The organism is Pseudomonas sp. GW821-FHT02B10, assembly GCF_059421865.1.
Map to the genome: position 1 here is coordinate 55,759 of NZ_JBWKVU010000002.1, position 54,065 is coordinate 109,823.

General features: G+C 63.8%; 59 protein-coding genes (2 of these 59 only partly in view). 26 read left to right on the top strand and 33 right to left on the bottom strand.

Translation table 11 applies throughout. The features are described 5' to 3' along the window. The 3 genes in view from AC07VU_RS04035 to AC07VU_RS04045 are tightly spaced (at most 10 nt apart) and all read right to left on the bottom strand, a layout consistent with a single transcriptional unit that may run on beyond the window. Positions 1–705 carry the 5' portion of a COX15/CtaA family protein gene (locus tag AC07VU_RS04035; RefSeq protein WP_277589930.1) on the bottom strand. Its footprint begins 375 nt before the window's first position, so 705 of the gene's 1,080 nt are visible here — the first part of the coding sequence; the start codon lies at positions 703–705; its stop codon lies off the left edge, out of view. 10 nt (positions 706–715) lie between these two features. Beyond that, the gene (locus tag AC07VU_RS04040) at positions 716–1,309 is read right to left on the bottom strand and encodes a PA_0111/PP_0108 family redox-active disulfide protein (RefSeq protein WP_277589929.1); all 594 of its coding nucleotides are present in this window, start codon (positions 1,307–1,309) and stop codon (positions 716–718) included. Then, complete coding sequence (locus AC07VU_RS04045; protein ID WP_274305145.1) at positions 1,275–2,015, bottom strand: SURF1 family protein; 741 nt, start codon at positions 2,013–2,015, stop codon at positions 1,275–1,277. Before AC07VU_RS04045 ends, AC07VU_RS04040 begins: the two co-directional genes overlap by 35 nt. Before the next feature lie 69 nt (positions 2,016–2,084). Between AC07VU_RS04045 and AC07VU_RS04050 the strand changes: the two genes are divergently transcribed. Beyond that, positions 2,085–2,288, top strand: a complete 204-nt coding sequence (locus tag AC07VU_RS04050) for a twin transmembrane helix small protein (protein ID WP_277589928.1) — start codon at positions 2,085–2,087, stop codon at positions 2,286–2,288. An 8-nt stretch (positions 2,289–2,296) separates the two neighbouring features. Here AC07VU_RS04050 and AC07VU_RS04055 read toward each other — a convergent pair whose 3' ends face one another. From AC07VU_RS04055 to coxB, 4 genes are all read right to left on the bottom strand, one after another. After that, positions 2,297–3,184, bottom strand: a complete 888-nt coding sequence (locus tag AC07VU_RS04055; RefSeq protein WP_277589927.1) for a cytochrome c oxidase subunit 3 — start codon at positions 3,182–3,184, stop codon at positions 2,297–2,299. Positions 3,185–3,211: 27 nt separating this feature from the next. Further along, complete coding sequence (locus AC07VU_RS04060; protein ID WP_007924321.1) at positions 3,212–3,766, bottom strand: cytochrome c oxidase assembly protein; 555 nt, start codon at positions 3,764–3,766, stop codon at positions 3,212–3,214. 49 nt (positions 3,767–3,815) lie between these two features. Further along, positions 3,816–5,417, bottom strand: coding sequence for a cytochrome c oxidase subunit I (gene ctaD, locus AC07VU_RS04065; RefSeq protein WP_007924322.1), 1,602 nt, complete (start codon positions 5,415–5,417; stop codon positions 3,816–3,818). Between the two features lie 82 nt (positions 5,418–5,499). Continuing rightward, complete coding sequence (coxB, locus tag AC07VU_RS04070; protein ID WP_053263243.1) at positions 5,500–6,627, bottom strand: cytochrome c oxidase subunit II; 1,128 nt, start codon at positions 6,625–6,627, stop codon at positions 5,500–5,502. Positions 6,628–6,999: 372 nt separating this feature from the next. Here coxB and AC07VU_RS04075 point away from each other — a divergent pair, with 372 nt between their 5' ends. Continuing rightward, positions 7,000–7,650, top strand: a complete 651-nt coding sequence (locus AC07VU_RS04075) for a hypothetical protein (RefSeq protein ID WP_007924324.1) — start codon at positions 7,000–7,002, stop codon at positions 7,648–7,650. Between the two features lie 129 nt (positions 7,651–7,779). Here the strand turns inward: AC07VU_RS04075 and AC07VU_RS04080 are convergent, their stop codons facing one another. The 7 genes from AC07VU_RS04080 to AC07VU_RS04110 all read right to left on the bottom strand — a co-directional run bounded on the left by AC07VU_RS04080 (position 7,780) and on the right by AC07VU_RS04110 (position 15,757). Continuing rightward, entirely contained in the window at positions 7,780–9,348 is a 1,569-nt protein-coding gene (locus AC07VU_RS04080; protein WP_277589926.1) for a SulP family inorganic anion transporter, read from the bottom strand. 90 nt (positions 9,349–9,438) lie between these two features. Next, a complete protein-coding gene (locus AC07VU_RS04085; protein ID WP_007924326.1) occupies positions 9,439–10,173 on the bottom strand; it encodes a carbonic anhydrase in 735 nt (244 codons plus the stop codon). Further along, on the bottom strand, positions 10,166–10,648 hold the full coding sequence (locus AC07VU_RS04090; protein ID WP_277589925.1) for a hypothetical protein: 483 nt from the start codon (positions 10,646–10,648) through the stop codon (positions 10,166–10,168). The genes AC07VU_RS04085 and AC07VU_RS04090 overlap by 8 nt, the downstream gene beginning before the upstream one ends. A gap of 75 nt (positions 10,649–10,723) precedes the next feature. Continuing rightward, positions 10,724–11,782, bottom strand: a complete 1,059-nt coding sequence (locus AC07VU_RS04095) for a PA0069 family radical SAM protein (RefSeq protein WP_053263239.1) — start codon at positions 11,780–11,782, stop codon at positions 10,724–10,726. A 106-nt stretch (positions 11,783–11,888) separates the two neighbouring features. Next, a complete protein-coding gene (locus AC07VU_RS04100) occupies positions 11,889–13,214 on the bottom strand; it encodes a cytochrome c (protein WP_277589924.1) in 1,326 nt (441 codons plus the stop codon). 12 nt (positions 13,215–13,226) lie between these two features. Beyond that, entirely contained in the window at positions 13,227–15,011 is a 1,785-nt protein-coding gene (locus tag AC07VU_RS04105; protein WP_007924329.1) for a GMC family oxidoreductase, read from the bottom strand. 2 nt (positions 15,012–15,013) lie between these two features. Then, positions 15,014–15,757, bottom strand: coding sequence for a gluconate 2-dehydrogenase subunit 3 family protein (locus tag AC07VU_RS04110; RefSeq protein ID WP_277589923.1), 744 nt, complete (start codon positions 15,755–15,757; stop codon positions 15,014–15,016). 296 nt (positions 15,758–16,053) lie between these two features. Between AC07VU_RS04110 and AC07VU_RS04115 the strand changes: the two genes are divergently transcribed. Beyond that, positions 16,054–16,716 carry a phosphatase domain-containing protein gene (locus AC07VU_RS04115; protein ID WP_277589922.1) on the top strand — a complete coding sequence of 221 codons (663 nt, stop codon included), beginning with the start codon at positions 16,054–16,056 and terminating at the stop codon, positions 16,714–16,716. Positions 16,717–16,850: 134 nt separating this feature from the next. On the opposite strand, the gene AC07VU_RS04120 is transcribed toward AC07VU_RS04115, so the two are convergent. Together AC07VU_RS04120 and prlC are read right to left on the bottom strand one after the other, a co-directional pair. Further along, the gene (locus AC07VU_RS04120) at positions 16,851–17,138 is read right to left on the bottom strand and encodes a YheV family putative zinc ribbon protein (RefSeq protein ID WP_277589921.1); all 288 of its coding nucleotides are present in this window, start codon (positions 17,136–17,138) and stop codon (positions 16,851–16,853) included. Continuing rightward, complete coding sequence (gene prlC / locus AC07VU_RS04125) at positions 17,135–19,186, bottom strand: oligopeptidase A (RefSeq protein ID WP_495029544.1); 2,052 nt, start codon at positions 19,184–19,186, stop codon at positions 17,135–17,137. The genes AC07VU_RS04120 and prlC overlap by 4 nt, the downstream gene beginning before the upstream one ends. Positions 19,187–19,288: 102 nt before the next feature. Here prlC and AC07VU_RS04130 point away from each other — a divergent pair, with 102 nt between their 5' ends. Next, the gene (locus AC07VU_RS04130; RefSeq protein ID WP_495029545.1) at positions 19,289–19,834 is read left to right on the top strand and encodes a gamma carbonic anhydrase family protein; all 546 of its coding nucleotides are present in this window, start codon (positions 19,289–19,291) and stop codon (positions 19,832–19,834) included. A gap of 27 nt (positions 19,835–19,861) precedes the next feature. Then, complete coding sequence (locus AC07VU_RS04135; protein ID WP_041987875.1) at positions 19,862–20,512, top strand: HAD family hydrolase; 651 nt, start codon at positions 19,862–19,864, stop codon at positions 20,510–20,512. A 62-nt stretch (positions 20,513–20,574) separates the two neighbouring features. Here AC07VU_RS04135 and AC07VU_RS04140 read toward each other — a convergent pair whose 3' ends face one another. Next, positions 20,575–21,654, bottom strand: coding sequence for an aminopeptidase (locus AC07VU_RS04140; RefSeq protein WP_495029546.1), 1,080 nt, complete (start codon positions 21,652–21,654; stop codon positions 20,575–20,577). A gap of 59 nt (positions 21,655–21,713) precedes the next feature. On the opposite strand from AC07VU_RS04140, the gene AC07VU_RS04145 reads away from it, so the two are divergent. Next, complete coding sequence (locus tag AC07VU_RS04145) at positions 21,714–22,127, top strand: PA0061/PA0062 family lipoprotein (protein WP_007926170.1); 414 nt, start codon at positions 21,714–21,716, stop codon at positions 22,125–22,127. Between the two features lie 42 nt (positions 22,128–22,169). Continuing rightward, complete coding sequence (locus AC07VU_RS04150; protein WP_007926173.1) at positions 22,170–22,589, top strand: PA0061/PA0062 family lipoprotein; 420 nt, start codon at positions 22,170–22,172, stop codon at positions 22,587–22,589. Positions 22,590–22,593: 4 nt separating this feature from the next. On the opposite strand, the gene AC07VU_RS04155 is transcribed toward AC07VU_RS04150, so the two are convergent. Then, complete coding sequence (locus AC07VU_RS04155; protein ID WP_009041501.1) at positions 22,594–22,833, bottom strand: DUF1161 domain-containing protein; 240 nt, start codon at positions 22,831–22,833, stop codon at positions 22,594–22,596. 210 nt (positions 22,834–23,043) lie between these two features. Further along, positions 23,044–23,475, bottom strand: coding sequence for an OsmC family protein (locus tag AC07VU_RS04160; RefSeq protein WP_007926175.1), 432 nt, complete (start codon positions 23,473–23,475; stop codon positions 23,044–23,046). 242 nt (positions 23,476–23,717) lie between these two features. Between AC07VU_RS04160 and AC07VU_RS04165 the strand changes: the two genes are divergently transcribed. Then, positions 23,718–24,719 carry an LLM class flavin-dependent oxidoreductase gene (locus AC07VU_RS04165; protein ID WP_009041499.1) on the top strand — a complete coding sequence of 334 codons (1,002 nt, stop codon included), beginning with the start codon at positions 23,718–23,720 and terminating at the stop codon, positions 24,717–24,719. A 164-nt stretch (positions 24,720–24,883) separates the two neighbouring features. Here AC07VU_RS04165 and AC07VU_RS04170 read toward each other — a convergent pair whose 3' ends face one another. Together AC07VU_RS04170 and AC07VU_RS04175 are read right to left on the bottom strand one after the other, a co-directional pair. Beyond that, on the bottom strand, positions 24,884–25,108 hold the full coding sequence (locus tag AC07VU_RS04170; protein ID WP_053263232.1) for a DUF1161 domain-containing protein: 225 nt from the start codon (positions 25,106–25,108) through the stop codon (positions 24,884–24,886). A gap of 129 nt (positions 25,109–25,237) precedes the next feature. After that, complete coding sequence (locus tag AC07VU_RS04175) at positions 25,238–25,453, bottom strand: dodecin (protein ID WP_009041497.1); 216 nt, start codon at positions 25,451–25,453, stop codon at positions 25,238–25,240. 156 nt (positions 25,454–25,609) lie between these two features. On the opposite strand from AC07VU_RS04175, the gene AC07VU_RS04180 reads away from it, so the two are divergent. Then, the gene (locus tag AC07VU_RS04180; protein WP_007926179.1) at positions 25,610–25,936 is read left to right on the top strand and encodes an ElaB/YgaM/YqjD family protein; all 327 of its coding nucleotides are present in this window, start codon (positions 25,610–25,612) and stop codon (positions 25,934–25,936) included. On the opposite strand, the gene AC07VU_RS04185 is transcribed toward AC07VU_RS04180, so the two are convergent. Further along, the gene (locus AC07VU_RS04185; protein ID WP_038583318.1) at positions 25,933–26,826 is read right to left on the bottom strand and encodes a LysR family transcriptional regulator; all 894 of its coding nucleotides are present in this window, start codon (positions 26,824–26,826) and stop codon (positions 25,933–25,935) included. The genes AC07VU_RS04180 and AC07VU_RS04185 overlap by 4 nt on opposite strands. Before the next feature lie 127 nt (positions 26,827–26,953). On the opposite strand from AC07VU_RS04185, the gene trpB reads away from it, so the two are divergent. The 3 genes from trpB (at position 26,954) to AC07VU_RS04200 (ending at position 29,574) form a co-directional block, all read left to right on the top strand. Further along, the gene (trpB, locus tag AC07VU_RS04190) at positions 26,954–28,174 is read left to right on the top strand and encodes a tryptophan synthase subunit beta (RefSeq protein ID WP_053263231.1); all 1,221 of its coding nucleotides are present in this window, start codon (positions 26,954–26,956) and stop codon (positions 28,172–28,174) included. Next, positions 28,174–28,992: a tryptophan synthase subunit alpha gene (trpA, locus tag AC07VU_RS04195; protein ID WP_062824122.1), complete on the top strand. Its 819-nt coding sequence runs from the start codon at positions 28,174–28,176 to the stop codon at positions 28,990–28,992. The genes trpB and trpA overlap by 1 nt, the downstream gene beginning before the upstream one ends. 114 nt (positions 28,993–29,106) lie before the next feature. Then, complete coding sequence (locus tag AC07VU_RS04200; protein ID WP_053263229.1) at positions 29,107–29,574, top strand: anti-virulence regulator CigR family protein; 468 nt, start codon at positions 29,107–29,109, stop codon at positions 29,572–29,574. A 98-nt stretch (positions 29,575–29,672) separates the two neighbouring features. Here AC07VU_RS04200 and AC07VU_RS04205 read toward each other — a convergent pair whose 3' ends face one another. Further along, a complete protein-coding gene (locus AC07VU_RS04205) occupies positions 29,673–29,999 on the bottom strand; it encodes a DOPA 4,5-dioxygenase family protein (RefSeq protein ID WP_007926186.1) in 327 nt (108 codons plus the stop codon). A gap of 80 nt (positions 30,000–30,079) precedes the next feature. Between AC07VU_RS04205 and AC07VU_RS04210 the strand changes: the two genes are divergently transcribed. After that, positions 30,080–30,730, top strand: a complete 651-nt coding sequence (locus AC07VU_RS04210; RefSeq protein ID WP_277589915.1) for an NAD(P)-dependent oxidoreductase — start codon at positions 30,080–30,082, stop codon at positions 30,728–30,730. Between the two features lie 49 nt (positions 30,731–30,779). Here the strand turns inward: AC07VU_RS04210 and AC07VU_RS04215 are convergent, their stop codons facing one another. Beyond that, positions 30,780–31,730, bottom strand: coding sequence for a choline sulfate utilization transcriptional regulator (locus AC07VU_RS04215; protein ID WP_277589914.1), 951 nt, complete (start codon positions 31,728–31,730; stop codon positions 30,780–30,782). A gap of 114 nt (positions 31,731–31,844) precedes the next feature. Between AC07VU_RS04215 and betC the strand changes: the two genes are divergently transcribed. The 3 genes from betC (at position 31,845) to AC07VU_RS04230 (ending at position 36,062) form a co-directional block, all read left to right on the top strand. Further along, positions 31,845–33,359, top strand: a complete 1,515-nt coding sequence (gene betC / locus AC07VU_RS04220; RefSeq protein WP_274305126.1) for a choline-sulfatase — start codon at positions 31,845–31,847, stop codon at positions 33,357–33,359. A gap of 15 nt (positions 33,360–33,374) precedes the next feature. After that, a complete protein-coding gene (gene choX, locus AC07VU_RS04225) occupies positions 33,375–34,307 on the top strand; it encodes a choline ABC transporter substrate-binding protein (protein ID WP_150053056.1) in 933 nt (310 codons plus the stop codon). 186 nt (positions 34,308–34,493) lie between these two features. Continuing rightward, positions 34,494–36,062, top strand: coding sequence for a SulP family inorganic anion transporter (locus AC07VU_RS04230; protein WP_277589913.1), 1,569 nt, complete (start codon positions 34,494–34,496; stop codon positions 36,060–36,062). Between the two features lie 116 nt (positions 36,063–36,178). Here AC07VU_RS04230 and aroE read toward each other — a convergent pair whose 3' ends face one another. Continuing rightward, the gene (aroE, locus tag AC07VU_RS04235) at positions 36,179–37,000 is read right to left on the bottom strand and encodes a shikimate dehydrogenase (protein ID WP_277589912.1); all 822 of its coding nucleotides are present in this window, start codon (positions 36,998–37,000) and stop codon (positions 36,179–36,181) included. Positions 37,001–37,115: 115 nt separating this feature from the next. Next, positions 37,116–38,033, bottom strand: a complete 918-nt coding sequence (gene hemF, locus AC07VU_RS04240) for an oxygen-dependent coproporphyrinogen oxidase (protein ID WP_009041486.1) — start codon at positions 38,031–38,033, stop codon at positions 37,116–37,118. A 168-nt stretch (positions 38,034–38,201) separates the two neighbouring features. On the opposite strand from hemF, the gene AC07VU_RS04245 reads away from it, so the two are divergent. Next, positions 38,202–39,179, top strand: coding sequence for an NADPH:quinone reductase (locus AC07VU_RS04245; protein ID WP_277589911.1), 978 nt, complete (start codon positions 38,202–38,204; stop codon positions 39,177–39,179). 80 nt (positions 39,180–39,259) lie between these two features. Here AC07VU_RS04245 and tsaC read toward each other — a convergent pair whose 3' ends face one another. The 3 genes from tsaC to AC07VU_RS04260 all read right to left on the bottom strand — a co-directional run bounded on the left by tsaC (position 39,260) and on the right by AC07VU_RS04260 (position 42,301). Then, on the bottom strand, positions 39,260–39,817 hold the full coding sequence (gene tsaC / locus AC07VU_RS04250) for an L-threonylcarbamoyladenylate synthase type 1 TsaC (protein WP_007926207.1): 558 nt from the start codon (positions 39,815–39,817) through the stop codon (positions 39,260–39,262). 267 nt (positions 39,818–40,084) lie between these two features. Next, positions 40,085–41,194 carry a DNA-processing protein DprA gene (dprA, locus tag AC07VU_RS04255; protein WP_495029547.1) on the bottom strand — a complete coding sequence of 370 codons (1,110 nt, stop codon included), beginning with the start codon at positions 41,192–41,194 and terminating at the stop codon, positions 40,085–40,087. 81 nt (positions 41,195–41,275) lie between these two features. Then, positions 41,276–42,301, bottom strand: coding sequence for a LysM peptidoglycan-binding domain-containing protein (locus AC07VU_RS04260; protein WP_274305122.1), 1,026 nt, complete (start codon positions 42,299–42,301; stop codon positions 41,276–41,278). A 152-nt stretch (positions 42,302–42,453) separates the two neighbouring features. Here AC07VU_RS04260 and def point away from each other — a divergent pair, with 152 nt between their 5' ends. The 5 genes from def to AC07VU_RS04285 all read left to right on the top strand — a co-directional run bounded on the left by def (position 42,454) and on the right by AC07VU_RS04285 (position 47,169). Beyond that, the gene (gene def / locus AC07VU_RS04265) at positions 42,454–42,960 is read left to right on the top strand and encodes a peptide deformylase (protein WP_009041482.1); all 507 of its coding nucleotides are present in this window, start codon (positions 42,454–42,456) and stop codon (positions 42,958–42,960) included. A gap of 69 nt (positions 42,961–43,029) precedes the next feature. Further along, complete coding sequence (gene fmt / locus AC07VU_RS04270) at positions 43,030–43,989, top strand: methionyl-tRNA formyltransferase (RefSeq protein WP_274305121.1); 960 nt, start codon at positions 43,030–43,032, stop codon at positions 43,987–43,989. Beyond that, entirely contained in the window at positions 43,986–45,311 is a 1,326-nt protein-coding gene (gene rsmB, locus AC07VU_RS04275; RefSeq protein ID WP_277589909.1) for a 16S rRNA (cytosine(967)-C(5))-methyltransferase RsmB, read from the top strand. The genes fmt and rsmB overlap by 4 nt, the downstream gene beginning before the upstream one ends. Positions 45,312–45,335: 24 nt before the next feature. Beyond that, positions 45,336–46,709, top strand: coding sequence for a Trk system potassium transporter TrkA (gene trkA, locus AC07VU_RS04280; RefSeq protein WP_007932603.1), 1,374 nt, complete (start codon positions 45,336–45,338; stop codon positions 46,707–46,709). Positions 46,710–46,845: 136 nt separating this feature from the next. Beyond that, positions 46,846–47,169, top strand: coding sequence for a tetratricopeptide repeat protein (locus tag AC07VU_RS04285; protein ID WP_277589908.1), 324 nt, complete (start codon positions 46,846–46,848; stop codon positions 47,167–47,169). A 161-nt stretch (positions 47,170–47,330) separates the two neighbouring features. Here the strand turns inward: AC07VU_RS04285 and AC07VU_RS04290 are convergent, their stop codons facing one another. The 3 genes from AC07VU_RS04290 to tag all read right to left on the bottom strand — a co-directional run bounded on the left by AC07VU_RS04290 (position 47,331) and on the right by tag (position 49,135). After that, positions 47,331–47,570, bottom strand: a complete 240-nt coding sequence (locus AC07VU_RS04290) for a pilus protein PilZ (RefSeq protein ID WP_009041477.1) — start codon at positions 47,568–47,570, stop codon at positions 47,331–47,333. 69 nt (positions 47,571–47,639) lie between these two features. Continuing rightward, a complete protein-coding gene (locus AC07VU_RS04295) occupies positions 47,640–48,527 on the bottom strand; it encodes a lysophospholipid acyltransferase (protein WP_277589907.1) in 888 nt (295 codons plus the stop codon). A 44-nt stretch (positions 48,528–48,571) separates the two neighbouring features. Next, positions 48,572–49,135: a DNA-3-methyladenine glycosylase I gene (tag, locus tag AC07VU_RS04300; protein WP_053263218.1), complete on the bottom strand. Its 564-nt coding sequence runs from the start codon at positions 49,133–49,135 to the stop codon at positions 48,572–48,574. 81 nt (positions 49,136–49,216) lie between these two features. Here tag and glyQ point away from each other — a divergent pair, with 81 nt between their 5' ends. From glyQ to AC07VU_RS04320, 4 genes are all read left to right on the top strand, one after another. Further along, positions 49,217–50,170 (top strand): glycine--tRNA ligase subunit alpha, encoded by a 954-nt coding sequence (glyQ, locus tag AC07VU_RS04305; RefSeq protein ID WP_003177094.1) that lies wholly within the window; start codon positions 49,217–49,219, stop codon positions 50,168–50,170. Continuing rightward, positions 50,167–52,221, top strand: a complete 2,055-nt coding sequence (gene glyS, locus AC07VU_RS04310) for a glycine--tRNA ligase subunit beta (RefSeq protein WP_007921024.1) — start codon at positions 50,167–50,169, stop codon at positions 52,219–52,221. The genes glyQ and glyS overlap by 4 nt, the downstream gene beginning before the upstream one ends. A gap of 7 nt (positions 52,222–52,228) precedes the next feature. Further along, positions 52,229–52,762: a D-glycero-beta-D-manno-heptose 1,7-bisphosphate 7-phosphatase gene (gmhB, locus tag AC07VU_RS04315; RefSeq protein ID WP_009041473.1), complete on the top strand. Its 534-nt coding sequence runs from the start codon at positions 52,229–52,231 to the stop codon at positions 52,760–52,762. A gap of 83 nt (positions 52,763–52,845) precedes the next feature. Then, positions 52,846–53,616, top strand: a complete 771-nt coding sequence (locus AC07VU_RS04320) for a lysophospholipid acyltransferase family protein (RefSeq protein WP_053263217.1) — start codon at positions 52,846–52,848, stop codon at positions 53,614–53,616. 170 nt (positions 53,617–53,786) lie between these two features. Here the strand turns inward: AC07VU_RS04320 and AC07VU_RS04325 are convergent, their stop codons facing one another. Then, positions 53,787–54,065, bottom strand: partial view of a CHASE2 domain-containing protein gene (locus tag AC07VU_RS04325; protein ID WP_422121746.1) — the 3' end only. It continues 2,034 nt past the right edge of the window; the window shows 279 of its 2,313 coding nt (coding positions 2,035–2,313); its start codon lies beyond the right edge, outside the window — the gene reads right to left on this strand; its stop codon occupies positions 53,787–53,789.

Here is a 54,065-nt window from a genome sequence, read left to right on the forward strand (position 1 = left end):
GAGCTGCCCGCCCAGGTAGTTGGGGCCGATGTGCTGGGTCAGGTGAAAGCCATTGGCGAAATCCGCCGCCGGCCACCACTGGCCGTGACAGGTCGGCAAGTCGATGCAGGCCACCGCCGCGTAGTTGGAGCTGACCCAGCCGCCCAGGGCGATCTGCCCGATCACCAGCACCAGCCCGGCCGTGGCCCAGTATTGCAGGCGCCTGGGCACGATCAGCGCCGGCAGCACCCCGGACAGCCGTAGCGTCAGCAAAAACAGCAGGCTCAGGGTGGCGAAGCCGCCCAGCAGGTGCGCGGTGACGACTTGCGGCCACAGCTTGAGGGTCACCGTCCACATGCCGAACAAGGCCTGGGCGAACACCACCGAGAGCAGGAACAGCGGCAGTTTCAGCGGTTGCCCGGGATGATGCCGGTGGGTCCAGGAGCGTGCCGCCAGCAGCACGATCAACAGGCCCAGAGTGCCGGCGAAATAGCGGTGGATCATCTCGTTCCAGCCTTTGTGGGCTTCCACCGGAGTGTCGGGAAAATGCAGCTCGGCGTGGGCCAACTGGGCTTCGCTTTTCGGCACGCTGATGAAGCCGTAGCAACCCGGCCAGTCCGGGCAGCCGAGGCCGGCGTGGGTCAGCCGGGTGTACGCGCCGAGCAGCACCACGATCAGTGCCAGCAAGGTGGCAAACAAGGCGAGGCGAAATCCAGGTTTGGCCATGACGATGCCCTTATCCGATGTTCGACAGTTTCAGCAGATGACGCAGGTCGTTGAGCAGGTCCTTGCCCTTGATCCGGGCGTCGTAGCGCAGGACCAGGTTGCCGTGCGGGTCGACGATCCACAGCAACGGCGCACCCTGGTCGCTGGCGCCCTTGGTGAAGGTCGGCAGGTCCAGTGGATAGCGCTGCAGTTGCGGGTATTCGCGTTGCAGCTTGGCCTGGTAGTCGGCGTCCAGCGGCTGGGCGGCGGCCAGGGCGTGGCTGGCCCGGGAGGCGTCGCGGCCGAGGGAGATCTGGATCTGCCGCGCCAGGTACACCAGTTGCTGGCAATCCACGGCACAGTCCCTGGGCGCGGTGACCAGGATCTGCCAGCGCGTCTCGTCGGCCTGGACCCCGATGTCGGCGCGGCTCTGGCCATTGCCGATCAGCTCGCCGTGGTAGCTGCGGCTTTCCGGCACCCAGAACTGCAACTTGTACATGCCGGTGGCGAGAATCATCGGGCCGATCACCATGGCCACGATCAGCAGCAGCTGCCAGCGTCCGCGGCGCCGGTTGTGCGGCGCCTGGGCCTCAGAAATGTTGGGTGGATTCATGGCCGCTCCCATGGTGTTTCTCCCTTGCGTTATGCCATCCGAGATAGAGGTACAAAGCGCACAGGGCCAGCGCCATGGCGAACCACTGCACGGCGTAGCCCAGATGTTTTTCCGGCCCCATGGCCACCACCGGCCATTCGGTCATGTAGGCGCCCGGGCCAGCCTCCTGGCGCAGCTCGTAGGCAAAACCGCTGCGTCCCAGTTCGCTCCAGAGCCTGGCCGGATCGATCGTCGTCACCAGCCGCGGCCACTGGGCATTCAGTGGGTCGGCGTGCAGTTGAAAGGTCGCGCCGGGGGCGACATAGACCCAGGCATCGAGGCTCAACGACTGTTCCGGGGTGCTGAATGCGGGTGGCGTGCGCCGGTCCGGCCAGGGCAGCCAGCCACGGTTGAGCAGCAGCCATTGGCCGCTGGCCTGGTCGAGAAAGGGTTGCAGCAGCTCGACCCCGACCTTGCCCTCATGCATGCGGTTATCCAGCAGCAGGCTGTGGGCCGCATCGAAGCGACCGTGTAACTGCACCCGGCGGAACGCCGGGTCAGGGGCAGCCTGCAGCTCATCCACGGTCAAAGGCTCGGCCACCCGCCGTTCGGCGTAGCTGGCCAGCAGCTCGCGCTTCTGTTCGCCCCGCCCCAGTTGCCAGAACCCGAGCGTCACCAGCACCGGCAACAACGCCAACACCACCAGGGTCGGCAGCACGCCCGGACGAAAACCGTTCATGGCAGCGCCCGAAAGTGGCGAGATCGACTGGCTATACTCAAGCGCATCGCGTTTCTCCCGGAGCCCACCATGCTTAAAACGGCCATCGTCCTGTTGCTGATCGCCACGCTCATCAGCCTGTTCAGCGGCCTGTTCTTTCTGGTCAAGGACGACAGCAGCTCCCATCGCCTGCTCAGGTCGCTGACCGTTCGCGTGTGCCTGGCCGCGCTCACCGTCGGCTTGATCGCCTGGGGTTTCTTCAGCGGCCAGCTGGTGTCGCACGCGCCCTGGTAACGCCGCGCTCAGAGCACGTAGACGAAGACAAACAAGCCGATCCACACCACATCGACGAAGTGCCAATACCAGCTGGCCGCCTCGAAACCGAACTGATGCTCGGCGTCGAAGTGCCCCTTCATGATGCGCATCAGCATCACGAACAGGATCACCGTGCCGATGGTCACGTGGGCACCGTGAAAACCCGTGAGCATGAAAAAGGTGGCGCCGTAGATGCCCGAACCCAGGGTCAGCCCCAGCTCGTGGTAGGCGTGCAGGTATTCCTCGGCCTGGAAGCCGAGAAACGCACAGCCCAGCAGCACGGTGATCGCCAGCCAGATTTTCAGCGCGCCGCGGTGGCCGTTCTTCAGGGCGTGGTGGGCGATGGTCACGGTAACGCTGGAACTCACCAGCAGCACGGTGTTGAGCAGCGGCAGACCCCAGGGGCTGATGACTTCCTTTGGCGGCGGGAACAGCTTGGAATCGGGGTTTTCGAGCAATGGCCAGACGAACTCGAAGTTCGGCCAGAGCATGTGCGCGATGCCCTTGCTGCCTTCACCGCCCAGGGCCGGACCGGCGATATGGCGCACGTAGAACAGCGCGCCGAAGAAGGCGATGAAGAACATCACTTCGGAAAAGATGAACCAGCTCATGCCCCAGCGGAACGAGCGATCCAGCTGGGCGCTGTACAGGCCGGCGCGACTTTCCTTGATCACCGCGCCGAACCAGCCGAACAGCATGTAGGCCAGCAACAGGCTCCCGACGAAGAAAATCAGCGGGCCATGGGATTCCGGGCGCGCGGCCTTGAGGTCGTTGAACCAGGTGGCCAGGCCGAACACCGTAACGAACATGCCCACCGTGGCGATGATCGGCCACTTGCTCTGGGCGGGAACGTAATAATGCTCATGAGTTGCCATTTATTGTTCTCCTTATCGGGCACCGTCTTAACCGCCGGTGTTGGTGCTCACGGCCACCGGTGGATGACGCGCGGTGATATCGAACAGCGTGTAAGCCAGCGTCAGGTGCTTCACATCCTTGGGCATGTCGCGGTCAACGATGAAACGTACCGGCATCTCGATCTGCTGACCGGGCTGCAGCACTTGCTGGGTGAAACAGAAGCATTCGGTCTTGTGGAAATACATCGCGGCGCTGCTCGGCGAAATGCTCGGGATCGCCTGGGCGCTCATCGGGCGATCGCTGGGGTTGCGCGCGATGAAGATCATCTCGTTCACCGCGCCGGGATGAACCACGATGTCGTCGGCCTTGGGATAGAAGTCCCAGACCATGTCGATCGCATTGGTCGACAGGAACTGCACGCGCACCTGGCGCGAGACATCCACTTGTTGCTCGCCGGAATACTGCCCGCCGGTCTTGCCGTTGATGCCCAGCGCCTTGCACATCACGTCGTAGATCGGCACCAGGGCAAAACCGAAGACGAACATCGCCGCCACCACCAGCAACAGGCGGGTGACCAGCTTCTTCATCGAAACCTCGGCCATCAGCGACCTCCTGCTGTTTCAGAGGCGAGCGAGCATCGCACCAGGCTGTTCATTTCACTTCCGGCGGCGTGGTGAAGGTGTGGTACGGCGCCGGCGACGGCACGCTCCACTCCAGCCCTTCGGCACCGTCCCAGGGCTTGGCCGGCGCGGGTTGGCCGCCACGAATGCACTTGATGACGATGAACAGGAAGAAGATCTGCGTCGCGCCGAAGGTGAACGCGCCGATGGACGACACCATGTTGAAATCGGCGAACTGCAGGTTGTAGTCCGGGATCCGCCGCGGCATCCCCGCCAGGCCGACGAAGTGCATCGGGAAGAACGCCATGTTCATACCGATGAAGGACAGCCAGAAGTGCAGCTTGCCCAGGGTTTCGTCGTACATGTGCCCGGTCCACTTCGGCAGCCAGTAATAAGCCGAGGCGAAGATGCCGAAGATCGCGCCCGGCACCAGCACATAGTGGAAGTGCGCGACCACGAAATAGGTGTCCTGGTACTGGAAGTCCGCCGGGGCGATGGCCAGCATCAGCCCGGAGAAGCCGCCGATGGTGAACAGGATCACGAAGGCCACGGCGAACAGCATCGGCGTCTCGAAGGTCAGCGAGCCCTGCCACATGGTGCTGACCCAGTTGAAGACCTTGACCCCGGTCGGCACCGCGATAAGCATCGTGGCGTACATGAAGAACAGCTCGCCCACCAGCGGAATGCCGACCACGAACATGTGGTGCGCCCAGACGATGAACGACAGGAAGGCGATACTCGCCGTGGCGTAGACCATCGAGGTGTAGCCGAACAGCGGCTTGCGCGAGAAGGCCGGGATGATCGCGCTGACGGCACCGAAGGCCGGCAGGATCATGATGTACACCTCGGGGTGACCGAAGAACCAGAACACATGCTGGAACAGCACCGGGTCGCCGCCGCCGGCGGCGCTGAAGAAGCTGGTGCCAAAGTGGATGTCCATCAGCATCATGGTCACGCAGCCGGCCAGCACCGGCATCACCGCGATCAGCAGGAACGCGGTGATCAGCCAGGTCCAGACGAACAGCGGCATCTTCATCAGGGTCATGCCGGGCGCACGCAGGTTGAGGATGGTGGCGATCACGTTGATCGCGCCCATGATCGAGCTGATGCCCATCAGGTGGATGGCGAAGATGAAGAAGGTCACGCTTTCCGGCGCGTAGGTGGTGGACAGCGGGGCGTAGAAGGTCCAGCCGAAGTTGGGTCCGCCACCGGGCATGAACAGGGTCGAGACCAGCAGCAGGAACGCCGCCGGCAGCAACCAGAAACTGAAGTTGTTCATCCGTGGCAGGGCCATGTCCGGCGCGCCGACCATCAGCGGGATCATCCAGTTGGCCAGGCCGACGAAGGCCGGCATCACCGCGCCGAAGACCATCACCAGGCCATGCATGGTGGTCATCTGGTTGAAGAATTCCGGCTGCACGATCTGCAGGCCGGGCTGGAACAGCTCGGCGCGGATCACCATGGCGAACGAGCCGCCGAGCAGGAACATGGAGAAGGCGAACCACAGGTACAGGGTGCCAATGTCCTTGTGGTTGGTGGTCAGCACCCAGCGCATCAGGCCCTTGGCGGGGCCGTGGGTGTGGTCATGATCGCCAACGATTGCATGACCGTGCTCATCGCTCACAGCGTTCATGGCCTGTCTCCTGTAAACGGTTGGGCTGGACGATCGAGGGCGACACGCCCCGAGCGGCTGCGGGAACACGCAATGGACCGGGTCATTTGCTTTGCGCCTGTTTCAGAGCCAGGACATCCTTGGGCGTCACCATGTCGCCCTTGTTGTTGCCCCAGGCGTTACGTTCGTAGGTGATCACCGCTGCCAGGTCGACTTCCGACAACTGCTTGCCGAACGCCGCCATGGCGGTGCCGGGCTTGCCGTGGAAGACGATGTTCAAGTGATCCGCCACCGGCCCGGTGGCGATCTTCGAGCCCTTGAGCGCCGGGAACATCGGCGGCAGGCCCTGGCCTTCGGCCTGGTGACAGGCCACGCAGGTGGTGTGGTAGACCTTGTCGCCACGGGCCACCAGCTCTTCGAGGGTCCATTCCTTGCTGGTCAGTTCCTTGAGCTTGAGGGCTTCGGCCTTGCGTTCGCCCAGCCAGGTGTCGTAGTCGGCCTGGGTCTTCACGTCGACCACGATCGGCATGAAGCCATGGTCCTTGCCGCACAGTTCGGCGCACTGGCCGCGATACAGGCCGGGCTTGTCGACCCGGGTCCAGGCTTCGTTGACGAAACCGGGGATCGCATCGCGCTTGACCGCGAAGGCCGGGACCCACCAGGAATGGATGACGTCGGCGGAGGTCACCAGAAAGCGCACCTTGGCGCCGATCGGCAGCACCAGCGGCTGATCGACTTCCAGCAGATAATGCTCGCCCTTGGCGCTCTGGTTATGAATCTGTTCGGCGGGAGTGGTCAGGTTGCTGAAGAACTCGACGTCCTGGCCCAGGTATTTGTAGTGCCACTTCCACTGATAGCCGGTGATCTGGATGTCCACATCCGGTTCGCTGGCGTCGTACATCTTGATCAGGGTCGCGGTGGCGGGAACGGCCATGGCCACCAGGATCAGCAGCGGCACCACGGTCCAGAGGATTTCCACCGTCGTGCTTTCGTGGAACTTGGCGGCCACCTGGCCGGTGGAGCGGCGGTGCAGGATCATCGACCAGAACATGGCGCCAAAGACAATGACGCCGATCACCACACAGATCCAGAAGATGGTCATGTGCAGGTCGAATACCGCGTGACTTATATCAGTCGCTCCAGGCGCCATATTCACGGTCCAGGCGCCATGCGCCTGGCTGAATACCGACCACAACAGGAGGCCCATCCAGACTTGTGGATGTCGCATCATTGCGGGTTCCCCTTATCGTTCTTGTTATCCCGCCGGCTTGCACCTGCGGCCAAGGGAGCGGCTGCCTAGACTACGAACTTAAACCGCCGAGCCTTCGCTGCGCATGCAGTCGGGCGTCATCAGCTAACTTCATTCAGACCCGAGTATAGACAGCGACTTCGACCTCGCAATGCGGTGCCGTAAATCCACTGAAACAGTTTGCCGCTGCCTTATAGGCCACGGTTGGAAAGGGATAGGGGATCAATGATGGCGCAGCGATATAACCCAGACGACTAACCGTGAAATAATTATGAAAAATACGTCTTAAGCGATTTCGTGAGCAGGCTAACTTATGTCTTCCCTAATTAATTGCCCTTGTTTCCTGGAGTATTCATGAACACCGCCGCATTGCGCGAGCAGATCCAACGAGCCCATCAACATGAGTCCGGCACCGGGCAATTGCGCCGCCAGCTGGAAACCCAATTGCCACACCTGCACCCCGCCATCCAGCTCCCCGAAGTGGACGCCCAGGGGGTGATGACCCGTTTTGTCGCCGCTTATATCGATCAGGTTCCCGACCTGCTGGACGCCGCCAACGAAGTCGCGCGCGAAGCCGGTATCGAGTCGCAGATCAAGCCGGTGCTGAAGATCGCCGAGCAGTTCTTCCTCCAGCCGCCCGCCATCATGGCCGGCCACGAAGGCCTGGACAGCCTGCTGGACGAAGCCTATCTGGCCCATCGCCTGGTGGAAGAGGTCAACGACCTGTACATCACGCATTTCGGCCAGCCGCTGATTCCCCTGGACACCACGGTGGCCAACCTGATCGCCCACCAGTTGATCGGCGAAACCTTCGCCAACCAGCTGGACGAAGCGGTGCACCATGCGGTCGACGCGATGCTCGACGAAGAGAGCTTCGCCCTGGAGTCGGTCGAGGCCTACCGGGAAAAGCTCAACAGCCCCGACACCGATGCCGCCTGGAAACGCTGGCCGTGCCTGTCGCGCCAACTGGGCGTGGAGCTGGAACTCGACCAGCCGGCTGCCTGAGGATTGCAGGTAGCGGCCCTGTAGCCGCTGCCGCAGGCTGCGATCGACCGGTACGGTCGCAGCGATATCACCGACGCTGAAGATCCTTCGGACCTTATCGCAGCCTTCGGCGGCTACAGGGCTACAGACTTACGCCCGGCTCAGGCCTTTGGCCCCCAGCTTCGAGGCCGGGCTCACGCCCACATTGGTGTGCAAGCGCCCCTCCAGCCGGCGCTTCAACCCGCGCGACTCGATCACCAGCTTCGAGCCCTTGGCCGCATTGGCTCGTCCCCACTCCTCGAGCAGCTCCAGGCAGGCATGGTCGATATAGCCCAGGTTATTGAGCGGCACATGCACCGTGGTGCCCGGCGGGATGCTGCCCAGCGCCTGGGTCAGGGCCGGCACCTTGAGGAAGGTCGCGGCGCCCACCAGGCGCAGTTCCATTTCGCCTTCGGCCGGCAGGTCCACCAGGCTGATCTTCAGCCGCGAAGCGCCCCAGGCCAGCTTCACCAGGGTCAGGCCGAAACCGATCAGCACACCGGTCAGCAGGTCGGTGAAGACAATCGCCAGCGCGGTCACGCCGTAGATCAGCATCGGCATCGGCCCATAACGACCCAGCTTGCGGAACGACTTGAGGTCCACCAGCTTGAATCCGGTGTACACCAGCACACCCGCCAGGCTGGCCACCGGAATGCTTTGCAGCACGCTGGACAGCAACAGCACGAACGCCAGCAGCCACAAGCCGTGGAAGATCGCCGACAGCCGCGTGGTCGCGCCCGCCTGGACGTTGGCCGAGCTGCGCACGATCACCCCGGTCATCGGCAGGGCGCCGAGCAACCCGCAGAGCATGTTGCCGATCCCTTGCGCCGACAGTTCACGGTCGAAATCCGAGCGCGTACCGCTGTGCATGCGATCCACCGCGGCGGCGGACAGCAGGGTTTCGGCGCTGGCGATAAAGGCCACGGCAAAGGCCGCGATCAGCAGTGTCGGGTCCGCCAGGTTGAGCAGGTCGGCCGGCCGCAGCCAGTCGATCGCCTCGGCAAGGTTTTCCGGCACCTCGACCCGCTTGACCGGCAGCGCCAGGGCCAGGCTGGCAAAGGTCGCCAGGCCGACGCCCAGCAGGGCGCCGGGGATGAAGCGCAGCGAATGCGGGCGCAGTTTTTCCCACAGGAACATCACCGCCATGGTCGACAGGCCGAGCAGCCCGGCCTGCCAGCCAAAGCCACCGCCCAGGCTGGGCAAGGCCTGGGCCACCGCCTCGGGGAAGCCCGCGAGGTTATCCAGGCCGGACGCCTGGGGCTGGGCGTCGAGCATCACGTGCACCTGGGAGAGCACGATCAACACCCCGATCCCGGCAAGCATGCCGTAGACCACCGCCGGCGCCGTGACCCGAAACCAGCAACCCAGGCGCAGGCGCCCGGCCACCAGTTGCAGGAAACCCGCCAGCAGCAGGATCGGCCCGAGCATGGCGATACCGTGCTGGCGCACCAGCTCGAACACCAGGACCGCCAGCCCCGCGGCCGGACCGCTGACCTGCAAGGGTGAACCGGCCAGCCAGCCCACCACCAGGCCACCGATGATCCCGGTGATCAGCCCCTTGGCCGGCGGCATGCCGGAAGCGATGGCGATACCCATGCACAAGGGCAGGGCCACCAGAAACACCACCACGGAAGCGAGCAGCTCCCGTGGCAAAACAGCTTTCAATTGTGCTGCACGCATGATGATTCTCCCGAAGCTTTCTTCAGGCGTGGCAAAGCCTGACCGCGCAGACGGCAGTCATGGCTGAACCCCACTGGGATTTAGGAGGATTTAGAAGCGCGCTTTAGGCGTCGCAACCGGGATCGGATGGCGTCCGTCCAACGGCAGGAAACACCCTTGATCCGCGTCGTAGGCTTTGATTTCGCTGGTTTCGATGTTGTACACCCAGCCATGGATGAACAACTGACCGTTGGCCATGCGCGAAGCCACCGAAGGGTGGGTGCGCAAATGCTGCAGCTGGGCGATGACGTTCTCTTCGGTCAGCACATGCATGCTGGCGTTCTCGTCGGCGCAGTCGCAGTTCTCCTGGACCATGGTCTTGGCCACTTCGGCGTGGCGCAGCCAGGCTTTGACCGTCGGCATCTTTTCCAGGCTCTGCGGGTTGAGCACCGCGCGCATGGCACCGCAGTCGGAATGGCCGCAAACGATGATGTGGTGCACACCCAGGGCCATGACCGCGTATTCGATGGCCGTGGACACACCGCCGTTCATCTGCCCGTATGGCGGTACCACGTTACCGACGTTGCGGGTCACGAACAGGTCGCCCGGGGCGCTCTGGGTAATCAGTTCGGGGACGATGCGCGAATCCGCGCAGGCAATGAACATCGCCCGCGGCCGCTGGGCCGTGGCGAGTTTCTTGAACAGTTCTTCCTGCTGTGGGAAGACCTCGTGATGAAAATGCAAAAAGCCGTCAACGATTATCTGCAGCGCTGCATCGGCGCTTTCGGCGACCTCCGGGGACGCTGAAGCCGACGCAGCCAACGGCTGTTTATCCTTGTCACTCATGATTCATCCTCTTTTGACGGATTAGGCTCTGTCGAAAAGTGGCTGCACGCTGGGCGCCTTCGGCGCTACGCAGGTCATGCTGCGTTAAAAACAGGCTCGGAATGCTCATGTAGGCCCCTACACTCCGCTTCCTCGCCTGTTTTTGCCTTGCCTGACCTTCGCTCGCCAACTTTTCGCTCAGACCCTTAGGTGAATTTTCCAGTTTTATCCGGCACGACGCCAGCGATTGATTAAAAAACAACCAGCCCGCTGACAGCGACCCATCGGTCACTTGGTGAACAAGGTAGCCTTCCAAACTTAACTCAAACTGAACCGGCCGCTCTAAAACGCCACTATTGGCGATGCAAAAAGGTGACCAGCGTATAGACGACGGTGCACCGGCTCTACTCCACCATAGGCCAATACCTCCTAGGCTCTGTACGAAAAGTGGCTGCGCTCGGCCATGCTGCGTTAAAAACAGGCTCGGAATGCTCATTTAGGTCCCTAAACTCCGCTTCCTCGCCTGTTTTTGCCTTGCCTGACCTTCGCTCGCCGACTTTTCGTACAGAGCCTAGAGCAACGACATCTGCCCACCCGGCGGACAGAACGCCGTGCAGTCGAGGTTGTAGCCTTCGCGCCGATCGAGCCCCAGGCGTTTGCTGGCCTTGGCGAAACGCTGCGCCAGCAGGGCCGCGAAGGGGCCTTCGCCGCGCATCCGTGCACCAAAACGGCTGTCGTACAGCTCGCCGCCGCGACACTGGCGGATCAGGCTCAGGACATGGGCCGCCCGCTGCGGATAGTGGGCGTTGAGCCATTCCTCGAACAGCGGCGCCACTTCCAGGGGCAGGCGCAGCATCATGTAGGCGGCGCTTTGCGCGCCCGCGGCATGGGCCTCGGCGAGCAGGCTTTCCAGCTCGCTGTCGTTGATCATCGGAATCATCGGCGAACACAGCACCCCCACGGGAATCCCCGCCTCGCGCATCACCCGAATCGCCCGCAACCGCGCCTTGGGCGCCGCCGCCCGGGGTTCGAGGATGCGCTTGAGCTCGTCGTCCAGGGTGGTCAGGCTGATCATCACCGCCACCAGCCGCTGCTCGGCCAGTTCGACCAACAGGTCGAGGTCGCGCAGGATCAGCGAGCCCTTGGTGACGATGGTCACCGGGTGCCGGTAGCGCAGCAGCACCTCCAGGGTCCGCCGGGTCAGTTGGTGTTCGCGCTCGATAGGCTGGTAGGGGTCGGTGTTGGAACCCAGGTTGATCGGCGCACATTTATAACCGGGCTTGGACAGCTGCTGTTCGAGCATCGCCGCGGCATTGGTCTTGGCGATCAGCTTGGTCTCGAAGTCCAGCCCCGGCGACAGGTCCCAATAGGCGTGGCTGGGCCGCGCATAACAGTAGATGCAGCCGTGCTCGCAACCGCGATAGGGGTTGATGGAGCGGTCGAAAGGCAGGTCCGGCGAGCTGTTGCGGGTGATGATGGATTTCGCCGTCTCAAGGCGCACCTCGGTGCCCTGGGTCAGCGGGGCTTCCTGGTACCAGCCGTCGTCGAAGGCCACCGAGCGCTGGGGCGCAAAACGGTTGTGCGGGTTGGTCGCGGTGCCACGGCCGCGTGGGGGCAGGGGGCTGGACATGGGCAGGCACTCAATTACTGTATTTATATACAGTAATTGAGGTTTGAGCTGTTGCAAAGCGCCGTCGGGCGGAGCACGCCGTTGGCACTGATTGCATAGCGGTCGATCAGCCGCCGCTGTGCTTCGTCACCTGCCCCAGGTCATCGTTCGAGGTGCTTTGCAGGTCGCCCTTGCGCAGTCCCGCCACATCCGCGGCCTTCACCTCGGAGCCCTGGTTGCCCCAACTGGTGCGGATGAAGTTGACCACATCGGCCACCTCCTGATCCGACAGGCGCCAGGCGAATGCCGGCATGGTGAAGGTCGATGGCGCGGTATGGGTCGCCGGCAAGGTACCGCCCTTGAGCACGATGTGGATCAACGACGTGGCATCGGCGCTTTGCAGCACCGGGTTGCCCGCCAGCGCCGGGAACACCCGGGTATAGCCATGGCCGTCGGTACGGTGGCACGCCGCGCAGTTATCGATGTACACCGCCGCCCCCGGCTTGCTGTCGTCACCTTTCCACAACGCCTCGGCCACCGCCTTGTCGTACTGGTGCGGCTGGTCGTTGGCGTCCACCGCCGGCAGCGACTTGAGGTAACGGGCGATGGCCGTCAGGTCGTCCGCGGACATGTACTGCATGCTGTGCACCACCACGTCGCTCATGCCGCCGAACACCGCGCCGCGGTCGCTGCGACCGGTCTTGAGGAACTGCACCAACTGCTCTTCGCTCCAGCTGCCGAGGCCGTCCTTGTGGTCACCGCGCAGGCTCTTGGCAATCCAGCCTTCCAGCGGCGCGCTGCCGGCCAGGAAGTCGCTGCCTTCGCTGGCGCTCAGGGCTTTCTCCTGCATGGTCAGGGCGCGCGGCGTGTGACAGGCGCCACAGTGGCCGAGGCCTTCCACCAGATAAGCACCGCGGCTGACCACCGGGTCTTGCGCAGCCTGCGCCTGGCCACTGCCTTGCGCGCCCGCCACGCTTGGCGCGAACATCCAGCGCCAGCCGGCCAGCGGCCAGCGCATGCTCAGCGGCCAGGGGATGTCGCTGTCGCGGTTCTCCTGGACCACCGGCGCCACGCCTTGCATGAAGTAGGCATACAGCGCCTGCATGTCGGCGTCGCTGACCCGCGCATAGGACGGGTAGGGCATGGCCGGGTACAGGCTGCTGCCGCTCTTGGCCACGCCATGGCGCACGGCCTTGTCGAAGTCGTCGAAGCTGTACTCGCCGATGCCGGTCTTGTCCGGGGTGATGTTGGTGGAGTAGATCGTGCCGATCGGGGTTTCCATCGGCAGGCCGCCGGCGAACGGCTTGCCGTCCTTGGCGGTGTGGCAAGCCACGCAGTCACCGGCGCGGGCCAGGTATTCGCCCTGTTTGATCAAGGCTTGCCGATCGGTTTCGGCGGCGCAGAGGGAAGCGCTGCCGAGCAGCGCCAGGGTCGCGATAACGAGGGTTTTCATGGTCATCGCTCCTTATGCCTGGACCAGCGGGCCGGGGTTCTTCAGGTACTGCTCGCGGATCGCGCGGGCCGACCAGTAGGTCAACGCGGCCACCAGGCCGGTCGGGTTGTAGCCCAGGCCCTGGGGGAAGGCCGAAGCGCCCGGGACGAACACGTTGTGCACGTCCCAGCTCTGCAGGTAACGGTTCAAGGCACTGGTTTTCGGATCGGTGCCCATGATCGCGCCACCGTTGAGGTGGGTGGTCTGGTAGGACGCGGTGTTGAAATGCTCGCCGACCTTCTTGCCCAGCACCGCGATGGCCTTGGGGTTCATCGCCTCGGCGATCTTGCCCATCTTCTCGACCATGAAGCGGTTCATCTTGATGTCGTTTTCCTGCCAGTCGAAGGTCATGCGCAGCAGCGGCAGGCCGTAGGCGTCGCGGTACACCGGGTCGAGGTCAAGGTAGTTGCCACGATAGGACTGGTGGGCACCGTGGGCGTCCATCGACACCTGGTGGGTGTAATAGTCGGCGGTGGCCTTCTTCCAGGCGCTGCCCCAGGCCGGGGTGCCCGGCGGGTTGGAGGTGCCGGCGATCGGCCGGCTGCCGGCCTGGTTGACCCAGAACGGCGAACCGCCGACGAAGCCGTGAGGGCCGTGGTCGAAGTTGTCGGCGTTGAAGTCGTCCACCGCCACGCCATTGCCGCCGGCGCCGATGAAGTTGTTGGTGTGCACGTCCTTGTCGAAGTAGGCCTTGATGGTGGCCATGTTCTGGTAGGCGAAGTTCTTGCCCACCACGCCTTCGCCAGTGATCGGGTCGTAGGGCTTGCCGATGCCGGACAGCAGCATCAGGCGCACGTTATGGAACTGGAAGGCGCCGAGGATCACCAGGTCCGCCGGCTGCTCGATCTCCCGGCCCTGGCCGTCGACGTAAGTGACGCCGGTCGCGCGGGTCTTGGTGCTGTCGAGGTTGACCTTAAGCACGTGGGAGTTGGGGCGCAGCTCGAAATTCGGCAGCGGCTTGAGGGCCGGCAGAATGTTCACGTTCGGCGAAGCCTTGGAGTACATGTAGCAGACGTAGCCGCTGCAGAACCCGCAGAAGTTGCACGGCCCCATTTGCGCGCCATAGGGGTTGGTGTACGGCCCGGAAGTGTTGGCCGACGGCAGGTTGTACGGCTTGTAGCCGACTTCGCCGGCGGCCTTCTGGAACAGCTGGGCGGAGTAGGTGTTCTTCTGCGACTCCAGCGGGAAATGCTCCGAACGGTCCGGCGCGTAAGGGTTGCCACCCTTGCCTTCACCGACCAGCTGGCCTTTCACGGTCCAGGCCTGGCCCGAGGTGCCGAAGACTTTTTCCGCGTAGTCGAAGAACGGCTCCAGCTCTTCGTAGGTGACGCCGAAGTCCTGGATGGTCATGTCCTTGGGGATGAAGTTCTTGCCGTAGCGTTCTTCATAGTGGCTGCGCATACGCAGCTCGATCGGGTCGGCGCGAAAATGCACGCCGGACCAGTGCAGGCCGGCGCCGCCGACGCCGTTGCCCGGCAGGAACGCGCCCAGCTGGCGGTTCGGCAGGGCCACGTCGTTGACGCTGTGGCGAATGGTCACCGTCTCCCGGGAGATGTCCTGGAAGAGCTTCTTGCGCACACTGTAGGTGAGCTCGTCGATCACCTGCGGGTAATTGCCGTCCGGGTAGGTGTCCTGCATCGGCCCGCGCTCCAGCGCCAGCACGTTGAGCCCGGCCTCGGTCAGCTCCTTGGCCATGATCGCGCCGGTCCAGCCAAACCCGACGATCACCGCGTCGACCTTCTTCATTACCGTTGCCATGCTCAAGCCCTCTCGCCGCGAATCGATACTGCCGGGAAAGGGTATTGCTCGTTGCGTTCCACCCAGTCCATGAAATCGGCGCGCGCGCCGGGGAAGCCAATCAAGGTCCAGCCGACCATGCCTTTATTGCCGCCGTGGATCGGGTCGCAGAAGAACCCTTCCTTGGTGTTTTGCAGCAAAAGGTTGAAGAAAATCTTCGGTGGAACGCTGTCGAATGGAGGCTTTCCCGCTTCGAGCTGCTTGAGCAAATCGTCTCGGGTAGCGCTGTCTTGCGCGGCAAATGTTTTACCGTTGAAGGCTTTCGACCATGCATCCGTCGCGGCAATGCCCAGGCGATAGATCTCCTTGGGTACCAGCTTGCTCTGCCAGCCCATCTCCGGCGCGGCGTCGGCGTTGAATGGGCCTTGCATGTACCACAGGGCGCCCGCGGCGTAGGGGGTGTTCATCTGCCGGTCGATGTATTCCGGCACGCCGGCTTCCAGGGCGCCCGGGCCTTGTTCGTCGGCCGGGATCAGGCGCTCTACCGCGGCCTGGACAAAGGCCCACTCTTCGGCGGTGAAATAGGTCGGCTGGTAAGCCTCGGTGCTGACCGGAGTTCGGGCCGGCGCCACCGGCTTGGGCGCTTCGGGGGCGGCCATCAGCATCGAGCTGCCAAGACCGGTACTGGCGACCGTGACCACCGGGATCAAGGTCAGGGATTTGCGCAGAAACTCACGCCGCGGGTTGTCTTGATCGTGATCAGACATGGGGGGTGCACCTCACACTAGGCATTCACGGGTTGGGCAGCCGCGTCATGGCGTGGCTTGTCGTTCTGGCGGCGATTGGGAGCGCCGGGAAACACAGTTCAGCAAACTTTGGTTACAAATGGTAGCAGGCTAAGCATTCGAATAAATCGTTTGCGCGGGAAAAAAGTCGCGATTGCCGAGAAAAAACCTCTATCGCAGCGGCTTCACGTTTCTTTGACGAGCGCCTCACAGGGCGTTGACCGGCCCGGATGGAAGCTAGGCTCCCTCCATCCCCATTTCCGGTCACGGCCTTGCGCATGCACAACTTTCGTAGCCTTCCCGCCCTCTGCCTGTCCCTGCTGGTGCTGCTTGCCTGGCCCCAGGCCCAGGCCCAGGCCGCCGAAACCGGCGCGACCCGCCCGGCCCAGTGGGCCCAGCCGGTGGAAACCCACTACAACCTGTACCAGATGTCGCCGACGCTGTACCGCAGCGCCTTGCCGGACGGCGGCGCCGTGCCTTTGCTGGAAAAGCTCAAGGTGGGCACGGTGATCAACTTTCTGCCGGAGTCCGATGCCAGCTGGCTGCAGGCCCCGGCAATCAAGCAGGTGCAATTGCCTTACCGGACCAATCACGTGGATGACGCCGATGTGCTGGCGGCCTTGCGCGCGATCCAGAACGCCGAAAGCGAGGGCCCGGTGCTGATGCACTGCAAGCACGGCTCGGACCGCACCGGGCTGATGTCGGCGATGTATCGGGTGGTGATTCAGGGCTGGAGCAAGGAGGAGGCGCTGAATGAAATGACCGGAGGCGGGTTTGGCGACAGTTCCCACTTCAAGGACGGCATTCGCTACATGATGCAGGCCGATGTCGACAAATTGCGCACTGCCCTGGCCAATGGCGATTGCAGCACCAGCGTGTTCGCCACCTGTTCGGTGAAAAGCTGGTTCGAGACGGTGAGCGCCAGCAAGCCGGCGAATTGACCGGCTGCGTGGGGCTGCAGAATTGAGCTTCGACCGCATCCCGATAGGACCAAGCTTGCTGGCGATCAAAGCACCGCGGTGTATCTGATACACCGCTATCGCACGCAAGCTGCGCTCCTACAGGGGATTTGCAGTTACTTGGGCTCGTCGGTCTTTTTCTTCAACTTGGGGTTGGGGAAAAACTGCACCGACTGGACCTTGGCGTCCGGCGCCTTGAGGGCCGGGGTGTTGACCCGCGTGCCCAGTTCCTTGGGCACCGACAGCCCCTGTTCATTCAGGGTGTCGGAATAACCGCAGGCCACGCACTCGCGATGGGGAACGTCGTCTTCGCTCCACATCATCAACTTGTCCTGCTCGCTGCACGCCGGGCAGACCGCCCCGGCGATAAAGCGTTTTTTCGTCTTCACTGGCCCCTCGCTCATGCCGCTGCGTCCTCGCTGAGGCCGCTGTGGCGCAAGAGTGCGTCAATCGACGGTGCGCGTCCGCGGAAGTCGACGAACAGCACCATCGGCTCCTGGGAACCGCCACGGGCCAGGATCGCCTCGCGGAAGGCGCGACCGGTCTCGGCATTCAGCACGCCTTCTTCCTCGAATTTCGAGAAGGCATCGGCCGACAGCACTTCGGCCCACTTGTAGCTGTAGTAGCCCGCCGCGTAACCGCCGGCGAAGATGTGCGCGAAGCTATTGGGGAAGCGGTTGTAGGCCGGCGGACGCATCACCGAGACCTCATCGCGCACGCCTTCGAGCACCTGCAGCACGCTACGGCCGTCGCCATGGGTGGCATGCAGTTCGAAGTCGAACAGCGAGAATTCCAGCTGGCGCACCATCATCAGGCCGGACTGGAAGTTCTTCGCCGCGAGCATTTTTTCCAGCAGGTCCTGGGGCAGCGGCTCGCCGGTTTCATAGTGACCGGAGATCAGCGCCAGGCCTTCCGGCTCCCAGCACCAGTTCTCCATGAACTGGCTCGGCAGCTCCACCGCGTCCCAGGCCACGCCGTTGATGCCGGAAACGCCGGCATGCTCGACGCGGGTCAGCAGGTGGTGCAGGCCATGGCCGAATTCGTGGAACAGGGTGGTGACTTCATCGTGGGTCAGCAGGGCAGGCTTGCCGCTGTCGGCCGGTGTGAAGTTGCACACCAGGTTGGCCACCGGGCTTTGCAGTACACCGTCAACGGTGCGGCGACGGTCGCGGGCGCCGTCCATCCAGGCACCGCCACGCTTGTTGGCGCGGGCATACAGGTCGAAGAAGAAACGCCCCACGTGCTGGCCGTTTTCCTTGATCTCGAACAGGCGCACGTCCGGGTGCCAGCTGTCGAAGCCTTTCAGTTCGGCGATCTCGATGCCGTACAGGCGCTGGACGATGGCGAACAGGCCGCCGAGCACCTTGTCGATCGGGAAGTAGGCGCGCAGGGTTTCCTGGGCCACGCTGTAGCGCTGCTCGCGCAGCTTCTCGCCGTAGAAACCGCTGTCCCAGCTTTGCAGGTCCGCGCAGCCCTGTTCGGCGGCGTAGGCCTTGAGCTGTTGCAGGTCCTGGGCAGCGAACGGTTTGCTGCGCTTGGCCAGGTCCCGCAGGAAGCTCAGCACCTGGTCGCTGGACTCGGCCATCTTGGTAGCCAGGCTCAGCTCGGCGAAGTTGGCGTAGCCCAGCAGTTGGGCCAGTTCCTGGCGCAGGTCGAGGATTTCCTGCATGACCGGGCCGTTGTCGTTCTGGCCGGCATTCGGGCCCTGGTCCGAGGCGCGGGTGCAGTAGGCGGCGTAGACTTCTTCGCGCAGCGCGCGGTCTTCGGCGTAGGTCATTACCGCGTAGTAGCTGGGGAACTCCAGGGTGATCAGCCAGCCTTGCAGGTCCTTGGCCTGGGCCGCGGCAGCCATCTGCACCTTGGCCGACGCGGTCAAGCCGGCCAGGGCCGCTTCGTCGGTGACGTGCTTGGTCCAGGCCTGGGTGGCGTCGAGCAGCTGGTTGGAGAAGCGGCTGCCCAGCTCGGAAAGCTTGCTCTGCACTTCGGCGTAACGCTTCTGCTGCTCTGGCGGCAGGTCGATACCCGACAGGCGGAAGTCACGCAGGGAATGTTCCAGAATGGTTTTCTGCGCCACGTCGAAACCGGCGGCTTGCGGGCTGCTCACCAGGGCTTCGAAGGCCTGGAACAGCTCACGGTTCTGCCCCAGCTCGGTGGCGTAGGCGCTCAGGGCCGGCAGGCAGGACTCATAGGCCTCGCGCAGTTCGGCGCTGTTGCACACGGCGTTGAGGTGGCTGACCGGACTCCAGGCCGCGCCCAGGCGGTCGTTGAGTTCGTCCATGGCCAATACCAGGCCGGCCCAGGTCGGTTGCGCGCCCTGGTTCTTGAGGATTTCAGCGATGGCGGCGCGGTTGTCAGCCAGGATCTGTTCGATGGCCGGCTGTACATGCTCAGCGCGGATCGCCGAAAACGGCGGCAGGTCGTAGGGCTGCAGAAGAGGGTTGTTCACACTCACGGTTGGCACCTTGGCTGGAAGAAACATTGGGCCATCTTAATTACAATCGACGCCCACCGCAGCTATCGACCCCATTAATAAATGTCAGAGCAGGTATCCAACTTGGCCATTCGCAGCTATCAGAACCACACGCCCATCCTTGGCCCGCGGGCCTTCGTCGACCGTTCGGCAGTGGTGATCGGCGACGTCGAAATCGGCGCCGACAGCTCGGTGTGGCCACTGACGGTGATCCGCGGCGACATGCACCGCATCCGCATCGGCGCCCGCACCAGCGTGCAGGACGGCAGCGTGCTGCACATCACCCACGCCGGCCCCTTCAACCCGGACGGCTTCCCGCTGCTGATCGGCGACGACGTGACCATCGCCCACAAGGTGATGCTGCACGGTTGCAACGTCGGTAGCCGGGTGCTGATCGGCATGGGCAGCATCGTCATGGACGGCGCGGTGGTGGAAGACGATGTGATCGTCGGCGCCGGCAGCCTGGTGCCGCCGGGCAAACGCCTGGAAAGCGGCTTCCTCTACGTGGGCAGCCCGGTGAAACAGGCCCGCCCGCTGACCGACAAGGAACGCGCGTTCTTCACCTACAGCGCCGCCAACTACGTGAAGCTCAAGGACCTGCACCTGGCCGAAGGCTACGACCAGGCTTGAGCCCCGACCCACTGCCCAGGAATCCCCATGCATTACCAAACCGTTCTGTTCGACCTCGATGGCACCCTGACCGACCCGCGCGAAGGCATTACCCGCTCGATCCAGTTCGCCCTCGGCAAGCTGGGCATCGACGAACCCGACCTGAGCAAGCTGGAACACTTCATCGGTCCGCCGCTGTTGCAGGCGTTCATGCAGTTCTACGGCTTCGACGAAGCCAGGGCCTGGGAGGCGGTGAATTTCTACCGCGAGCGTTTCAAGGTTACCGGCCTGTATGAGAACCGCGTGTTCGACGGCGTCACGCCCCTGCTGGAAACCCTCGGCGGGCAAGGCCGCCAGCTGTACATCGCGACGTCCAAGCCATGGGTGTTCGCCCGCGAGATCGCCCGGCACTTCGATTTCGCCCGGCACTTCAAGGTGATCTACGGCAGCGAACTGGACGGCACCCGCACCGACAAGGTCGAGCTGATCCGCCACCTGATCAGCGAAGAGGGCCTGGACCCCAGCGATACCCTGATGATCGGCGACCGCAAGCACGACCTGATCGGCGCCCGCCGGAACGGGCTGGATGCGGCGGCGGTGGGTTATGGCTTCGGCAGCCACGAAGAACTGAGCGCCGAGGCCCCGGCCTACCACTTCCAGACCCTGGATGAGCTGCATCAGGCGTTCCTGCAGCGCTGAACCACCGGCCATCGCGGGCTTGTCCTCCCACAGGAGCGAGGCTTGCCCGCGAAGGCGTGCTTTCAGGCGCCGCCCATCAAGGCTTGCAACGCCGCCTTGCGCTTTTCAGCCGGCAGCGCGCCGAGCTTCTCCACGGCCCGGTAAAAGGCCGGCCAATCCCCGTTCACCTGCTTGAACAAGGCGGCGAATGCCGGTACCCACTGGTCGTACAGGCCAAAAGGCAGCAGCCTGGCATTGTTCAGCGGGGTGTTGATCCAGACGTCGTAGCGCGCGTCGCCATGCCATTGGCTGTCCTTCAGCTGCCGGTAATCCCGGCGCAACTGTTCGAATTCGGCGGCCTTGCGCTGGCGCATCTGCTCGGTTGGCAGTGGCAGGGCATACAGGCGTTCCAGGCGCTGTCGGGTATCGAGGATCAGCTGGATGAACTGGTCCTTCTGCTTCACCAGGGCATCGCTGGCCGGCGCCAGGCCGCGGGCCGCGCGCCATTGCCGGGTGCCTTCCTGCTCGACGAAGGTGGCGAAGGATTCGTTGAACTCGGTGTCGTCCTTCACATAAAAGCGCTGATGGGCCAGCTCATGGAAGATCAGGGTCGCCAGGCGCTCGTCGCCCCAATGCAGCATCGAACTGAGGATCGGGTCGTTGAACCAGCCCAGGGTCGAATAGGCCTCCACCCCGCCGATGGCCACATCCATGCCCTGCTGTTTCTGCAAGGCCGCCTCGCCGCGGGCCGCGCCCTGGCTGTAGTAGCCGCGATAGGCCACGCAGCCGGCAATCGGGAAGCAGTGGGTCTTGGGGCTCAGGGAAAACTCGGGGGTGCTGAATACATTCCACACCACGTAGGGCCGGCCGATGTCGGCGTAGAGGCGATAGCTCTGGTTGTCCGGCAGGTGCAGGTGCTGGCTGGCAAAAAGCCGGGCTTTCTGCGACTGGGCCAGATGGGCACGCAATAACGGGTCGCGAGCCGGGTCGGCGATGACCTGCTCGACCGGCGTGCGGGCCTGCAACAGCTGCCATTGGCCACTGGCCAGCTGGCCGTAGTAATCCACGCTGGAACAACCGTTGAGCGACAAAAGCAGCAAGCCCGGAAACAAAAAGCGCAAAAGATGATCAAGTAACCCATGGCTTGAACGCGGCCTAATCAAATCGAATCATCCTTCGAGAGTCTGCCCCCAAGACTATCTCGCCTGCCTGGAGTTTCGCTATGCGCGTGTTGCTGCTGACCACCGGACTCTTGACCTTGAGCGGCTGTGCCGGATTGCCCGCCCCCGATCCGACGCAAGCCTGGATCGACCTCGACACCCACCAGGACACCGCCCTGCAGGCGCTGGAGGTCGACGAAAAGGCCTGGGTGGACCGCCGATATTTCGAGGTACAGCCCGGCAACCATGAGCTGAAGGTGCGCTACCAGTTCGCCGTGGAGCCCACCAATATCGGCCCGGACAGCGAACCGCTGTGGCGCGACTGCCAGCTGAATGTGAAATACAAGGACTTCAACGCCGGCCAGCGCTATCAGTTGCAGACCGGCAATATCGGCTTCCGGCCCTGGGCCAAACTCTATGACCAGCAGCGCAATCTGGTGGGTACCGGCCAACCGGCGGGCTGCCAGCGCACCTGATCGGCGCTATGCTTGAGGCCTTTCCCCGGACGGCCCGACCTCATGCGCCAACCCTTGCTGCTGCTTGCCCTGACCGGCCTCGTTGCCTGCTCCAGCCCCCTGCCGGCGGTGGACCCGCAGCAGGCCTGGGTCGATTTCGCCACCCCGACGCCGGGCGGCAAGCTGCTGATGGCCGAGCGCCTGGACAACCAGCGCCTGACCGACGGCCGCTATTTCCAGGTCACCCCGGGCAGTCATGAGTTGATGGTGCGTTTCGATTTCGAGGTGTTCAGCGGGCGCCTCGGCATGATGAACGATCCGGCCGAGCGCCTGTGCTACCTGAGCGTGCGCTACGACCATTTCGAAGCCGGCCAGCGTTACCTGCTGGAAGCCCGCTCGCTGGGTTTCACTCCCAGTGCCCGGCTGTACAACGCCAAGCGTGAGCTGCTGGCCGAAGACCATAGGGTCAACTGCGTGATCTGAACGATCAGCTGTCGTTGCGCTGATAGATGATTGCCTTGGTGCCGTTTTCACAGGTACCGACCACCATAGCCACGTCGTGCTTTTCGGCTTCCTCCTTGCTGACAATCTCCAGGGTGTAGGAGGGCACGGCGTTGGCCTGAATCTTGATTTCAATCTCTTTCTTGAGTTCTTCGCAATCCTTCGGAGCCGCCAGGGCCGAGGTGGCCAGCGCGCAACAAACAACTGCCAGGGCAAAACGTTTCATGATGTGGAGCTCCCTTTGATGCAGCGCCCATGGTCATGGGCTGAGCCTGCAGTCGTGCATTCGACCACATTTTCATGAAGCGAGTTCTGACGCCGCGCATATCGGGTGCGGGAGTTTCGGCAGGAGTGCAATCGCGAGCCAGTTCGCGCCTATGGGTTCGAAGGCGTGAGCGAGCTGGCTCGCGAAGCGATAGGGCAGGTTAAAACACCGTCAGCTGAGCAGCGTCGCATCCAGGCTGATCCTGGCATTCAGCACCTTGGACACCGGGCAACCTTCCTTGGCCTTCTTGCTCAGCTCATCGAACTGCTGCTGGCTGGCGCCGGGAATCTTCGCCTTGAGGATCAGGTGCACCGCGGTGATCGCAAAACCGCCATCGACCTGGTCCAGCGTCACTTCGGCATTAGTGTCGATACTGTCAGCCTTGAGCCCGGCCTCGCCGAGAATCATCGAGAAGGCCATGGAAAAACACCCCGCATGCGCGGCGCCGATCAGTTCTTCCGGGTTGGTGCCCTTGCCGCCCTCGAAACGCGCCTTGAAGCCGTAAGGGGCATCGCGCAGTACCCCGGTTTCCGTGGAAATCGAGCCAATGCCGGTTTTCAGGTCGCCTTCCCAGTGAGCCGATGCTTTCTTGATGATGCTCATGTCTGTCTCCTCGAGAACGGGCGCGAAAGGCCGCGCCCTTGTGGTTTTCTGCTACTCAGGGTTCTAGAGGATAGAAGGCCCGGCGAAGTTCATCCTGTCTGAATCCGCCGTTTGTCCAGACAGCAAATTCAGCCTGGCTATTGAAACTCGGGTATATGCCCACATTGCATGAAACAGGCTTACAGCATTCGGCAGGTTTTGGCTCATGACAAAGGCCTGCACACCATTGGAGAAGCAGGCTTATGAAACCACTGTCCGACGTTAAGTTTTCCACCCTCGACCTGGTCCCCGTGCGCGAGGACGGCAGCCCGGCGCAATCGCTGCGCAATTCCCTGGACCTGGCCCGCCATGTAGAGAAGTTCGGCTACACCCGCTTCTGGGTCGCCGAACACCACAACATGGACGGTATCGCCAGCTCCGCGACCTCGGTGCTGTTGGGCTACCTGGCCGGCGGCACCTCGAGCATTCGCGTCGGCTCCGGCGGCGTGATGCTGCCCAACCATGCTCCGCTGGTGATCGCCGAGCAGTTCGGCACCCTGGAAAGCCTGTATCCGGGGCGTATCGACCTGGGCCTGGGCCGCGCGCCAGGTTCGGACCAGATGACCGCCCGCGCCCTGCGCCGCGAACGGTCGGGCAGCGCCGACGACTTCCCTGAAGACGTGGCCGAGCTGATGGCCTACCTCGGCCCACGCACCCCGGAACAACGGGTGATCGCGGTGCCGGGAACCGGTACCCAGGTGCCGGTGTGGTTGCTGGGCTCGAGCCTGTTCAGTGCGCAACTGGCCGGAGAGCGCGGCTTGCCTTACGCCTTCGCCTCGCATTTCGCACCGCGCTACATGCACGAGGCGATTCGTGTGTACCGCAATCACTTCAAGCCTTCGGCCGTGCTCGACAAGCCTTACGTGATGCTCGGCGTGCCGCTGGTGGCGGCCGATACCGACGAACAGGCCGACTATCTGGCGACCTCGGTGTACCAGCGGATCCTCGCGTTGATGCGCGGCCAGAGCCTGGTGCAGCGCAAACCGGTGAAGAGCATGGACGGCCTATGGCTGCCCCATGAAAAAGAGGCGGTGGGCAGCTTCCTCGGCCTGGCCATGATCGGCAGCCCGGCGAAAATCCGCGCCAAGCTCGAAGTGCTGATCGAACAGACCGGCGCCGATGAACTGATCTTCACCTGCGACCTGTACGAACACGCCGACCGCCTGCATTCCTACGAATTGCTGGCGCAAGTGATGAAGGGTTGAGTCTGCAATCGGGCCGAAGGGATTGGGTGATCCAGAGGCCTTGCGCGCCCTTCGGTCGCGATCGCAGCCTGCGGCAGCGGCTACAGGGGCACGCCTGGCCTGGCTAAACGCCAGGCACAAAAAAGCCGACGCAGCGCGTCGGCTTTGTTCATTGCTACAAGGGCTCAGCCACGCTTGTAGACGATTTCCTTGGTACCGCCTTCGCAGGTACCGACCACTTTGCCGTCAGTCGCGCTGCCTTTTTCGACAATTTCCAGCGAATAACCCGACGCGCCTTTGGCGTCGATCTTCGCGGCGATTTCGCTTTTCAGCTCTTCGCATGGCTTGCCGGCAGCAAGGGCTGTTCCCGCGACACTCAACAACACTAAAGCCATTACCTGTTTTTTCATCGGTCACATTCTCTGGTCGAATCAAAATAAGCGTCAAGCCCCGGCCTGCTCGGCATCGAGGCAGATATAGCGCTTTGCCATTCCCTATGGCAATCGGCCAGCGCACAAGTTCAACAGCCTAGCCCAGGTTCAGCTGTTGGCAATGCGGAAACCGACTTTGAGCGTGACCTGGAAATGCGCGGCCTTGCCATCCTTGATATGCCCACGGGTTTCCGTGACCTCGAACCACTCCAGGTGCTGGATGCTTTTGCTGGCTTCGGCCAGCGCATTGTTGATGGCGTCTTCGATGCTGCTAGGGGACGAACCGACCAGTTCGACTTTCTTGTAGGTGTGATGATCAGACATGGCGCGCTCTCCTTATGAGGTAGATCAAAGCCTAGCAGCGATTAGCGGCAACACTTGAGTGAGCCCCGGCCCATCGAAGTTCAGATTTAATGCACTTTCGCCAGGCCGCGCAGTCGGACCCTACAGACCCTCAATCAACAATGCAGGAGAGCCACCATGGCCAACACTTCGTTACGCAAAGCCTCATTGGAAAGCATGGAAGCCGAGATCGAAAGTCTGCTCAAGTCTCTGGAGAGCCTCAAGGACGACGCTTCGGACGAATCGCGCAAAACCCTCAAGGCGCTGAAAAGCAACGCCGAGAGCGCGCTGAGACATTCGCGCAGCCTGCTCAGCGATGCCTATGAAGAAGTCAAAGTGAAAACCCGTGAAACCGGGATCGCCACCCGCGACTACGCCCAGCAGCACCCCTGGACCACCGCCGGCGTCGCCGTGGGCGCGCTGGGCCTGCTGGCCGCTTACCTGCTGTGCAAACGCGGCAATTAAGGCGTCTGGCGCAGCTCGTTACTGAGCCACTGCGCCAGCTGCCGGGCGCGCCCGTCCGCGGCGCGCTTGGGTAGCCACAACGCCAGTTGCCCCGGGGTTTCACAGAAGCCCCACGGGGCAACCAGGCGTCCGGCGCGCAGGTCCTCGGCCACCAGCGGCTGCGGCGCGATCGCCACGCCCAGCCCGGCCACCGCGGCCTCCAGCAAATAATACAAATGCTCGAAACCCTGGCCGAACTTCAGTGCCCCGGCGTCGATGCCGTTCTGCCGTGCCCAGCTGGGCCAGGCCTGCGGGCGCGAGGTGGTCTGTAGCAACGTCTCGTTGAGCAGCGCACTGGCCGGCGCTTCGCGCAACTGCTCGTAACGGCTGTAGCGCGGGCTGAGCACCGGGCCGATGCGCTCGCTGGCCAGCTCAAAGACCTGCATGTCCGCCGGCCACGGCGGCTCGGCGAATACCAGCAAGGCGTCCAGCCCCGGCCGGCGCGGGTCGAGATCGCCTTCGCCGGCCGACAGGTGCAGGCGCAGGTCCGGCAGGTCGGCATTCAGCCGCCCCAGACGCGGAATGAACCAGCGCGCCAGCAGGCTGCCGGAACAGCCGAGCACGAAGGGCGCATCGGCGGTGCTCTGGCTCAGCTCGGCGCAGACCGTGCGCAGGCGCTCGAAGGCATCGCTGCTGGCGTCGCGCAGGCGCACACCGGCATCTGTGAGTTTAAGGCCGCGCCCTTCCTTGACGAACAGGCTCACCCCAAGATGCTCTTCGAGCACCTTCAGCTGGCGGCTGACCGCCCCATGGGTGACGTGCAGCTGTTCGGCCGCCTGACTGACGCTGTTCAGGCGGGCGGTGGCTTCGAAGGCCCGGAGGGCGTTCAGCGGGGGCAGGTCGTGGCTCATGGAATATGTGAGTTTTCCTGACAGGTTGTGGCGATCTTATCGGTTTTCAGCCTGGGACGTCAGGGGTAGAGTGAACGCCATTGTCTTTCCAGCATTCACCCTTTTGACCAATCACCGGGAGCGCCCCATGAACCAGACCAACCTGCGCAACGGTCCTGATGCCAACGGCCTGTTCGGCGCGTTCGGCGGCCGTTACGTCGCCGAAACCCTGATGCCGCTGATCCTCGACCTGGCCCGCGAATACGAAGCGGCCAAGCAAGATCCGGAGTTCCTCAAGGAACTGGCCTACTTCCAGCGCGACTACGTCGGCCGTCCAAGCCCGCTGTATTTCGCCGAGCGCCTGACCGAGCACTGCGGCGGCGCCAAGATCTACCTCAAGCGCGAAGAGCTGAACCACACTGGCGCGCACAAGATCAACAACTGCATCGGCCAGATCCTCCTGGCGCGGCGCATGGGCAAGAAACGCATCATCGCCGAGACCGGCGCTGGCATGCACGGCGTGGCCACCGCCACCGTGGCGGCCCGTTTCGGTCTGGACTGCGTGATCTACATGGGCACCACCGACATCGAGCGCCAGCAGGCCAACGTGTTCCGCATGAAGCTGCTGGGCGCCGAAGTGATCCCGGTGGTCGCCGGCACCGGCACCCTGAAGGACGCGATGAACGAAGCCCTGCGTGACTGGGTGACCAACGTCGACAGCACCTTTTACCTGATCGGCACCGTGGCCGGTCCGCACCCTTATCCTGCGATGGTCCGCGACTTCCAGGCGGTGATCGGCAAGGAAACCCGCGAACAGCTGCAAGCCCAGGAAGGCCGCCTGCCGGACAGCCTGGTGGCATGCATCGGCGGCGGTTCCAACGCCATGGGCCTGTTCCATCCGTTCCTCGACGACAAGAGCGTGCAGATCATCGGCGTCGAAGCCGCCGGCTACGGCATCGAGACCGGCAAGCACGCGGCCAGCCTGAACGGCGGCCTGCCTGGCGTGTTGCATGGCAACCGCACCTTCCTGCTGCAGGACGAGGACGGCCAGATCATCGACGCCCACTCGATTTCCGCCGGCCTCGACTACCCGGGCATCGGCCCTGAACACGCCTGGTTGCACGATATCGGCCGTGTCGAATACACCTCGGTGACCGACGACGAAGCCCTGGCCGCGTTCCACCAGTGCTGCCGCCTGGAAGGCATCATCCCGGCCCTGGAAAGCGCCCACGCCCTGGCCGAAGTGTTCAAGCGCGCGCCGAACCTGCCCAAGGATCACCTGATGGTGGTCAACCTCTCGGGCCGCGGCGACAAAGACATGCAAACCGTGATGCACCACATGCAACAGTCCCAGCAGGAGAAACACTGATGAGCCGCCTGCAAACGCGCTTTGCCGAGCTTAAGCAACAGAACCGCGCCGCCCTGGTGACCTTCGTCACCGCCGGCGACCCGGGCTACGACGCGTCCCTGGCGATCCTCAAGGGCTTGCCGGCCGCCGGCGCCGACGTGATCGAACTGGGCATGCCCTTCACCGATCCGATGGCCGACGGCCCAGCGATCCAGCTGGCCAACATCCGCGCCCTGGAGGCCAAGCAAAACCTGGCGAAAACCCTGCAAATGGTTCGCGAGTTCCGTGTCGGCAACAACGACACGCCGCTGGTGCTGATGGGGTACTTCAACCCGATCCACCACTACGGCGTACCGCGCTTCATCGCCGAAGCCAAGGAAGCCGGGGTCGACGGCCTGATCGTGGTCGACATGCCGCCCGAGCACAACGCTGAGCTGTGCGACCCGTCCCAGGCCGCCGGCATCGATTTCATCCGCCTGACCACGCCGACCACCGACGACGCGCGCCTGCCGAAGGTGCTGAACGGCAGCTCGGGCTTCGTCTACTACGTCTCCGTGGCCGGTGTGACCGGTGCCGGTTCCGCCACCCTGGAGCACGTGGAAGAGGCGGTGACCCGCCTGCGTCGCCACACCGACCTGCCGATCAGCATCGGTTTCGGCATCCGTACGCCGGAGCAGGCCGCGGCCATCGCCCGCCTCGCCGACGGCGTGGTGGTGGGGTCGGCGCTGATCGACCAGATCGCCAATGCCAGCAGTTCCGAGCAGGCGGTGGATGGTGTGCTGAGCCTGTGTGCCTCCCTCGCCGAAGGGGTGCGTCAAGCCCGTGTCAGCCAAGGGTAAAGTTCCTGATACAGAGGAATTCGCCTCAGAGTCCACAGACTAACCAGCAAGACCAAGGGGTTCAGAACCAGGTTCTGAGCCCCTTTTTGTTGTTCGTGCTCTGAGGAAGACCCGATGAAAATGCCCAAACGCCTGATTGCCGGTCTCGGTGTGCTGATGCTCAGCGCCAGCCCGCTGCTGCACGCGGTCGCGGACCCACGTGACGACCACGACCGCGGCGGCCCGCAACCGGGTCGCTACGACAATCGAGGAGACAATCGCGGGGATAATCGGGGCGATGAACATCGCGGCCCGCAGGCCGACCGCCGTGGTGGCCCGCCCCGGGATTTCGGCCCGGTGCGCGAGACCATTCGCGACAACCACGCCTACTTCGTACGCGGCGCGCCACCGCCCCACGGCATCCATCTGGTGCGCGGCCAGCCGCTGCCCCGCGGCTACTACGGTGAACGCCTGGACAACCGCGCCCTGGCGCACCTGCCGTACTACCCGGGTTATGAATGGCGGCGCATGGGCGCCGATATTGTGCTGATCGCGGTGGGTACGGGGATCGTCTACGAGATCCTCGATGGCGTGTTGTATTGATCGGGGGCTGATGGCGCTTGAGAGGATGCCATCGCGAGCAAGCTCGCTCCTACAGAAAGCGCCTGACCTTGTAGGAGCGAGCGTGCTCGCGAAAAACCTTAAAAAATCGACAGGTCCAGCGGCCGGATCGCCCCCATCCAGACCGCATGCTCCGTGTGATCCTTCAGGTCGTCGCCGGTATCGGGGTGCAGGAATACCACCAGCCCGTTGCGATTGAGCGCCAGCCACGGCAACACCTCGCCCAGGTATTGCGGCTCGAACGCCAGCTGGCAGCTCCAGTCCGGGTGCGGGCCGACCGGCCGTTCATGCACCCGCCCCATCTGCAACGGAAACAATTGCGCCGCCTGCTCGCACAGGGCCCGCGCCTGGTCGATGGTGCTGGCGTCGAAATAGACATGGGCGTGATAGCCCTTGATGCGTTGCATGGAACCTCTCATGACAAAGTCGAACCCTGGCGACAGCCCACAGGTCATAACCTTAGCAGTGTAAAGAAACGGGCCGCGCCATGAAAAATGCCGAAACCCCGGTGGTCAAGCTGGTGCTCTACGGTGCCATGAGCAGCCTGGGCAGCGCGCTGATGGCGGAATTCCTGCGGCGCCAGCATGAAGTCATCGCCATCCTCGACGACCTGACGGCCCTCGCCCCCCTTCCCGGTTTGCGCACCAAATGCGGGGACCTGTTCGATGCCGAGCGGGTCAGGCAAAGCGTGGCCGGAGGCGACGTGGTGGCCTGCCTGCTGGATGCTCCGGGGCTGCCCATGGGCCTCGAACAGCAGGAAAACCTGCTGCTCGAACCCCGGGAGCAACTTCGCGCGGTCGAAGCGCTGATCGCTGGCATGCAGGCCGCGGGCGTCCGGCGCCTGTTCCTGGCGGGGCATTTCGAGGTGCTGGACCAGCCGGAGATGGAAGGCTACCCACCCCGCCAGACGGCCGAAGCCATCCTCGACGCGCTGCAAGGCAGCACCTTGCGCTGGACCCTGGTGAATGCGCCGCAAAGCGTACCCGGGCTGACCCTGGAACACTTCAGCCAGCCCGCCGGCAGCCTCCCGCCGAAGCTGGACGAGCCAGTGCAGCGACTCGCCCGGGTGGCGGCCGGCATCGCCGACGAACAGCAGTTGAACCTGCATGTGGGCGAACATGTGAATTTCGTGTGCTGAATCCTTATTGCGAGCAAGCTCGCGATGGCTTACGCCCCCGCTTCGAACCTCAGACCGCAATCGAAGGCAAGGCCAGCCCGGCCAGGGATTGCGCACTGTCGGCCTGCTCGGCCATCAGCCAGTCGAAAAACCGCTGGATCAACGGCCCGCGGCGTTTGCGCTGGGGCAGGACCACGTAATAGCCGTAGCGGGAGATCAGCGTTTCGTTGATCGGCCGGCACAACAGACCTTGCGCCAGCAAGTTATCCACAAGGTGGCGCCAGCCAATACCCACGCCCTGGCCGCCGATCGCCGCCTGGATCAGCAGGGTGTAGTTGTCGAAACGCAACTGCCCCGGCGCCGGCGGGGTGGCGATCCCCAGTTCGCGGAACACACCGCTCCAGTCGAACCAGTGGCTGCTGTTTTCCCCCTTCAAATGCAACAGCGGAAACTCCAGCAGCGAATGGGCGCCGAGGGGCAACGGTCGTTCCTTGAGCAAGAGCGGGCTGCACACCGGAAACACTTCCTCGTTGAACAGCCAATGGCTTTCACCCTGCTTGAACCGCCCATCGCCAAACAGCACCGCCACGTCGATATCGGTGCGCAGCATGTTATGGCTGCGCTCGCTGGTGACCAGGCTCACATCCACCTGTGGATTGGCGGCGTGGAAGCGATGCAGGCGCGGCATCAGCCAGTAGGCGGCAAAGGCGAAATCGGTGGCCACCTGCAGCACCTCGTGCTGGTGCTGGGCGGTGATGGCGCTCAGGCCGCTGTCGATGCTCTGCAAGCCGGCCTGCACCTGTTCGAACAACTGGCTGCCAGCCTCGGTCAGTTCGATGCCCCGGTAGATGCGGTCGAACAGCCGGGTGCCGAGCTGTTCCTCCAGCCGCTTGATCTGCTGGCTGATGGCCGGCTGGGTGGTGCCCAGCTCCACCGCCGCCGCAGTAAAGCTGCGCTGGCGCGCCGCCGCCTCGAAGACGCGGAACAGGTCCAGGGATAGATCGCCAAGCGCTTCATACATAAGCCGTGCTTATCCTAGTCATTGCCGTACAGGGGCTTTACCGCGAAAGCCACGGGTTACATCCTCGATCGCAGCACTTTCGCATAACTGCCTACTATGGAATGCCGCGAATACATGAAGCGCAAGAACATTCTTTTCATCATGGCCGATCAAATGGCCGCGCCAATGTTGCCGTTCTACGGTCCATCGCCCATCAAGCTGCCGCATCTGAGCCGCCTCGCCGCCCAGGGCGTGGTATTCGACGCCGCCTACTGCAACAGCCCGTTGTGCGCGCCCTCGCGTTTCACCCTGGTCAGCGGCCAATTGCCGAGCAAGATCGGCGCCTATGACAACGCCGCCGACTTCCCCGCCGACGTCCCGACCTACGCCCATTACCTGCGCCGCCTGGGCTACCGCACCGCACTGTCGGGCAAGATGCATTTCTGCGGCCCGGACCAACTGCACGGCTACGAAGAACGCCTGACCAGCGATATCTACCCGGCCGACTATGGCTGGGCGGTGAACTGGGACGAACCGGACGTGCGCCCGAGCTGGTACCACAACATGTCTTCGGTGCTGCAGGCCGGGCCATGCGTGCGCACCAACCAGCTGGATTTCGACGAAGAGGTGGTGTTCAAGGCCCGCCAGTACCTGTTCGATCACGTTCGCGAAGACGGCGACCAGCCGTTCTGCCTGACCGTGTCGATGACCCACCCGCACGACCCGTACACCATTCCCAAGGCCTTCTGGGACCTGTACCGCGACGAAGATATTCCGCTGCCACAGACCCCGGCCCAGGACGCGCTCGACCCGCATTCCCAGCGCCTGCTCAAGGTCTACGACCTGTGGGACAAGCCGCTGCCTGTGGATAAGATCCGCGATGCGCGTCGTGCCTATTTCGGTGCGTGCAGCTATATCGACAGCAACGTCGGCAAACTCCTGAAAACCCTGGAGGAAACCGGGCTGAGCGACGACACCATCATTGTCTTCTCCGGCGACCACGGCGACATGCTCGGCGAGCGCGGCCTCTGGTACAAAATGCACTGGTTCGAAATGGCCGCGCGGGTGCCGCTGCTGGTCAGCGCGCCGGGGCAGTTCGCCGCCGGACGGGTAAGCCAGGCGGTCTCGACCGCCGACCTGCTGCCGACCCTGGTGGAACTGGCCGGAGGCCAAATGCAACCGGGCCTGGCGCTGGATGGCCGCTCCCTGGTGCCGCACCTGCAGGGGCAGGGCGGGCATGACGAAGTCTTCGGCGAGTACATGGCCGAAGGCACCATCAGCCCGCTGATGATGATTCGCCGCGGCCGCTACAAGTTCATCTACAGCGAAGACGACCCGTGCCTGCTGTTCGATGTGGCCAACGACCCGCACGAGCAGGAAGAACTCAGCCAATCGCCGCAACATCGCCCGCTATTCGAGGATTTTCTCCGCGAAGCACGGGCCAAGTGGGATATCCCGGCCATCCATCAACAGGTACTCGCCAGCCAGCGCCGCCGTCGCTTCGTCGCGGGCGCCTTGAGCCTCGGCAAACTGAAGAGCTGGGACCACCAGCCACTGGTCGACGCCAGTGCGCAATACATGCGCAACCACATCGACCTCGACGATCTGGAGCGCAAGGCTCGTTATCCACAACCCTGCCAAAACCAATAACGTAAGGGGAAGAGCATGCAAAGGTTATCCACAGCAGTGACGGCCGCGCTTCTGGCGCTGGGCAGTGTTTCGGTCCCGGCCCTGGCCTGGGCCGAACAAGGTTGCGAGACGGTGAAGATGGCCGACCCGGGCTGGAGCGACATCGCCGCCACCAACGCCATCGCCGGTTTCCTGCTGGACGGCATGGGCTACAAGGCCAAGATCGACACCCTGGCGGTACCGATCACCTTCGGCGGGCTCAAGGACGGCCAGGTGGATGTGTTCCTGGGCAACTGGATGCCGGCGCAGCAGGGCTTCTACGACAAGTTTGTGGCCAATGGCGATGTCACCCAGCTGGCGAAGAACCTGGACGGCACCGAGTTCACCCTGGCGGTGCCGGATTATGTCTGGGACGCCGGCGTGCATGACTTCAACGACCTGAATAAGTACGCAGACAAGTTCGACAAGAAGCTCTACGGCATCGGCTCCGGGGCCCCGGCCAACCTGTCGTTGCAGGAGATCATCAAGAAGAACGACTTCGACCTTGGCCAGTGGAAACTGATCGAGTCCAGCGAACAGGCGATGCTCGCCGAAGTCTCGCGGGCGGTGAAACGGCAGAAGTTCGTCACCTTCCTCGGCTGGACCCCACACCCGATGAACGTGCAGCTGAAAATGCATTACCTCAAGGGCGGCGAGAAGTACTTCGGCGACACCGGCAGCGTCTACACCCTGACCCGCAAGGGGTATGCACAGGCCTGCCCGAACGTCGGCAAACTGCTGAGCAACCTGAGCTTCACCCAGGAAATGGAGAACAGCATCATGGCCGAGGTGGCCAACAAGAAGGTCAGCAACTTTGACGCAGCCAAGGCCTGGATCAAGGCCAACCCGGCAGTGCTGGGCAAGTGGCTGGACGGGGTGAAGACCCTCGACGGCAAGGATGCGCTGCCGGCGGTGCAGGCCAAGCTGTAATCCACCTGTAGCCGCTGCCGCAGGCTGCGATCGACCCGAAGGGGCGCAGGGTTTTCGAGCCCGTTGAGGTCCTGTGGACCTATCGCAGCCTGCGGCAGCGGCTACAACCGTCACTGACGGGCCTTGCACGCTCCGATCTGACACTCCACCCTGACGCCTTTCGCCCCATCCCGACCGCGAGGACCCATGGCCTGGCCCAATCGCCATTCACTCTTGCCCTTCCTGAGCTGGCTGCCCCGGCAGACCCGCGCCAGCGTCGGGCGCGACCTGCTGGTGGGCCTGAGCGGCGCCATCCTCGCCCTGCCGCAATCGATCGCCTATGCGCTGATCGCCGGCCTGCCACCGGAATACGGCCTGTATGCCGCCGTCGTCCCGGTGCTGATCGCCTGCCTGTGGGGTTCTTCCTGGCACCTGATCTGTGGCCCGACCGCGGCGATTTCCATCGTCCTCTACGCCAGCGTCAGCCCCCTGGCGATGCCGGCGTCCCAGGACTACATCACCCTGATCCTGCTGCTGACCTTGCTCGCCGGCCTGTTCCAGTGGCTGCTGGGGTTGTTGCGCTTCGGTGCGCTGGTGAACTTCGTGTCCCATTCGGTGGTGCTCGGCTTCACCCTCGGCGCCGCGGTGGTGATCGCCCTGGGGCAATTGCCCAACCTGCTGGGCCTGGACTTGCCGAGCGAAGCCACCGCGCTGAACAGCCTGACCTCGCTGTTCGCCCATCTCGATGCCGTGGATAAACCCTCGCTGATCCTCGGCCTGGGCACGCTGATCGTCGGCCTGGCGCTGAAGCTGCTGGTGCCGCGCTGGCCCTCGCTGCTGATCAGCCTGATCCTCAGCGCTCTGGTGGTGTGGCTGTGGCCGGCGCTGTTCGGCCAGGTAAAACTGGTCAGCGCCTTTACCGGCCGGCTGCCGCCGTTCAGCCCGCTGCCGCTGGACCTGGACATGATCCTGCGCCTGCTGCCCAGCGCCGTGGCGGTGGGCATGCTGGGGCTGGTGACCAGCCTGTCGATCGCCCGCTCGCTGTCGGCACGCTCCGAACAGTTGCTCGATGCCAACCAGGAAGTCCGCGCCCAGGGCCTGTCGAATATCGTCGGCGCGTTTTTCTCCGGCTATCTGTCGTCCGGCTCTTTTACCCGCTCCGGCCTGAGCTACGAGGCCGGCGCCTGTTCGCCGCTGGCCGGAGTGTTCTCAGCATTGTGGGTGGCCCTGTTCGCCGTGGCCGGCGCGGCACTGATCGCGCATATCCCGATCCCGGCCATGGCCGGGAGCATCCTGCTGATCTGCTGGGGCCTGGTGGACCACCGCGGCATTCGCGCGCTGTTCCGGGTCAGCCGCGCCGAGTTCGTGGTGATGGGCCTGACCTGTGTCGCCACCTTGCTGTTGGAGTTGCAGACGGCGATCTACGCCGGGGTCCTGGCGTCGCTGTTCTTCTACCTCAAGCGCACCTCGCAACCGCGCGTGCAGCACGGACGCGAAGGCGACGAGGACATCCTGCGGGTCGGCGGCTCGATCTTTTTCGGCGCCAGCCATTACCTGCAAGTGCGCATGCAACGCTGCCATGCGCCGCGCCTGGTGATCGACGCCCGGCAGATCAACTTCATCGACTATTCCGGGGTGGCCATGCTGCACCAGGAAGCCCGCCGCCTGCTGCGGCAGAACCGCAGCCTGACCCTGCGTCGCGCGCGGGCCTCGGTGATCGAAGAGTTGAGAAAGCTCGAAGGCGCGGAGAAATGCCCGATCCGGTTTGAGGATTGATTGCCGGTTGCAGCGCGGTAATAGCGGCGAAGCGTTTGCGGGCAAGCCTCGCTCCTACGCAAGCAAGCGTTTCTGTAGGAGCGAGGCTTGCCCGCGATCAACGATGACGCGATCTGTCAGAGCGCCAGCTGGCGCCGCAGCTCCGCCAGCACCGGCGCAGTGTCCGGACGCACGCCGCGCCACAGGAAGAAGGCTTCCGCCGCCTGCTCGGCGAGCATGCCCAGGCCATCCATGGAAATCGCCGCGCCGTATTGGCTGGCCCAGCGACAGAAGGCGGTCGGCTCCTTGCCATACATCATGTCGTAGCACACCGTCTTGCCCGGCTCGATCAGGCTGGCGGCAATCGGCGGCACATCGCCGGTGAGGCTTGCCGAGGTGGCGTTGATGATCAGGTCCACCGGCTCGCGCAACCAGTCGAAACCACTGGCCGACACCGGCCCGAGGTCGCTGAACAGCTCGGCCAGCAGCTCGGCCTTTTCCACCGTGCGGTTGGCGATGATCACCGATGCCGGCTGCTCCGCCAGCAGCGGCTCCAGCGCGCCACGCACCGCGCCGCCGGCCCCCAGCAGCAGAATGCGTTTGCCCTTGAGGCTGAAGCCGGCGTTGACCGTCAGGTCGCGCACCAGGCCCGCGCCGTCGGTGTTGTCGCCCAACAGGCTGCCATCGGCGAGCTTGCTCAAGGTATTCACCGCGCCGGCGCGCTGGGCGCGGGCGGTCAGGCTGTCGGCCAGGCGGTAGGCATCCTCCTTGAACGGCACCGTGACATTGGCGCCACGCCCGTCAGCGAAGAACCCGCGGGCACAGCCGGCGAAATCGTCGAGGGGCGCCAGCAGGGTGGTGTAGACCAGCCGCTGCGCCGTCTGCTCGGCGAACAGCCGATGAATCAGCGGCGACTTGCTGTGGCCGATCGGGTTACCAAAAACGACGTACTGATCCATCCAATAAAACCCTCATGCACATCCCTGTAAGGAACCAGCTTGCTGGCGACAGGGACGCTGCGCTGTTCTGTTCAATCGCATTATCGTCCAGCGCCGGCCAGCCGGCTGCAACGCTTTACGCAGAGCCCGCCAGCCAGTCGCGGTCCTGCAGGAAATATTCGGTCAGGCGCGCTTCTTCGCTGCCCGGCTCGGCTTTCCAGTCGTAGCCCCAGCGCACCTGCGGCGGCAGGGACATGAGGATCGACTCGGTACGCCCGCCCGATTGCAGGCCGAACAGGGTGCCTCGGTCATAGACCAGGTTGAACTCGACATAGCGACCGCGACGGTATTCCTGGAACTCGCGCTGCTTCTCGGTATAGCCCAGGGCCTTGCGGCGCTGGACGATCGGCAGGTAGGCCTCGAGGTAGGCGTCGCCGATGGCGCGCATGAAGGCGAAGCTGGTGTCGAAGTCCCACTCGTTGAGGTCGTCGAAGAACAGGCCGCCGATGCCCCTCGGTTCATTGCGATGCTTGATATGGAAGTAGCTGTCGCACCAGGCCTTGTAGCGCGGGTAGACGTCCGGGCCGAAGGGCGCGCAGGCCTTTTGTGCGACGCGGTGCCAGTGCACGCAGTCTTCCTCGTTGGCGTAGTAGGGGGTCAGGTCGAAACCGCCGCCGAACCACCAGACCGGCTCTTCGCCTGCCTTTTCGGCGATGAAGAACCGTACGTTGGCATGGGAAGTCGGCACATGCGGGTTGTGCGGGTGGATCACCAGCGACACGCCCAGCGCCTCGAAACCACGGCCGGCCAGTTCCGGCCGGTGGGCGCTAGCGGACGGCGGCAAGCCGCTGCCGAACACGTGGGAGAAGTTGACGCCGCCTTTCTCGATCACTGTACCGTCGGCAATCACCCGGGTGCGCCCGCCACCGCCGGCCGGTCGGGTCCAGGCGTCTTCGACGAAGCGCGTACCGCCGTCTTCGGCTTCCAGGGCGGCGCAAATACGGTCTTGCAGGTCGAGCAGGTAGGCTTTTACGGCCTCGGTGCGGGTAGTCATGGCATCACCTTGAATCGGGCAAAGCTACGCGGCGCCAGGGATACAGCAGGGGGCCTGCGCAAATGGGCGCGTAGCATAACACCGCACAGGGGCCGGCCGCAGTTGACGGCGGTCAAGCATAGGAGTCCGATAAGGCACTTTCGCGACACGACCGAGGAGAGAGTGCAGATGGCCAAACGTATCCAGTTCCGGGCCCATGGCGGCCCGGAAGTGCTTGAGTATGTGGATTACCAACCCGCCGAACCGGGCCCGCAACAGGTCCGCGTGAGCAACAAGGCCATCGGCCTGAACTTCATCGACACCTACTACCGCAGCGGCCTCTACGCGCCACCGGCCTTGCCATCGGGCCTGGGCGCCGAAGGGGCCGGGGTGGTCGAGGCGGTGGGCATCGCCGTGACCCGCTTCAAGGTCGGCGATCGCGTGGCCTATGGCAGCGGCCCGCTGGGCGCCTACAGCGAAGTGCATGTGCTGCCCGCGGACAATTTGGTGCACCTGCCGGACAGCATCAGCTTCGAACAGGCGGCCGGGGTGATGCTCAAGGGCCTGACCGTGCAGTACCTGCTGCGCCAGACCTACGAGCTCAAGGGCGGTGAAACCGTGCTGTTCCACGCCGCCGCGGGCGGGGTCGGGCTGCTCGCCTGCCAGTGGGCCAAGGCCCTGGGGGTGAAGCTGATCGGTACCGTCAGCTCGCCGCAGAAAGCCGCGCTGGCGAAATCCCTCGGTGCGTGGGAAACCATCGACTACAGCCATGAAGACGTGGCCAAGCGCGTGCTGGAGCTGACCGACGGCAAGAAATGCCCGGTGGTCTACGATGGCGTGGGCAAGGACACTTGGCTGACCTCGCTGGACTGCCTGCAACCGCGGGGCCTGATGGTCAGCTTCGGCAACGCCTCGGGCGCGGTAGAGGGGGTCAACCTGGGCATCCTGGCGGCCAAGGGCTCGCTGTACGTCACCCGTCCGACCCTGGGCACCTACGCCAACAACGCCGAGAACTTGCAGGCCATGGCCGACGATCTGTTCGCCATGATCGCCAGCGGCAAGTTGAAGATCGAGATCGGCCAGCGTTATCCGCTGGCGGAAGCGGCGAAGGCGCAGACCGAACTGTCAGCGCGACGCACCACGGGTTCGACCATTCTGTTGCCTTGAAATGCTTCACGGGCAAGCCTCGCTCCTACGGATGTGGGTCGTAGGAGCGAGGCTTGCCCGCGATAAACGATGACGCGGTGTCAGGCCGGACGCACGATCTTGCCGGTCACCAGGTCGCGGATCAGGCTCGGATTCTTGCGCCCGCCCAGGCTGCCGCCCAGGACCATGTCCAACTGCCCGCGGAAATACTGCTCGACGCGAATCCGCGTGCGGGCCGCAGGGCGCCCCTGGGGGTTGGCCGAGGTGGAAATCAGCGGTCCCACCAAGGCGCACAACTCACGCACCAGTGGATGATCGCTGACTCGCAGGGCCACGGTGTCGTGGACCCCGGTGACCCATTCCGGCAACAGATTCTGATGGGGGACCAGCCAGGTGTTCGGGCCCGGCCAGGTGCTGGCCATGCGATCGAGCCATTCCTGGGGAAAATCCTCGAAGAGAAAATCGAACTGGCGGATGTTGTCGGCGATCAGGATCAGGCCCTTGTCCACGGAGCGCGACTTGATGGCCAGCAACCGGTCCACCGCCTCTTCGTTCCACGGGTCGCAACCCAACCCCCAGACTGCTTCGGTTGGATAGGCAATCACCGCCCCTGCGCGAATTTCTCGTGCGGCTTGTTGCACACGCCAACTGCTGACCATTGCTGACTCTCCGGATTAAGGCTGTGCGCAGTTTACCGATCCTGCCTATAAAGCCTAGGGTCTGTACGAAAAGTCGGCGAGCGAAGGTCAGGCAAGGCGCAACGACCAGCGGGAGTAACAGCCAAGGGCTGGCCCGAAGGGTGAGCGAGCGAATCAAAACAGGCGAGGAACGGCCGGGGTCGCGTTCGACTTTAGGGGCCTAAATGAGCATTCCGAGCCTGTTTTTAACGCAGCATGGCCGAGCGCAGCCACTTTTCGTACAGAGCCTTAGCCTTTTGCCCGGGCAAACCAGCAGCCGCCTTCGCACGTCGCCTGACCCTCCAGCTCCAGTTCGGTGAGCGCCGCCAGCACCCTGGGCAGGCTCCAGCCACTGGCCTGCACCAGGCCCTCGCTGGTCTGCGGCGCGGCATGCAACAGCGCCAGCAACGGGTGAGCGGGCGCGGCTGTTGGCGGGGCTGCGGATAACGGCAGCCGTTGCCAGCCACGCAGGGCTTCGAGGATATGTTCGATGGTTTCCACCAGCACCGCGCCATCGCGAATCAGCTGATGACAGCCCCGGGCCCCGGGGTGATGGATCGACCCGGGTATCGCATACACCTCGCGGCCTTGCTCGGCGGCGAGCCGGGCGGTGATCAGCGAACCGCTGGCGACGCTGGCCTCCACCACCAGCACGCCAAGGGACAGGCCGCTGATGATCCGGTTGCGCCGGGGAAAGTGGCTGGCGTGAGGCCCGGTCTCCAGCGGGAACTCGGAAACCAGCGCGCTGCCCTGGGCAATCATGGCATCGGCCAGGCGCCGGTTGCGCTGTGGATAAAATTTTTCCAGGCCGGTGCCGAGCACGCCGACAGTCTGCCCGCCGACCTCCAGGGCGGCCTGGTGCGCCGCGCCATCGATCCCCAGCGCCAGGCCGCTGGTGATGACAAAACCGGCCGCGGCCAGGCTGCGGGAAAAGGCCGCGGCGGTGTCCATCCCGGGCCGCGAAGCGCGACGGCTGCCGACCACCGCCAACTGCGGTTTTTCCAGGATGCGTGGGTCGCCGGCAACAAACAGCAGCGGTGGCGCATCGGCGATTTCATTCAACAGCGGCGGGTAGCCCGGCTGGTCCCACATCAGTAAATGCTGGCCCGGACGCTCCAGCCAGGCCAATGCATGGCTAGCGCCATCACGCACTTCGGCGTTGCGCCGAGCCTCGGCCGCGCCCGCCGGCAGGCCCAGCGCGCGCCAGGCACTGGCCGGTGCGCTGATGGCCTTGGAGGCCGAACCGAAGGCTTCGAGCAGCAGCTGAAAACGCTTCGGGCCGAGGTCCGGCAAGCGGTGCAAACGTAGGCGGGCTTCCAGTTCCGCGGGGGAAACCGGAGCCTGGGCAGGCAGTGACATAGGATCATCCTTGATCGTTATAAGCCCGGTCGCAGCTGGAATAAGCTGTGGATAACTCTGTTGGTAACTTGTTGAGGATTTTTACGGGTTACGGACTTTGTCCATGATCGCCAGGGAACGGGAAGCGTTGAGCACCAGGCCGTAACTGAGCTTGTCGTAGGTGCGGAAAACCATCAGCAGACCGGCCCGCTCATCCGGCATTTTCACCTGTCCACCGGCCACCCGGTCGCGCACGGTTTCGCCGGTTTTCATTACCGCCAGCACGTTGCCTTCAGCCAGGCCATCGCGCCGCCCCTTGTTCAACGTCACCACATCCAGCGCGCCGATCTGGGTGACACCCCGTGGCACGTCGATGATCAGGCCCTCGACCGCCCGGCTCGGCGCGCTGGGGACAAAGGTCGAGTTGATAGTCCGTGGCTCGCCGCCGAACAGGCGGTCGCCCAGGCGCACTTCCTGGGTGGTGCGCTGCAATTGCAGGGTGGCGATATCGCCCTCGACCGCGACCACCTCGCCGCCGCCGATTTCGTCGGCGTTGATTCCCAGCAGTTCGCCGCTCTGCGGGTCGGTGTAGGTCTTGCCCTGACGGAAGATGCCATAGGCCGCTTGCTCCGGGTCGAAGCGGCCGCGCGCGAAGATCCGGTCGCCGGTGCCGCTGAGTACCCGTTCGGCATCGCCGGCGACTATGTAGGGCGCGCTGTCGAAGGCGTCGGCCCGGTCGAGGATGCGGTTGCTCAGCAGAAAGCTGTCGATGGCCTGCAGTGGAATGCTCGGGATCGCCTCGACCAGTGGCGTGCGACGCACCTGGGGCGAGAGCTTGACGGTGCCCCGGGAAGCGCCGCGCTCCAGGGTCAGGCGTGGTTCGCCATCGACCCGGACCAGCGCCAGGGAGTCGCCGGGGTAGATCAAATCGGGGTCGGCGAGGCTGGAATTGGCCTGCCAGAGCGCCGGCCATTGCCAGGGATCGCGCAGGAAGCGATTGGCGATGCTCCACAAGGTATCGCCCGCCACTACGGTGTAGCGCTGTGGATAACCCTCCCGGAGCGGCACCTGCGCCTGGCCGAAACCGGCCCAGCCCACGAGCAGCAAGGCGAGTAGTGATTTCCTCATGCGGTGAATCCCTTTATTATGTGTATTCGCGTGAAACGCCAGCGCCTGTGCGCTCCCTGCTCCTGACCGAGCACGTTTTACAACGGTTGCCCTTCCAGAACCCGCAAGGCCTCCGACTCCGAACTTACTTCACACGTGTAGCAATTACGCTTATGGCCATTTTAAACATCCTCGAATTCCCCGACTCGCGCCTGCGCACTATCGCCAAACCAGTGGCCGTAGTGGACGACGAAGTGCGTCAGTTGGTCGACGACATGTTTGAAACAATGTATGAGGCGCCCGGCATCGGCCTGGCCGCTACCCAGGTCAACGTGCACAAGCGCATCGTGGTCATGGACCTGTCCGAAGACCGCAGCGAGCCACGGGTGTTCATCAACCCCGAGTTCGAAGCGCTCACCGACGAAATGGGCCAGTACCAGGAAGGCTGCCTGTCGGTACCGGGCTTCTACGAGAACGTCGATCGTCCGCAACGCGTGAAAATCAAGGCCCTGGACCGTGACGGCCAACCTTACGAACTGATCGCCGAAGGCCTGCTCGCGGTGTGCATCCAGCACGAATGCGACCACCTCAACGGCAAATTGTTCGTCGATTACCTGTCCACGCTCAAACGCGACCGGATCAAGAAGAAGCTGGAAAAGCAGCATCGTCAGCAAGCTTGATTCCCTTCTTCCAAAGGCTTGCAGCGGCAAGCCTTTTTCTTTTCCGCGTGTTTATTACCGAGAACTCCCATGACTGAGCCACTGCGCATCGTCTTTGCCGGCACCCCGGAATTCGCCGCCGAACACCTCAAGGCCCTGCTCGACAGCCCTTACGAGATCGTCGCGGTCTACACCCAACCGGACCGCCCGGCCGGGCGCGGGCAAAAGCTGATGCCGAGCCCGGTCAAGCAGCTGGCGCTGGAGCACCACATCCCCGTGCTGCAACCGCCGACCCTGCGCGACCCGCAGGCCCAGGCCGAACTGGCGGCCCTCGCGCCGGACCTGATGGTAGTGGTCGCCTACGGCCTGATCCTGCCGCAGGCGGTGCTGGATATTCCGCGCCTGGGCTGCATCAACAGCCACGCCTCGCTGCTGCCACGCTGGCGCGGGGCGGCGCCGATCCAGCGCGCCGTGGAAGCCGGCGACGCGCTGAGTGGCGTGACCGTGATGCGCATGGAAGCCGGCCTGGACACCGGGCCGATGCTGCTCAAGGTCAGCACCCCGATCAGCGCCACCGACACTGGCGGCAGCCTGCATGACCGTCTCGCCGAAATGGGCCCGCCCGCCGTGGTGCAGGCCATCGCCGGCCTCGCCGCCGCAACCCTGCAAGGCGAAGTGCAGGACGACAGCCTGGCCACCTACGCCCACAAACTGAACAAGGACGAAGCGCGGATCGACTGGAGCCGCCCGGCGCTGGAGCTGGAGCGCCTGGTGCGAGCCTTCAACCCCTGGCCGATCTGCCACAGCACGCTGAACGGCGAAGCGCTGAAGGTGCTGGCCGCCAGCCTCGCCGAAGGCAAGGGCGTGCCGGGCACCATCCTCGGCGCCAGCAAGGACGGCCTGCTCGTCGCTTGCGGTGAGCAGGCGCTGTGCCTGACCCGCCTGCAATTGCCCGGCGGCAAGGCGCTGAACTTCAGCGACCTGTTCAACAGCCGTCGCGAGAAATTCGCCACCGGCACCGTGCTCGGACAAGCGGCGGACGCCCAATGAACCCGCGTCTGGCCGCCGCCAAGGCCCTGACCTCGGTCCTCAACGGCAAAGCCTCGCTCAACAGCTCGCTGCCAACCCTGCTGGACAAGGTCGAAGCACGCGATCGCGGCTTCACCCAGGACCTGGCTTTCGGCACCGCGCGCTGGCAGCCACGGCTGGCGGCGCTGGCCGCCAAACTGTTGCAGAAGCCGTTCAAGGCGGCCGATGCCGACGTCGAGGCGCTGCTGCTGGTGGGCCTCTATCAGTTGCTCTATACCCGCGTCCCGGCGCATGCCGCCATCGGCGAAACCGTGGGCTGCGCCGACAAGCTGAAAAAGCCCTGGGCCAAGGCACTGATCAATGCCGTGCTGCGCCGCGCCCAACGCGAGAGCGAAGCACTGTTCGCCGAGCTGGAACGCGACCCCGTGGTGCGTACCGCCCATCCGCGCTGGCTGCAAAAGTCCCTCAAGGCATTCTGGCCCGAGCAGTGGGAAGCCATCTGCGCCGCCAACAACGCCCACCCGCCGATGATCCTGCGGGTCAACCGCCGCCATCATTCCCGCGCCGCTTACCTCCAGCTGCTGAGCGAGGCCGGCGTTGCCGCCAAGCCTTGCGTCTATAGCCAGGACGGCATCGTGCTCGATGAAGCCGCCGACGTGCGCGCCCTGCCGGGCTTCGCCGAAGGCTGGATCAGCGTGCAGGACGAAGCCGCGCAACTGGCCGCCGAGTTGCTGGAACTGGCGCCGGGACAGCGGGTGCTGGACGCCTGCTGCGCGCCCGGCGGCAAGACCTGCCACATCCTCGAAGTCGAGCCCGCGCTGGCCGGCGTGGTCGCGCTGGACCTGGAGGCCAAGCGCCTGGTGCGCGTCCAGGAGAACCTCGACCGCCTGGGGCTGAACGCCGAGCTGATCGCCGCCGACGGCCGCGACACCGCCGCCTGGTGGGACGGCAAGCCGTTCCAGCGCATCCTGCTGGACGCGCCATGCTCGGCCACCGGGGTGATCCGCCGCCACCCGGATATCAAGCTCACCCGTCAGGCCGACGACATCGCCGCCCTGGCCAGTCTGCAAGGCGAACTGCTGGACGCCATGTGGTCGACCCTGGAAGTCGGCGGCATCCTGCTGTACGCCACCTGCTCGACCTTGCCGACCGAAAACACCGAGGTCATCGAGGCTTTCCTGGCCCGTACCCCGGGTGCTCGCGAACTGGACATCGCCGGGCAACTGGGTCAGCCTCCGGCCGGCCTGAAGCAGCCCCACGGTCGCCAGCTACTGGCGCAAGAGGGCGGCCACGACGGGTTCTACTACGCCAAGCTAATCAAGATTGCCGCCGCGCGCGGTTAAGAAAGGTTCGAAGGGAGTGACTGGATGAAGATCATCATCCTCGGAGCAGGGCAGGTGGGCGGCACGCTGGCAGAGCATCTGGCCAGCGAAGCCAACGACATCACGGTGGTCGACACCGACGGCGAACGCCTGCGCGATCTCGGCGACCGCCTGGACATTCGCACCGTACAGGGCCGCGGTTCGTTCCCCACGGTACTGCGCCAGGCCGGCGCCGACGATGCCGACATGCTGGTCGCGGTGACCAACAGCGACGAAACCAACATGGTCGCCTGCCAGGTCGCCCATACCCTGTTCCACACCCCGACCAAGATCGCCCGGGTCCGCGAGGCGGCCTACCTGACCCGCGCCGGTCTGTTCGACAACGAGGCGATTCCGGTCGACGTGCTGATCAGCCCGGAACAGGTGGTGACCAACTACATCAAGCGCCTGATCGAACACCCCGGCGCCCTGCAGGTGATCGACTTCGCCGAAGGCAAGGCCCAACTGGTGGCGGTCAGGGCCTATTACGGCGGGCCGCTGGTGGGGCAGCAACTGCGCCAGCTGCGCGAGCACATGCCCAACGTCGACACCCGCGTGGCGGCGATCTTCCGCCGTGACCGGCCGATCCTGCCCCAGGGCGATACGGTGATCGAGGCCGACGACGAAGTGTTCTTCATCGCCGCCAAGGCCAACATCCGCGCGGTGATGAGCGAGATGCGCCGCCTCGACGAATCCTACAAGCGCATCGTCATCGCCGGCGGCGGGCAGATCGGCGAACGCCTGGCCGAAGCCATCGAAAGCCGTTACCAGGTGAAGATCATCGAGATGAACCCGGCGCGTTGCCGCTACCTCTCGGACAACCTCGACAGCACCGTGGTCCTGCAAGGCAGCGCCTCGGACCGCGACCTGCTGATGGAAGAGAACATCGCCGACGCCGACATCTTCCTGGCCCTGACCAACGACGACGAGGCCAACATCATGTCCTCGCTCCTGGCCAAGCGCCTGGGGGCGAAGAAGGTGATGACCATCATCAACAACCCGGCCTATGTCGACCTGATCCAGGGCGGCGATATCGACATCGCCATCAGCCCGCAGCTGGCCACCATCGGTACCCTGCTGGCCCACGTGCGCCGTGGCGATATCGTCAGCGTGCACTCTCTGCGCCGTGGCGCGGCGGAAGCCATCGAGGCGATCGCCCATGGCGATGCCAAATCGAGCAAGGTGATCGGCCGCGCCATCGAGGACATCGCGCTGCCGCCAGGCACCACCATCGGCGCGATCATCCGCGACGAGGAAGTGCTGATCGCCCACGACGACACGGTGATCGAGGCCGGCGACCACGTGATTCTGTTCCTGGTGGATAAAAAACATATCCGCGATGTGGAGAAGCTGTTCCACGTGGGCTTGAGCTTCTTCTGATCCAACGCCGTCCTGTAGCCGCTGCCGCAGGCGGCGAACGCCCCGCAGGGGCGCGGCGATCTCCGGCCCGCAGAAGGTCCTCCGGACCTATCGCAGCCTGCGGCAGCGGCTACAAGAGTCCACAGGAGTGACAACGATGCTCGAATCCCTGGAAAAAATGCTCGCCAAGGGCATGGATAACTCGCTGCTGCGCTTCGGCCTGGGCAAGGGTTATCTGGATCTGCACGAATACGCCAAGGCCGCCGAGCACCTGCAACGCTGCGTCGGTTTCGACCCCAAGTATTCGGCGGCGTGGAAGCTGCTGGGCAAGGCCTATCAAGGCCTGGAGGACTATCCGGCGGCGCGCCAGGCCTGGGAGCAGGGCCTGGAAGCAGCCCGCGGGCATGGCGACAAGCAGGCGGAAAAGGAAATGACGGTGTTCCTCAAGAAGCTCGAGCGCCAGGGCAAAGGCGCACTGTAGCCGCTGCCGAGTGAGCGAGGCTGCGTACGAGGACGTAGTCCTCGCTAAACCTGAACACCGGGATTGTCAGGCGAATCGCAGCGCCTGGTCTTGCGACCGCTTCGCGGCCGATCGCAACCTCGCAAGCTCGGCAGCAGCTACAGAGGCGATGTCCGGACGCTTCACAGGTAACGCAGGCCGATGCCCTCGGCGTCCACCAGCACCACCTCCATCTTCACCCGCGGCGCGTTCATCGGCAGGCCTTGCACCTGGCCGTAGACCACCGCGCCCTTGGGCAGCGCCGCCAATGCCGGGTGCTTGACGTACACCCCGCTGGCGGACAGGTTGCGCGTCTGGCCCAGGCACTCGCCGAAGCTTTCGTGCTGGATCTTGATCCTCAGGGATTTGCGCGAATCGGGCATATGCTGTGCTCTGCTTCAGCCTTTGTGGATAACCTTGGCGAAAGGTTATCCACAGATCGTGCCAGGCGGTCAGTACCAGCGTTCTTCGCCGGGCGGACGTTTCTTGAAACGCTTCATGCTCCACATGTACTGGCTCGGATAAGCCCGCACATAGCGCTCGACCACCTGGCTCATCGCCGCGCAGGAGGTTTCGGTGTCGGTGCTGTACATCGCGTCCGGCGCGGCTTCGAGGATCACCTTGTAACCCGAACCGTCGGGCAGGCGCAGCGCGTGCAGGAACACCCCGACCGCCTTGCCGCCGGCGAGCATGTTCGGCACGAACTTGCTGGTCAGCGCCCGGGTGGCGAAGAAGGGCACGAAGATCCCGGCGGATTCGGCCGGTTCCGGGTCGGCGGGAATGCCCACCGCACCACCTTTGCGCACTTCCTTGATAACGCTGAGGATGCCTTCCTTGGTCGAAGCCGCCACCCGGTTGCCCAGCTGGACCCGCTGTTTGCGCAGCAGTTCGTCCACCGCCTTGAGCTTCGGCGGGCGGTAGAAAATGACCGGTTTGCACTGGCTGCAATAGAAGTGGTTGAGCACTTCCCAGTTGCCCAGGTGGCTGGTGATGCCGACCACGCCCTTGCCCGACGCCAGCGCTTCTTGCAGCACCTCGAGGCCCTCGACTTCACGCACCAGGGCGATCGAGCGCTCGGCCGGCCAGATCCAGGCGCAGGCGCTTTCAGTCAGGGACTTGCCGATGTCTTTCAGGCTCTGTCCCACTAAGCGCTCGCGTTCGGCGGCGTCCATCTGCGGAAAGCACTTGGCCAGGTTGATCCGCACCACATCGCGGGAACGGTTGGGGGTCTTCCACATGATCCAGCCGATGGCCGAACCGACCGCCTGCACCGCGCGCCAGGGCAGCAGGGCAAACAATCGCAGAGCGCCCACCAGCAGGGCGCCTTTAAACTTATCCACAGGTGACTCCTGATATCCGGGTCATGAACCTTGTCGCAAGCCGGTTATTCTAACCGGCCGTTTGTCAGGATGGCGTAGCGATCGCAGTCCCGAGTGTGATCCATGACCATGCCCGAAGCCTGCATCAGCGCATAACAGATGGTCGGCCCGACAAAGGTGAAGCCGGCCTTTTTCAAGCCGCGGCTCATCGCTTCGGCCTCTGGAGTCACCGCCGGAACCTCGCTGCGATCCTTGAAATGATTGATTTTCGGTACCCCGCCGACGAACGACCAGAGGAATTCCACCGGGTCTTCCAGCGCCATCCAGGCCTGGGCGTTGCGCCGGGCGGCAGCGAGTTTGAGACGGTTGCGGATGATTCCGGGATCAAGCATCAACTCGTCGATTTGTGCATCGCTCATCTGCGCCACGCGCTGCACATCGAAACCGAACAGTACCTGGCGATAACGCTCGCGCTTCTTCAGGACGGTGATCCAGGACAGGCCGGCCTGGAACCCTTCGAGCAATAACAACTCGAACAAACGCTGCGCGTCGCGTAGCGGCACGCCCCACTCCTGATCGTGGTACGCCATGTACAGGGGATCTTCGTTGCACCAAAAGCAGCGTGGCATAAGGCTCCAGTGGGCGTGCGCACAACTGAATCGGGTATACTCCCGCTCTTTAAATCGCAGCCCAAGTAACAGGTGAATTTCGTGAGCCAGCCTACGCCAGCCGTGCGTACCTTCCAAGACTTGATCCTCGCCCTCCAGCAATACTGGGCCGAGCAAGGTTGTGTGGTACTTCAGCCCTACGATATGGAAGTAGGCGCCGGCACTTTCCATACCGCCACGTTCCTGCGCGCCATCGGCCCGGAAACCTGGAACGCCGCTTATGTGCAGCCCAGTCGTCGCCCGACTGACGGCCGCTACGGCGAAAACCCGAACCGTCTGCAGCACTACTACCAGTTCCAGGTGGTCTTGAAGCCGAACCCGGAAAACTTCCAGGAGCTGTACCTGGGCTCGCTCAAGCACGTCGGCCTCGACCCGCTGGTGCACGACATCCGTTTTGTCGAAGACAACTGGGAATCGCCGACCCTCGGCGCCTGGGGCCTGGGCTGGGAAGTCTGGCTCAACGGCATGGAAGTGACCCAGTTCACCTACTTCCAGCAAGCCGGTGGCATCGAGTGCTACCCGGTGACCGGCGAGATCACCTACGGCCTGGAACGCCTGGCCATGTACCTGCAGGGCGTGGATTCGGTCTACGACCTGGTCTGGGCCGACGGCCCGTTCGGCAAGGTGACCTACGGCGACGTGTTCCACCAGAACGAAGTGGAGCAGTCGACCTACAACTTCGAACACGCCAACGTCGAGAAGCTGTTCGAACTGTTCGATTTCTATGAAAGCGAAGCCAAGCGCCTGATCGAGCTGGATCAGCCGCTGCCGTTGCCGAGCTATGAAATGGTCCTCAAGGCCTCGCACACCTTCAACCTGCTGGATGCCCGTCGCGCGATCTCCGTGACCGCGCGCCAGCAGTACATCCTGCGTGTGCGCACCCTGGCGCGTTCCGTCGCGCAAGCCTACCTGCTGGCCCGCGCCAAGCTGGGCTTCCCGATGGCAACCCCGGACCTGCGTGATGAAGTGTTGGCTAAGTTGGAGGCGGCACAATGAGTGCGCAAGATTTTCTGGTTGAACTGGGCACTGAAGAACTGCCACCCAAAGCCCTGAACACCCTGGCCGAAGCCTTCCTGGGCGGTATCGAAAAAGGCCTGCAGGCCGCCGGCCTGAACTTCGAGACCAAGCACGTCTACGCCGCACCACGCCGCCTAGCGGTGCTGATCAGCGGCCTGGCCACCCAGCAGCCGGATCGCAGCATCAACCTCGACGGCCCACCACGCCAGGCCGCCTTCGACGCCGAAGGCAACCCGACCCAGGCCGCCCTGGGCTTCGCCAAGAAATGTGGCGTGGACCTGAGCGAAATCGACCAGAGCGGGCCGAAGCTGCGCTACAGCCAGAGCATCAAGGGCAAGCCGACCGCCAGCCTGCTGCCGACCATCGTCGAAGACTCGCTGAACGACCTGCCGATTCCGAAACGCATGCGTTGGGCTGCGCGCAAGGAAGAGTTCGTGCGTCCGACCCAATGGCTGGTGATGCTGCTGGGTGACCAGGTCATCGACTGCACCATCCTCGCCCAGAAAGCCGGTCGCGACTCCCGTGGCCACCGCTTCCATCACCCGCAAAGCGTGCGCATCACCTCGCCGGCCAACTATCTGGACGACCTGCGCGCCGCCTACGTGCTGGCCGACGCCAACGAGCGTCGCGAGCTGATCAGCAAGCGCACCGAAGAACTGGCGCGCCTGCAGGAAGGCACCGCCATCGTTCCAGCCGATTTGCTGGACGAAGTGACCGCCCTGGTGGAATGGCCGGTGCCACTGGTGTGCTCGTTCGAGGAGCGTTTCCTCGAAGTGCCGCAGGAAGCCCTGATCACCACCATGCAGGACAACCAGAAATACTTCTGCCTGCTGGACGTCGACGGCAAGCTGCTGCCGCGTTTCATCACCGTGGCCAACATTGAAAGCAAGGACCCGCGCCAGATCATCGAAGGCAACGAGAAAGTCGTTCGCCCACGCCTGACCGACGCCGAGTTCTTCTTCAAGCAGGACAAGAAACAGAAGCTCGAAGACTTCAACCAGCGCCTGCAGAACGTGGTGTTCCAGGAGAAGCTGGGCAGCGTCTACGACAAGGCCGAGCGCGTCTCGAAACTGGCCGCGTTCATCGCCCCGCGCATCGGCGGCGACGCCCAGCGTGCCGCGCGTGCGGGCCTGCTGTCGAAGTGCGACCTGGCCACCGAAATGGTCGGCGAGTTCCCGGAAATGCAAGGCATCGCCGGTTACTACTACGCCCTCAATGACGGCGAACCGGAAGACGTCGCCCTGGCGCTGAACGAGCAATACATGCCGCGTGGCGCCGGCGCCGAGCTGCCAAGCACCGTCACCGGTGCCGCCGTGGCCATCGCCGACAAGCTCGACACCCTGGTCGGCATCTTCGGCATCGGCATGCTGCCAACCGGCAGCAAGGACCCGTACGCGCTGCGTCGTGCCGCGCTGGGCGTGCTGCGCATCCTGATCGACAAGAAGCTCGACCTGGACCTGACCGAAGCCGTGGCGTTCGCCGTCAGCGCCTTCGGCAGCAAGGTCAAGAGCGCCGGCCTGGCCGATCAGGTCCTGGAGTTCATCTTCGACCGTCTGCGTGCGCGTTACGAAGACGAAGGCGTGGATGTCGCCACCTACCTGTCGGTCCGTGCCCTGAAGCCGGGTTCGGCCCTGGACTTCGACCAGCGTGTGCAGGCCGTGCAGGCCTTCCGCAAGCTGCCGGAAGCCGCCGCATTGGCCGCGGTGAACAAGCGCGTCTCGAACCTGCTGAGCAAGGTCGAAGGCAGCGTGCCGACCACCGTGGAAGCCAAGTACTTCGACAACGCCAACGAGTTCTCCCTGTACTCGGCGATCCAGCAAGCGGACCAGGCCGTGCAGCCAATGGCCGCGGCGCGTCAGTACAGCGAGACCCTGGCCCGCCTGGCCGCCCTGCGCGAGCCGGTCGACGCCTTCTTCGAGAAGGTGATGGTCAACGCCGAAGACGCCAACGTGCGGGCCAACCGCTACGCGCTGCTGGCACGTCTGCGAGGTCTGTTCCTCGGTGTCGCCGACATCTCGTTGCTGGGGTAAGGCGTACGTGAAACTGCTGATTCTCGATCGGGACGGAGTGATCAATTACGACTCCGACGCTTACATCAAATCGGTGGAGGAGTGGATTCCGCTCCCCGGCTCGGTCGAAGCCATCGCGCAGTTGAGCAAGGCCGGCTGGACGGTAGCAGTCGCTACCAACCAGTCGGGCATCGCTCGCGGTTACTACGATGTCGCCACCCTCGACGCCATGCACGAGCGCCTGCGCGCTCTGGTGGCCGAGCAGGGCGGCGAACTCGGCCTCATCGTGTACTGCCCCCATGGCCCGGACGAAGGTTGCGCCTGCCGCAAACCCAAGCCCGGCATGTTGCAGACCATTGCCCGGCACTACGCAGTGGATCTGGCTGGTCTATGGTTTGTGGGCGACAGTCTCGGTGACCTGGAAGCCGCAAAAGCCGTCGACTCTCAGCCAGTTTTGGTAAAGACCGGGAAAGGCGAAAAGACCCTGGGGAAAACCCTACCGGTAGGCACCTTGATTTTTGACGACCTGGCGGCAGTTGCCGCTGAACTTATCCACAATTAGAGTCCTTCTGAGATCCTGACCAAGGATTGTTCGGGAGTGCGCTTTTTTAGAGGCGGGCAATGCCCGCAACGGTAAACGCCGCTATGTCGATCCTGCAGGCAATCAGAACCTTCTTCTTTTACCTGCTGCTGGGCACCAGTTCGTTGCTGTGGTGCTCCCTGAGCTTTTTTATCGCGCCCTTCCTGCCGTTCAAGGCGCGCTATCGCTTTATCAACGTCTATTGGTGCCGCTGCGCATTGTGGCTGACCAAGGTGTTTCTCAAGATCAACGTGGAAGTGAAGGGCGCGGAAAATATCCCCGAGCGTCCTTGCGTGATTGTCTCGAACCACCAGAGCACCTGGGAGACGTTCTTTCTCTCGGCCTATTTCGAACCGCTGAGCCAAGTGCTCAAGCGTGAACTGCTGTATGTGCCGTTCTTCGGCTGGGCCATGGCCATGCTGCGTCCGATCGCCATCGACCGTGACAATCCCAAGGCCGCGCTCAAGCAGGTCGCCAGCAAGGGCGACGAGCTGCTCAAGGACAATGTCTGGGTGTTGATCTTCCCGGAAGGCACCCGGGTGCCTTACGGCCAGATGGGCAAGTTCTCCCGCAGCGGCAGCGCCCTGGCGGTCAACGCCGACTTGCCGGTGCTGCCGGTAGCACACAACGCCGGCAAATACTGGCCGAAGACCGGCTGGCTCAGGCACCCCGGCACCATCACCGTGGTGATCGGTGCGCCGATGTACGCCGAAGGCTCCGGACCACGGGCCATCGCCGAGCTCAACGACCGGGTCGCGGCCTGGAATGAGCAGGCGCAGCGGGACATGGGTTCGCTGCCTCCGGTAGCCGCGGCTCCGGACAAAATGGCCATCTGAGTTTCTGTGGATAACCTGTGTACCGTTTTATTGGAAATCGCTATATAAAATCCGTAAATAGATGATTTATATACATATTTCCTAAACCCATAAAACACCGGAAAAGGTGCATAAGTTTTCTGGATACGAAAAAACCGGCCTGGAGCCGGTTTTTTTTCGCCTATCGATATTCAGTCCGTGAGCAGAGGTAATTGCAGGCTGAAGGTCGTCCCCTCGCCGACCACGCTACGGCAGACAATCCGCCCTTCATGCCGGTCGACCACCGCCTTGACCATCGACAACCCCAGCCCCAGGCCTTCGCAGCCCTGCGCCGAGGCGAAGCGCTGGTACTGCACGAACAACTGCGGCAGTTCATCGGCCGCAATGCCTTTGCCCTGGTCGGTGATATCGCAGGTCAGCCAGCCTTCCGTACACGCAACTTGCACCCGGACAGTCGAGCCCGACGGGCT

What these genes read in the sequence shown, in the direction of transcription:
- AC07VU_RS04175 (WP_009041497.1), bottom strand. Translation starts at nt 25,453, where the DNA reads ATGTCTGATCATCACACCTACAAGAAAGTCGAACTGGTCGGTTCGTCC.
- hemF (WP_009041486.1), bottom strand. Translation starts at nt 38,033, where the DNA reads ATGACTACCCGCACCGAGGCCGTAAAAGCCTACCTGCTCGACCTGCAA.
- AC07VU_RS04185 (WP_038583318.1), bottom strand. Translation starts at nt 26,826, where the DNA reads ATGAGCCACGACCTGCCCCCGCTGAACGCCCTCCGGGCCTTCGAAGCC.
- AC07VU_RS04180 (WP_007926179.1), top strand. Translation starts at nt 25,610, where the DNA reads ATGGCCAACACTTCGTTACGCAAAGCCTCATTGGAAAGCATGGAAGCC.
- AC07VU_RS04290 (WP_009041477.1), bottom strand. Translation starts at nt 47,570, where the DNA reads ATGCCCGATTCGCGCAAATCCCTGAGGATCAAGATCCAGCACGAAAGC.
- tag (WP_053263218.1), bottom strand. Translation starts at nt 49,135, where the DNA reads ATGCCACGCTGCTTTTGGTGCAACGAAGATCCCCTGTACATGGCGTAC.
- AC07VU_RS04285 (WP_277589908.1), top strand. Translation starts at nt 46,846, where the DNA reads ATGCTCGAATCCCTGGAAAAAATGCTCGCCAAGGGCATGGATAACTCG.
- rsmB (WP_277589909.1), top strand. Translation starts at nt 43,986, where the DNA reads ATGAACCCGCGTCTGGCCGCCGCCAAGGCCCTGACCTCGGTCCTCAAC.
- AC07VU_RS04135 (WP_041987875.1), top strand. Translation starts at nt 19,862, where the DNA reads ATGCATTACCAAACCGTTCTGTTCGACCTCGATGGCACCCTGACCGAC.
- AC07VU_RS04085 (WP_007924326.1), bottom strand. Translation starts at nt 10,173, where the DNA reads ATGAGTGACAAGGATAAACAGCCGTTGGCTGCGTCGGCTTCAGCGTCC.
- AC07VU_RS04055 (WP_277589927.1), bottom strand. Translation starts at nt 3,184, where the DNA reads ATGGCAACTCATGAGCATTATTACGTTCCCGCCCAGAGCAAGTGGCCG.
- coxB (WP_053263243.1), bottom strand. Translation starts at nt 6,627, where the DNA reads ATGATGCGACATCCACAAGTCTGGATGGGCCTCCTGTTGTGGTCGGTA.
- AC07VU_RS04155 (WP_009041501.1), bottom strand. Translation starts at nt 22,833, where the DNA reads ATGAAACGTTTTGCCCTGGCAGTTGTTTGTTGCGCGCTGGCCACCTCG.
- AC07VU_RS04050 (WP_277589928.1), top strand. Translation starts at nt 2,085, where the DNA reads ATGCTTAAAACGGCCATCGTCCTGTTGCTGATCGCCACGCTCATCAGC.
- dprA (WP_495029547.1), bottom strand. Translation starts at nt 41,194, where the DNA reads ATGTCACTGCCTGCCCAGGCTCCGGTTTCCCCCGCGGAACTGGAAGCC.
- glyS (WP_007921024.1), top strand. Translation starts at nt 50,167, where the DNA reads ATGAGTGCGCAAGATTTTCTGGTTGAACTGGGCACTGAAGAACTGCCA.
- tsaC (WP_007926207.1), bottom strand. Translation starts at nt 39,817, where the DNA reads ATGGTCAGCAGTTGGCGTGTGCAACAAGCCGCACGAGAAATTCGCGCA.
- AC07VU_RS04045 (WP_274305145.1), bottom strand. Translation starts at nt 2,015, where the DNA reads ATGAACGGTTTTCGTCCGGGCGTGCTGCCGACCCTGGTGGTGTTGGCG.
- trkA (WP_007932603.1), top strand. Translation starts at nt 45,336, where the DNA reads ATGAAGATCATCATCCTCGGAGCAGGGCAGGTGGGCGGCACGCTGGCA.
- AC07VU_RS04115 (WP_277589922.1), top strand. Translation starts at nt 16,054, where the DNA reads ATGCACAACTTTCGTAGCCTTCCCGCCCTCTGCCTGTCCCTGCTGGTG.
- AC07VU_RS04215 (WP_277589914.1), bottom strand. Translation starts at nt 31,730, where the DNA reads ATGTATGAAGCGCTTGGCGATCTATCCCTGGACCTGTTCCGCGTCTTC.
- AC07VU_RS04040 (WP_277589929.1), bottom strand. Translation starts at nt 1,309, where the DNA reads ATGGGAGCGGCCATGAATCCACCCAACATTTCTGAGGCCCAGGCGCCG.
- AC07VU_RS04200 (WP_053263229.1), top strand. Translation starts at nt 29,107, where the DNA reads ATGAAAATGCCCAAACGCCTGATTGCCGGTCTCGGTGTGCTGATGCTC.
- AC07VU_RS04165 (WP_009041499.1), top strand. Translation starts at nt 23,718, where the DNA reads ATGAAACCACTGTCCGACGTTAAGTTTTCCACCCTCGACCTGGTCCCC.
- AC07VU_RS04080 (WP_277589926.1), bottom strand. Translation starts at nt 9,348, where the DNA reads ATGCGTGCAGCACAATTGAAAGCTGTTTTGCCACGGGAGCTGCTCGCT.
- AC07VU_RS04110 (WP_277589923.1), bottom strand. Translation starts at nt 15,757, where the DNA reads ATGTCTGATCACGATCAAGACAACCCGCGGCGTGAGTTTCTGCGCAAA.
- trpA (WP_062824122.1), top strand. Translation starts at nt 28,174, where the DNA reads ATGAGCCGCCTGCAAACGCGCTTTGCCGAGCTTAAGCAACAGAACCGC.
- AC07VU_RS04100 (WP_277589924.1), bottom strand. Translation starts at nt 13,214, where the DNA reads ATGAAAACCCTCGTTATCGCGACCCTGGCGCTGCTCGGCAGCGCTTCC.
- AC07VU_RS04095 (WP_053263239.1), bottom strand. Translation starts at nt 11,782, where the DNA reads ATGTCCAGCCCCCTGCCCCCACGCGGCCGTGGCACCGCGACCAACCCG.
- trpB (WP_053263231.1), top strand. Translation starts at nt 26,954, where the DNA reads ATGAACCAGACCAACCTGCGCAACGGTCCTGATGCCAACGGCCTGTTC.
- AC07VU_RS04075 (WP_007924324.1), top strand. Translation starts at nt 7,000, where the DNA reads ATGAACACCGCCGCATTGCGCGAGCAGATCCAACGAGCCCATCAACAT.
- AC07VU_RS04170 (WP_053263232.1), bottom strand. Translation starts at nt 25,108, where the DNA reads ATGAAAAAACAGGTAATGGCTTTAGTGTTGTTGAGTGTCGCGGGAACA.
- AC07VU_RS04160 (WP_007926175.1), bottom strand. Translation starts at nt 23,475, where the DNA reads ATGAGCATCATCAAGAAAGCATCGGCTCACTGGGAAGGCGACCTGAAA.
- choX (WP_150053056.1), top strand. Translation starts at nt 33,375, where the DNA reads ATGCAAAGGTTATCCACAGCAGTGACGGCCGCGCTTCTGGCGCTGGGC.
- betC (WP_274305126.1), top strand. Translation starts at nt 31,845, where the DNA reads ATGAAGCGCAAGAACATTCTTTTCATCATGGCCGATCAAATGGCCGCG.
- AC07VU_RS04205 (WP_007926186.1), bottom strand. Translation starts at nt 29,999, where the DNA reads ATGCAACGCATCAAGGGCTATCACGCCCATGTCTATTTCGACGCCAGC.
- AC07VU_RS04060 (WP_007924321.1), bottom strand. Translation starts at nt 3,766, where the DNA reads ATGGCCGAGGTTTCGATGAAGAAGCTGGTCACCCGCCTGTTGCTGGTG.
- AC07VU_RS04210 (WP_277589915.1), top strand. Translation starts at nt 30,080, where the DNA reads ATGAAAAATGCCGAAACCCCGGTGGTCAAGCTGGTGCTCTACGGTGCC.
- AC07VU_RS04090 (WP_277589925.1), bottom strand. Translation starts at nt 10,648, where the DNA reads ATGAGCATTCCGAGCCTGTTTTTAACGCAGCATGGCCGAGCGCAGCCA.
- aroE (WP_277589912.1), bottom strand. Translation starts at nt 37,000, where the DNA reads ATGGATCAGTACGTCGTTTTTGGTAACCCGATCGGCCACAGCAAGTCG.
- ctaD (WP_007924322.1), bottom strand. Translation starts at nt 5,417, where the DNA reads ATGAACGCTGTGAGCGATGAGCACGGTCATGCAATCGTTGGCGATCAT.
- AC07VU_RS04145 (WP_007926170.1), top strand. Translation starts at nt 21,714, where the DNA reads ATGCGCGTGTTGCTGCTGACCACCGGACTCTTGACCTTGAGCGGCTGT.
- fmt (WP_274305121.1), top strand. Translation starts at nt 43,030, where the DNA reads ATGACTGAGCCACTGCGCATCGTCTTTGCCGGCACCCCGGAATTCGCC.
- AC07VU_RS04230 (WP_277589913.1), top strand. Translation starts at nt 34,494, where the DNA reads ATGGCCTGGCCCAATCGCCATTCACTCTTGCCCTTCCTGAGCTGGCTG.
- AC07VU_RS04105 (WP_007924329.1), bottom strand. Translation starts at nt 15,011, where the DNA reads ATGGCAACGGTAATGAAGAAGGTCGACGCGGTGATCGTCGGGTTTGGC.
- AC07VU_RS04260 (WP_274305122.1), bottom strand. Translation starts at nt 42,301, where the DNA reads ATGAGGAAATCACTACTCGCCTTGCTGCTCGTGGGCTGGGCCGGTTTC.
- AC07VU_RS04150 (WP_007926173.1), top strand. Translation starts at nt 22,170, where the DNA reads ATGCGCCAACCCTTGCTGCTGCTTGCCCTGACCGGCCTCGTTGCCTGC.
- AC07VU_RS04245 (WP_277589911.1), top strand. Translation starts at nt 38,202, where the DNA reads ATGGCCAAACGTATCCAGTTCCGGGCCCATGGCGGCCCGGAAGTGCTT.
- def (WP_009041482.1), top strand. Translation starts at nt 42,454, where the DNA reads ATGGCCATTTTAAACATCCTCGAATTCCCCGACTCGCGCCTGCGCACT.
- AC07VU_RS04120 (WP_277589921.1), bottom strand. Translation starts at nt 17,138, where the DNA reads ATGAGCGAGGGGCCAGTGAAGACGAAAAAACGCTTTATCGCCGGGGCG.
- AC07VU_RS04320 (WP_053263217.1), top strand. Translation starts at nt 52,846, where the DNA reads ATGTCGATCCTGCAGGCAATCAGAACCTTCTTCTTTTACCTGCTGCTG.